The sequence below is a fragment of the Pseudosporangium ferrugineum genome, assembly GCF_003002065.1.
Lineage (GTDB): Bacteria > Actinomycetota > Actinomycetes > Mycobacteriales > Micromonosporaceae > Actinoplanes > Actinoplanes ferrugineus_A.
In genome coordinates, this window is record NZ_PVZG01000020.1 from 57,672 (window position 1) to 115,342 (window position 57,671).

40 protein-coding genes and 1 pseudogene (2 of these 41 cut by a window edge) are annotated in these 57,671 nt (G+C 74.2%); 24 read left to right on the top strand and 17 right to left on the bottom strand.

Features of this window, described 5'->3' with window-relative positions:
* The 4 genes from CLV70_RS31550 to CLV70_RS31565 all read right to left on the bottom strand — a co-directional run.
* Nucleotides 1–741, bottom strand: the start of a protein-coding gene (locus tag CLV70_RS31550; protein WP_106130282.1) for a type I polyketide synthase. It extends 8,550 nt beyond the left edge of the window; only the first 741 of its 9,291 coding nucleotides appear in the window; its start codon is at nt 739–741; its stop codon lies beyond the left edge, outside the window.
* Nucleotides 738–5,432, bottom strand: coding sequence for a type I polyketide synthase (locus CLV70_RS31555; protein WP_106130283.1), 4,695 nt, complete (start codon nt 5,430–5,432; stop codon nt 738–740). Before CLV70_RS31555 ends, CLV70_RS31550 begins: the two co-directional genes overlap by 4 nt.
* A 21-nt stretch (nt 5,433–5,453) precedes the next feature.
* The gene (locus CLV70_RS31560) at nt 5,454–10,502 is read right to left on the bottom strand and encodes a beta-ketoacyl synthase N-terminal-like domain-containing protein (RefSeq protein WP_425440252.1); all 5,049 of its coding nucleotides are present in this window, start codon (nt 10,500–10,502) and stop codon (nt 5,454–5,456) included.
* Nucleotides 10,503–10,772: 270 nt separating this feature from the next.
* Complete coding sequence (locus CLV70_RS31565; protein ID WP_106130285.1) at nt 10,773–11,069, bottom strand: putative quinol monooxygenase; 297 nt, start codon at nt 11,067–11,069, stop codon at nt 10,773–10,775.
* Nucleotides 11,070–11,180: 111 nt separating this feature from the next.
* On the opposite strand from CLV70_RS31565, the gene CLV70_RS31570 reads away from it, so the two are divergent.
* On the top strand, nt 11,181–12,158 hold the full coding sequence (locus CLV70_RS31570) for a GlxA family transcriptional regulator (RefSeq protein ID WP_106130286.1): 978 nt from the start codon (nt 11,181–11,183) through the stop codon (nt 12,156–12,158).
* Between the two features lie 48 nt (nt 12,159–12,206).
* On the opposite strand, the gene CLV70_RS31575 is transcribed toward CLV70_RS31570, so the two are convergent.
* The 4 genes from CLV70_RS31575 to CLV70_RS31590 form a co-directional block, all read right to left on the bottom strand.
* Complete coding sequence (locus CLV70_RS31575; RefSeq protein ID WP_106130287.1) at nt 12,207–12,869, bottom strand: response regulator; 663 nt, start codon at nt 12,867–12,869, stop codon at nt 12,207–12,209.
* Entirely contained in the window at nt 12,866–14,023 is a 1,158-nt protein-coding gene (locus CLV70_RS31580; RefSeq protein ID WP_106130288.1) for a sensor histidine kinase, read from the bottom strand. The genes CLV70_RS31575 and CLV70_RS31580 overlap by 4 nt, the downstream gene beginning before the upstream one ends.
* A 22-nt stretch (nt 14,024–14,045) precedes the next feature.
* Nucleotides 14,046–16,235 carry an MMPL family transporter gene (locus tag CLV70_RS31585; protein WP_106130289.1) on the bottom strand — a complete coding sequence of 730 codons (2,190 nt, stop codon included), beginning with the start codon at nt 16,233–16,235 and terminating at the stop codon, nt 14,046–14,048.
* 242 nt (nt 16,236–16,477) lie between these two features.
* The gene (locus CLV70_RS31590) at nt 16,478–17,551 is read right to left on the bottom strand and encodes an alkene reductase (RefSeq protein WP_106130290.1); all 1,074 of its coding nucleotides are present in this window, start codon (nt 17,549–17,551) and stop codon (nt 16,478–16,480) included.
* 252 nt (nt 17,552–17,803) lie between these two features.
* Between CLV70_RS31590 and CLV70_RS31595 the strand changes: the two genes are divergently transcribed.
* The 3 genes from CLV70_RS31595 (at nt 17,804) to CLV70_RS39910 (ending at nt 20,048) form a co-directional block, all read left to right on the top strand.
* Nucleotides 17,804–18,136, top strand: coding sequence for a type VII secretion target (locus tag CLV70_RS31595; protein ID WP_158277861.1), 333 nt, complete (start codon nt 17,804–17,806; stop codon nt 18,134–18,136).
* A 158-nt stretch (nt 18,137–18,294) separates the two neighbouring features.
* On the top strand, nt 18,295–19,494 hold the full coding sequence (locus tag CLV70_RS40570; protein WP_211303964.1) for a hypothetical protein: 1,200 nt from the start codon (nt 18,295–18,297) through the stop codon (nt 19,492–19,494).
* On the top strand, nt 19,491–20,048 hold the full coding sequence (locus CLV70_RS39910; protein ID WP_158277862.1) for a hypothetical protein: 558 nt from the start codon (nt 19,491–19,493) through the stop codon (nt 20,046–20,048). Before CLV70_RS40570 ends, CLV70_RS39910 begins: the two co-directional genes overlap by 4 nt.
* A gap of 235 nt (nt 20,049–20,283) precedes the next feature.
* Here the strand turns inward: CLV70_RS39910 and CLV70_RS31610 are convergent, their stop codons facing one another.
* Entirely contained in the window at nt 20,284–20,631 is a 348-nt protein-coding gene (locus CLV70_RS31610; protein ID WP_106130292.1) for a winged helix-turn-helix transcriptional regulator, read from the bottom strand.
* A gap of 126 nt (nt 20,632–20,757) precedes the next feature.
* Here CLV70_RS31610 and CLV70_RS31615 point away from each other — a divergent pair, with 126 nt between their 5' ends.
* The 10 genes from CLV70_RS31615 to CLV70_RS31660 all read left to right on the top strand — a co-directional run bounded on the left by CLV70_RS31615 (nt 20,758) and on the right by CLV70_RS31660 (nt 37,069).
* A complete protein-coding gene (locus tag CLV70_RS31615; RefSeq protein WP_106130293.1) occupies nt 20,758–21,459 on the top strand; it encodes an alpha/beta hydrolase in 702 nt (233 codons plus the stop codon).
* A gap of 106 nt (nt 21,460–21,565) precedes the next feature.
* Complete coding sequence (locus CLV70_RS31620) at nt 21,566–24,838, top strand: S8 family serine peptidase (protein WP_146164224.1); 3,273 nt, start codon at nt 21,566–21,568, stop codon at nt 24,836–24,838.
* A gap of 196 nt (nt 24,839–25,034) precedes the next feature.
* Nucleotides 25,035–26,429, top strand: a complete 1,395-nt coding sequence (locus CLV70_RS31625; RefSeq protein WP_106130295.1) for a serine hydrolase domain-containing protein — start codon at nt 25,035–25,037, stop codon at nt 26,427–26,429.
* A gap of 64 nt (nt 26,430–26,493) precedes the next feature.
* Nucleotides 26,494–28,053: an ABC transporter substrate-binding protein gene (locus tag CLV70_RS31630; protein WP_106130296.1), complete on the top strand. Its 1,560-nt coding sequence runs from the start codon at nt 26,494–26,496 to the stop codon at nt 28,051–28,053.
* Entirely contained in the window at nt 28,050–29,057 is a 1,008-nt protein-coding gene (locus CLV70_RS41865) for an ABC transporter permease (RefSeq protein ID WP_106130297.1), read from the top strand. Before CLV70_RS31630 ends, CLV70_RS41865 begins: the two co-directional genes overlap by 4 nt.
* Before the next feature lies 1 nt (nt 29,058).
* Nucleotides 29,059–31,026, top strand: coding sequence for a dipeptide/oligopeptide/nickel ABC transporter permease/ATP-binding protein (locus tag CLV70_RS31640; RefSeq protein ID WP_245908580.1), 1,968 nt, complete (start codon nt 29,059–29,061; stop codon nt 31,024–31,026).
* Complete coding sequence (locus CLV70_RS31645; protein WP_106130298.1) at nt 31,023–31,772, top strand: ABC transporter ATP-binding protein; 750 nt, start codon at nt 31,023–31,025, stop codon at nt 31,770–31,772. The genes CLV70_RS31640 and CLV70_RS31645 overlap by 4 nt, the downstream gene beginning before the upstream one ends.
* A complete protein-coding gene (locus CLV70_RS31650; protein WP_106130299.1) occupies nt 31,769–35,065 on the top strand; it encodes a serine hydrolase in 3,297 nt (1,098 codons plus the stop codon). The genes CLV70_RS31645 and CLV70_RS31650 overlap by 4 nt, the downstream gene beginning before the upstream one ends.
* A gap of 1 nt (nt 35,066) precedes the next feature.
* A complete protein-coding gene (locus CLV70_RS31655; protein ID WP_106130300.1) occupies nt 35,067–36,191 on the top strand; it encodes a M20/M25/M40 family metallo-hydrolase in 1,125 nt (374 codons plus the stop codon).
* The gene (locus CLV70_RS31660; RefSeq protein ID WP_245908582.1) at nt 36,188–37,069 is read left to right on the top strand and encodes a GNAT family N-acetyltransferase; all 882 of its coding nucleotides are present in this window, start codon (nt 36,188–36,190) and stop codon (nt 37,067–37,069) included. The genes CLV70_RS31655 and CLV70_RS31660 overlap by 4 nt, the downstream gene beginning before the upstream one ends.
* Nucleotides 37,070–37,138: 69 nt before the next feature.
* Here the strand turns inward: CLV70_RS31660 and CLV70_RS31665 are convergent, their stop codons facing one another.
* Nucleotides 37,139–37,912 carry an oxidoreductase gene (locus CLV70_RS31665; RefSeq protein WP_106130301.1) on the bottom strand — a complete coding sequence of 258 codons (774 nt, stop codon included), beginning with the start codon at nt 37,910–37,912 and terminating at the stop codon, nt 37,139–37,141.
* An 81-nt stretch (nt 37,913–37,993) separates the two neighbouring features.
* Here CLV70_RS31665 and CLV70_RS31670 point away from each other — a divergent pair, with 81 nt between their 5' ends.
* Entirely contained in the window at nt 37,994–38,596 is a 603-nt protein-coding gene (locus tag CLV70_RS31670; RefSeq protein ID WP_106130302.1) for a TetR/AcrR family transcriptional regulator, read from the top strand.
* A 79-nt stretch (nt 38,597–38,675) separates the two neighbouring features.
* The gene (locus CLV70_RS31675) at nt 38,676–39,278 is read left to right on the top strand and encodes a YdeI/OmpD-associated family protein (protein ID WP_106130303.1); all 603 of its coding nucleotides are present in this window, start codon (nt 38,676–38,678) and stop codon (nt 39,276–39,278) included.
* Here CLV70_RS31675 and CLV70_RS31680 read toward each other — a convergent pair.
* The 3 genes from CLV70_RS31680 to CLV70_RS31690 form a co-directional block, all read right to left on the bottom strand.
* Entirely contained in the window at nt 39,272–40,918 is a 1,647-nt protein-coding gene (locus CLV70_RS31680; protein ID WP_158277863.1) for a methyl-accepting chemotaxis protein, read from the bottom strand. The two genes, CLV70_RS31675 and CLV70_RS31680, sit on opposite strands and share 7 nt — an antisense overlap.
* 67 nt (nt 40,919–40,985) lie before the next feature.
* Nucleotides 40,986–42,617 (bottom strand): PAS domain-containing protein, encoded by a 1,632-nt coding sequence (locus CLV70_RS31685; protein WP_170148685.1) that lies wholly within the window; start codon nt 42,615–42,617, stop codon nt 40,986–40,988.
* Between the two features lie 320 nt (nt 42,618–42,937).
* Nucleotides 42,938–43,981, bottom strand: a complete 1,044-nt coding sequence (locus tag CLV70_RS31690; protein ID WP_106130306.1) for an aldo/keto reductase — start codon at nt 43,979–43,981, stop codon at nt 42,938–42,940.
* Nucleotides 43,982–44,101: 120 nt separating this feature from the next.
* On the opposite strand from CLV70_RS31690, the gene CLV70_RS31695 reads away from it, so the two are divergent.
* Entirely contained in the window at nt 44,102–44,929 is an 828-nt protein-coding gene (locus tag CLV70_RS31695; protein ID WP_106130307.1) for a helix-turn-helix domain-containing protein, read from the top strand.
* Here CLV70_RS31695 and CLV70_RS31700 read toward each other — a convergent pair.
* A complete protein-coding gene (locus CLV70_RS31700) occupies nt 44,919–47,138 on the bottom strand; it encodes a S8 family peptidase (protein WP_245908584.1) in 2,220 nt (739 codons plus the stop codon). The genes CLV70_RS31695 and CLV70_RS31700 overlap by 11 nt on opposite strands.
* Before the next feature lie 190 nt (nt 47,139–47,328).
* Between CLV70_RS31700 and CLV70_RS41870 the strand changes: the two genes are divergently transcribed.
* From CLV70_RS41870 to CLV70_RS31730, 6 genes and pseudogenes are all read left to right on the top strand, one after another.
* Nucleotides 47,329–48,246, top strand: coding sequence for a methyl-accepting chemotaxis protein (locus CLV70_RS41870; RefSeq protein WP_281260511.1), 918 nt, complete (start codon nt 47,329–47,331; stop codon nt 48,244–48,246).
* Nucleotides 48,243–49,205 carry an NAD(P)/FAD-dependent oxidoreductase gene (locus tag CLV70_RS31710; protein WP_106130309.1) on the top strand — a complete coding sequence of 321 codons (963 nt, stop codon included), beginning with the start codon at nt 48,243–48,245 and terminating at the stop codon, nt 49,203–49,205. The genes CLV70_RS41870 and CLV70_RS31710 overlap by 4 nt, the downstream gene beginning before the upstream one ends.
* Before the next feature lie 47 nt (nt 49,206–49,252).
* The gene (locus CLV70_RS31715) at nt 49,253–49,765 is read left to right on the top strand and encodes a peroxiredoxin (protein ID WP_106130310.1); all 513 of its coding nucleotides are present in this window, start codon (nt 49,253–49,255) and stop codon (nt 49,763–49,765) included.
* A gap of 40 nt (nt 49,766–49,805) precedes the next feature.
* A complete protein-coding gene (locus CLV70_RS31720; protein WP_106130311.1) occupies nt 49,806–50,039 on the top strand; it encodes a glutaredoxin family protein in 234 nt (77 codons plus the stop codon).
* Between the two features lie 37 nt (nt 50,040–50,076).
* Nucleotides 50,077–50,703, top strand: a pseudogene (locus tag CLV70_RS31725) (MIP/aquaporin family protein); the annotation flags it as partial.
* A gap of 431 nt (nt 50,704–51,134) precedes the next feature.
* Nucleotides 51,135–54,656, top strand: coding sequence for an nSTAND1 domain-containing NTPase (locus CLV70_RS31730; protein WP_106130313.1), 3,522 nt, complete (start codon nt 51,135–51,137; stop codon nt 54,654–54,656).
* Between the two features lie 51 nt (nt 54,657–54,707).
* Here CLV70_RS31730 and CLV70_RS31735 read toward each other — a convergent pair whose 3' ends face one another.
* Complete coding sequence (locus tag CLV70_RS31735; RefSeq protein WP_106130314.1) at nt 54,708–55,235, bottom strand: nuclear transport factor 2 family protein; 528 nt, start codon at nt 55,233–55,235, stop codon at nt 54,708–54,710.
* 12 nt (nt 55,236–55,247) lie between these two features.
* Entirely contained in the window at nt 55,248–55,715 is a 468-nt protein-coding gene (locus CLV70_RS31740; RefSeq protein ID WP_211303965.1) for an SPASM domain-containing protein, read from the bottom strand.
* A gap of 137 nt (nt 55,716–55,852) precedes the next feature.
* On the opposite strand from CLV70_RS31740, the gene CLV70_RS31745 reads away from it, so the two are divergent.
* A complete protein-coding gene (locus CLV70_RS31745) occupies nt 55,853–56,311 on the top strand; it encodes an Lrp/AsnC family transcriptional regulator (protein ID WP_106130316.1) in 459 nt (152 codons plus the stop codon).
* Here the strand turns inward: CLV70_RS31745 and CLV70_RS31750 are convergent.
* Nucleotides 56,289–57,671, bottom strand: part of the annotated coding region (locus tag CLV70_RS31750) for an ATP-binding protein (RefSeq protein WP_425440254.1) (this coding region is incomplete at its 5' end). Its footprint extends 246 nt past the window's final position; 1,383 of its 1,629 annotated nt are in view. The genes CLV70_RS31745 and CLV70_RS31750 overlap by 23 nt on opposite strands.

Here is a 57,671-nt window from a genome sequence, read left to right on the forward strand (position 1 = left end):
CTGCCGGCTGAACTCGATGAACCCGCGGGCGGTGGACAGCACGGCCACCCCGCCGGCCAGCGCGAGCGTGCACTCCCCGGCCCGCAGCGACCGGGCGGCCAGGTGCAACGACACCAGCGAGGACGAGCAGGCGGTGTCCACGGTGATCGCCGGGCCCTCGAACCCGAAGGTGTACGCGATCCGGCCCGAGGCCACGCTCATCGCGTCGCCGGTGATCAGATAGCCGGACACCTCCTCGGCCACGTCCTGGTCGCGGAAGCCGTAGCCGGTGTAACACATGCCGACGAACACGCCGGTGCGGCTGCCCCGCAGCGTCGACGCCCGGATCCCGGCCCGCTCCAGCGCTTCCCACGACGTCTCGAGCAGTTGCCGCTGCTGCGGGTCCATGCCCAGCGCCTCGCGGGGCGAGATGCCGAAGAACTCCGCGTCGAAGTCCGCGCTGTCGTGCAGGAATCCGCCGTGCCGGACATAGGTACGGCCGGCCTTGCCCGGCTCCGGGTCGTACAGGGCGTCCAGGTGCCAGCCGCGGTCGTCGGGCGCCTCGGAGATCACGTCCGCGCCGTCGGCGACCACCCGCCACAGGTCCTCGGGCGAGCCGACGTCGCCGGGGTAGCGGCAGGCCATCCCGACCACGGCGATCGGCTCCCGGTCCCGCTCCTCCAACTCCCGCACCCGCCGGGCGGCCTGGCGCAGCTCCACCGTGGCCTGCTTCAGGACGTGGCGCAGCTTGTCGTCGCTCATGAGATGCCAAACTCCTTGCTGAGCACGTCGAACACGTCCTCGTCGGCGGTCAGGTCGTCGTCGGCGGAGGACCCGTCGTCGAGGGTCCGCAGCAGCGCCCGCAGCCGCGCCGCCACCTCGATCCGGGTCTCCGGCCCGGGTTCGGCCGCGGCCATCGTGGCCTGCAGCCGGTCCAGTTCCTGGAGGAGATCCGCCGGCCCGTCACCCAGCTCGGACACCAGGTGTTCGGCGAGCCGGGACGGGGTCGCGTGGTCGAACGCGACCGTGACCGGCAGCCGGAGCCCGGTCGCCGCGGTCAGCCGGTTGCGCAGCTCGACCGCCGTCAGCGAGTCGAAGCCGACGTCCCGGAACGCCTGGTCGGCCCGGACCTCGTCGGGCGACCCGTGGCCGAGCACCGCCGCGGCCTGGTCCCGGACCAGGGCCAGCACCGTCCGCAGGCGGTCGCCGGCGGGCAGCGCCGCCAGCCGCTCCCGCAGACCGGGGTCCGTGGCCTCCCCGGGCGTGCCGTCGATCGCCCGGGTGGCCTCGGGGATCTCGGAGAGCAGCGGGCTGGGCCGCCGGGCGGTGAAGCTCGGCGCGAACCGGTCCCAGCGGACGTCGGCGACCGCCACGCAGGTCTCGCCCAGCGCCACGGCCTGCCGCAGGGCCAGGACGTTGAGCTCGGGGTCCATCGGCGGCAGCCCGATCGCGTCGAGCTGTTCGCGCATCCCCGGCGCGGCGGCCATGCCTCCGCCGCCCCAGGAACCCCACGCCACCGAGGTGGCGGCCAGGCCGCGGGCGCGGCGGTTCTCGGCCAGCGCGTCGAGGTGGGCGTTGGCGGCGGCGTACGCGCCCTGCCCGCCGGCGCCCCACACGCTCGACAGCGAGGAGAACAGCACGAAGGCGTCGAGCCGCCGGTCACCCAGCAGGTCGTCCAGGTGCGTCGCGCCGGCCGCCTTGGCCGCCAGGGTCGCGGCCACGGTCGCGGGCGTCGTGCCGTCCACCGTCGCGACCTCGCCGATCCCGGCGGCGTGCACGACGGCGGTGAGCTCGCCCGGCAGCCCGGCCAGCAGCGCCGCCAGCTGGTCGCGGTCGGAGACGTCGCAGGCGGTGATGTGGACGGCGGGCCCGAGCTCGGCCAGCAGCTCGGCCGCGCCGGGGGCGTCCGGGCCGCGCCGGCTGGTCAGGACCACGTGCTCCGCGCCGTCGCGGACCAGCCACCGCGCGACGTTCGCTCCGGCCGCGCCGGTGCCGCCGGTGACCAGCACCGTGCCGCGCGGCTGCCAGGCGTCGGTGGCCCGGTCCGCGGGCAGCGGTGCCCGGCGCAGCCGCCGGGCGAAGGTGCCGGAGGGCCGGATCGCCACCTGGTCCTCGGTGCCGGAGAACACCGCCGCCAGCCGGCCGGCGGCCGTGTCGTCGAGGTGCGCGGGCAGGTCGATCAGGCCACCCCACCGGTCCGGGTGCTCCAGGCCGATGACCCGGCCCAGGCCCCACACCTGCGCCTGCTCCGGCCGGGTGGCCATCCCCCGGGTGAGGCACCACAAAGGACCGCCGACGCCGGCGTCGCCGAGGGCCTGCGCCAGCGTCAGCGTCCCGGTCAGCCCGTCGTCGCCGAGGGCCAGCGCCGACACCACGGCGTCCGCCTCCGTGCCGGACACGGCCGCGGCGACCTTCTCCCGGTCGGTGACGTCGGCGAGCTCCAGATCGACGACCCGGGAGCCGTGTACGGCCAGCGCCCGCCGCACGTCGCCGGCGTCGGTCCCCGGGCCGGACACCAGCAGCACGGTGCCGGGCGCCGGCGCGGTGCGGTCGGCGAGCGCCTGCCAGTCGACCCGGTAGCGCCACCCGTCGACGGTGGAGCCGGCCCGCCACGAGGCCAGCCGGGGCAGCGCGGCGCTCAGCGGCGCGTCGTCCGCCAGCCCGAGCTCGCCGGCGAGGTCGCCGCGTTCCACCGCCGCCCAGAGCCGCTCGTCGGCCGCGTGGGTCACCGGCGGCGCCGCCTCCAGGAAGAAGCGCCGGCGCTGGAAGGGGTACGTGGGCAGCTCGACGTGGCGGCCCGGCGCCGGCCAGGTCACCGCGACGCCGCGGACGTGCAGCTCGGCCGCGCTGGTCAGCATCCGGCGCGGCCCGGCGGTGTCGCGGTGCAGGGAGCCGGCCGCGACCACGTCCCGGTCCAGGGCCTCGGCCGTCTGCTGGATCGCCACGGTCATCACCGGGTGCGGGCTGATCTCGACGAACGTGCCGAAGCCCGCCCCGGTCAGCTGCTCGACCGCCGGCCGGAACCACACCGTCTCACGCAGGTTCCGGAACCAGTAGCCGGCGTCCATGGCCGGCCCCTCGATCCACCGCCGGTCCGTGGTGGAGAAGATCGGCAGCCGCGGGGCGCGCGGTGCGACCGGGGCCAGCACCTCGGCCAGCTCGGCCCGGAGGTCCTCCACCTGGCCCGAGTGGCCGGCGAAGTCCACCCCCGGCAGCTGCCACCGCATCAGCCGCGCGCGCGACAGCGCCTTGTTGAGCTCGTCCAGCGCGTCGGTGTCGCCGGTGACCGTGACGCTGGCCGGGCCGTTCACCGCGGCGATCCACAGCCCGGTGTCCCAGCGGTCGGAGAGCCCACGGACCTGCTCCTCCGGCGCGAGGACGGTCTGCATCGTGCCGCGCCCGCACAGCGCCAGCAGCGCCCGGCTGCGCAGGGCCACGATCCGTGCGGCGTCGGGCAGCGAGAGCGCCCCGGCGACGTAGGCGGCGGCGATCTCGCCCTGGGAGTGCCCGACCACCGCGTCCGGCCGTACGCCCAGCCGGTCCCACACCCTGGTCAGCGCGGCCATCATCGAGAACAGCACCGGCTGCACCACGTCGACGCGGTCCATCGACGGGGCGTCGTCCGTACCCTTGATCACGTCCAGCACCGACCAGCCGGTCAGCGGCCGCAGCGCGTCGTCGCAGGCGCCGAGCTCGGCGCGGAAGGCCTCGTCGGATTCCAGCAGGTCGCGGCCCATGCCGGCCCACTGCGTGCCCTGGCCCGGGTAGACGAACACCACCCGGCCGGGGTCACCGGCGGCCAGACCCTGACTCGGGCGCCGTTTCCCGGGTTCGTCGTCGCCGCCGCCCGGCAGCAGGGCCGTCAGGCCCCGGTCGAGTTCCGCGCGATCGTCGCCGACGATGACCGCGCGGTGCTCGAACCTCGCCTTGGCGGCAAGGGAGTGCGCGATGTCGGCCGGCTCGGCCTCGACGTGCCGGAGCCGGGCGGCCTGGGCCTGGAGCGCGGCCTCGGACCGTGCCGACAGCACCCAGACGACGGGGGTCTGCGACGGAGGCGCGGGCTGCTGTTCCTCGACCGGGGGCCCTTCGAGGACGAGGTGCGCGTTGGTGCCGGAGATGCCGAACGCGGACACGGCGGCCCGGCGCGGACGCCCGGCGTCGGGCCAGGGCCGCTCGCCGGTCAGCAGCTCGATGGCCCCGGCGCTCCAGTCGACGCGCGGCGAGGGCGCGTCGATGTGCAGGCTCCGCGGGAGCACCCCGTGCCGCATGGCCTGGGTCATCTTGATGACGCCGGCGACGCCGGCGGCGGCCTGGGTGTGGCCGATGTTGGACTTGACGGAACCCAGGAACAGCGGGGTGCCGCGATCCTGACCGTACGTGGCCAGCAGCGCGGCCGCCTCGATCGGGTCGCCGAGGGTGGTGCCGGTCCCGTGCGCCTCGACGGCGTCGATGTCCGCGGTGGTCAGCCCGGCGTCGGCCAGCGCCTGCCGGATGACCTGTTGCTGGGCGAGGCCGTTGGGCGCGGTGAGGCCGTTGGAGGCGCCGTCCTGGTTGACGGCCGAGCCGCGGATCAGGGCGAGGACGGGGTGGCCGTTGCGGCGCGCGTCGGAGAGCCGTTCCAGCACCAGCATCCCGGCGCCCTCGCCCAGCCCCACGCCGTCCGCGGCGGCCGCGAACGCCTTGCAGCGGCCGTCCGGCGCGACGCCGCGCTGCCGGCTGAACTCCACGAAGGCGGTGGGGGTGAACATCATCGTGACGCCGCCGGCGAGGGCCAGGGAGCACTCGCCGCGGCGCAGGGACTGGGCGGCCAGGTGCGCGGCGGTCAGCGACGACGAGCAGGCGGTGTCGACGCTGACCGCCGGCCCTTCCAGGCCGAAGGTGTACGACAGCCGCCCGGACAGCACGGCGAACGTGTTGACGGTGCCCAGGTAGCCCTCGAGCTCCGGCGGCGCGCCGTGCAGCCGGCTGGCGTAGTCCTGGTACGTGGCCCCGACGAACACCCCGGACCGGCTGCCCCGCAACGAGAACGGGTCGATCCCGGCCCGCTCCAGGGCCTCCCACGCCGTCTCCAGCGCCACCCGGTGCTGCGGGTCCATCGCCAGCGCCTCGCGGGGCGAGATGCCGAAGAACTCCGCGTCGAAGTCGGCGGCGTCGTGCAGGAAGCCGCCCTCCCGGGAGTACGTCCGGCCGGCCCTGGCCGGGTCCGGGTCGTACAGGCCGGCCAGGTCCCAGCCGCGGTCGGCCGGGAAGCCGGACACGGCGTCGACCCCGTCGGCGGCGAGGCGCCACAGCTGCTCGGGCGTGGCCGCGCCGCCCGGGTAGCGGCAGGCCATGCCCACGATCGCGATCGGCTCGCGGTGGGCCTCCTCCAGCTCGCGGACCCGTTCGCGGGTCCGGCGCAGGTCGGCCACGGCCCGGTTCAGGTAGTCGCGGAGCTTCTGTTCCTCAGGCAAGGCGGGTCACCTTCCGGCGGGTCACGGCGAGCCGAGCTCGCGGTCGAGGAGTGCGAACATCTCCTCGTTGCTGACGGAGTCGAGGTCGTCGGTGGTGTCCGGCCCGAGCCGGCGCAGCAGGGTGCGCAACCGGCCGGCCAGCGCGACGCGGGACTCGTCGTCCAGCGTGTCCAGCGACCGTTCCAGCTGGGCGAGATCGTCGCGCCGGCCGAACTCGCCGGCGATGTGCCCGGCCAGCGCCATCGGCGTCGGGAAGTCGAACACCAGCGTGTCCGGCAGGCGCAGCCCGGTGGCGGCCCGCAGGCGCCTGCCGAACGTGGTCAGGCTCAGCGAGTCGAACCCGAGTTCGCGGAACGTCAGGTCCTCCGGCACCGCCCCGGCGTGCCCCAGGACGGTCGCCACCTCGGTGCGGACCAGGTTCCGCAGCACCCGGCCGCGGTCCTCGTCCGGCATCGCGGCCAGCCGGTCGGCCAGCGACCGGTCCGGTTCGGACGGCCCGGATTCCGTGTCGTCCGGCCAGAACCGGGTGTGCTGGAACCGGTGCGTCGGCCCCGGCGGCGCGGGGACCTCCTCGGCCGGCGGCTCTTCGAGGATGAGGTGGGCGTTGGTGCCGGAGATGCCGAACGAGGACACGCCCGCGCGCCGCGGCCGGTCGTCCGCCGGCCAGGGCACGGAGTCGGTGAGCAGCTCCACCGACCCGGCCGTCCAGTCGACCCGGGACGAGGGCCGGTCGACGTGCAGGGTCCGGGGCAGGGTGCCGTGCCGCATGGCCTGGGTCATCTTGATGACGCCGGCGACGCCGGCGGCGGCCTGGGTGTGGCCGATGTTGGACTTGACGGAACCCAGGAACAGCGGGGTGCCGCGCTTCTGACCGTACGTGGCCAGCAGCGCCTCCGCCTCGATCGGGTCGCCGAGCGTGGTGCCGGTGCCGTGCGCCTCGACCGCGTCCACATCGGACGGTTCCAGGCCGGCGTTCGCCAGGGCCTGGCGGATCAGCTGTTGCTGGGCGAGGCCGTTGGGTGCGGTGAGTCCGTTGGAGGCACCGTCCTGGTTGATGGCGGAGCCGCGGATCAGGGCGTGGATCGGGTGCCCGTTGCGGCGGGCGTCGGAAGCCCGTTCCAGCACGAGGAAGCCGACGCCCTCGCCCCACGACGTGCCGTCGGCGGAGTCGGCGAACGACTTGATGCGGCCGTCGGCGGCGAGGCCGCGCTGGCGGCTGAACGCGACGAACGGCTCCGGCGTGGCCATCACGGTGACGCCGCCGGCCAGCGCCAGGGGGCATTCGCCGCGGCGCAGCGACTGGGCGGCCAGGTGGATGGCGACCAGGGACGACGAGCAGGCGGTGTCGACGCTGAGCGCCGGCCCCTCCAGGCCGTAGGTGTACGCCACCCGCCCCGACAACATGCTGCCCGTGGTCAGGTACCCGACGGCCTCGGGCTGCTGCCTGAGCAGCTCCGCGTAGTCGTTGCGGTCGGTGCCGACGAACACGCCGGTCCGGCTGCCGCGCACCGAGGCCGGGTCGATGCCGGCCCGCTCGAACGCCTCCCAGGTGGTCTCCAGCACCAGCCGCTGCTGCGGGTCCATGGTCAGCGCCTCGCGGGGCGGGATGCCGAAGAACTCCGCGTCGAATCCCGCCACGTCGGCGAGGAAGCCGCCGGACCGGGAGTAGGACGTGTGCGGATGGTCCGGGTCCGGGTCGTACAGCGCGGCCAGGTCCCAGCCGCGGTCGGCGGGGAACTCGGAGATGGCGTCCACGCCGTCGGCCACCACCCGCCACAGGTCCTCGGGCGAGCCGATGCCGCCGGGGTAGCGGCAGCTCATGGCGACGATGGCGATGTCGTCCCCGTCCTCGGCGGCCTCGTCGACCGGTGCCTGCCCGGTGGCGGCCGGGGCGCCGAGGAACTCGGCCAGGGCGGTCGCCGTCGGGTGGCTGTACAGCGTCGTCACCGGCACCTGCTCGCCGGTCGCCTCGGTGAGCGACTCGGCCAGCATCAGCAGCGCGATGGAGTCGAAGCCGAGATCCTTGAAGGCCTGGTCCGGGGGCACCTCGTCGACGGAGTCGTAGCCGAGCACCTCGGCGATCCCGGTCAACACCAGGACGAGCAGATCTTCCCGTACGGAATCAGCGGGGGTTTCCGGGGTTGACGTCGCGGTCGTCCCGGCGCTCGGGGGAGCGGGCGGGGCGTCGGACTCCAGCCAGAAGCGCCGGTGCTGGAACGCGTACGTCGGCAGCGGCACGATCCGGCCCGGCAGCAGCGAGCGCCAGCCGACCTCCACGCCGCGCACGTGCAGCTCGCCCACCGCGGTGAGCATGGACCGCACCTCGGGCTGGTGTCTGGTCGAGATCGCCACGACGGACGGCGAACCGGACGGCAGACCCGCCTGGGCCATCGCCGCGAGCACGCCCGCCGGGCCGATCTCGACGAAGTCGGAGACGCCCTCGGCATGCAGCCGGCGGACGCAGTCGTGGAACCGCACCGTCTCCCGGGCGTGCCGGACCCAGTAGCCGGCGTCGAAGGCCGCCACGGGCTCGCCGGTCAGGGCGGAGACGAACGGGATCCGGGGCTCGTGGAACTCGATCCGCCCGGCGACGTCCCGGAACTCGGCGAGCATCGGCTCCATGCGGGCCGAGTGGAACGCGTGGCTGACGTCGAGCCGCCGGGACCTCTCCGGCCGCAGGTCGCCGACCACCGCGGTCACCGCGTCCTCGTCGCCGGAGAGGACCACCGCGTCGGGCCCGTTCACGGCCGCGATGTCGACGCCCTCGCGCAGCAGCCGGCGAACCTCCCTCTCCCGCGCCTGCACGGCCACCATGGCGCCGCCCGGGGGCAGCGCCTGCATCAGCCGGCCGCGCGCGGTCACCAGCTTCGCCGCGTCCGGCAGGGACAGCACGCCGGCCACGTGCGCCGCGGCCAGCTCGCCGATGGAGTGCCCGGCCACGAACTCGGGCGCCACGCCCCAGTGCTCCAGCAGCCGGAAGGCCGCCACCTGGAAGGCGAACAGCGCCGGCTGGGTGTACTGCGTCCGGTCGAGGCCGCCGGGTGCGGACAGCACGTCCCGGACCGCCGGATCCAGGTGCCGGCAGACCTCGTCGAAGGCGTCCCGGAACACGTCGAACCGCTCGCACAGCTCGAGGCCCATCCCCGGGCGCTGCGATCCCTGCCCGCTGAACAGGAAGGCCACCCGCCGGTCCGCGCCGGCCACCCCGCGCGCCGCCGGCCTGCCCTCCAGGCCCCGCAGCAGCCCGTCCCGGTCGGCGGCGAGCACCACCGACCGGTGTTCGAGGGCGGACCTGCCGGCGGCCAGCGACAGCGCGACGTCGTCCAGCCGCAGGTCCGGGTGAGCACGCAGGTGGGCGGCGAGCCGGTCGGCCTGCGCCGTCAGCGCCGCCTTCGAGCGGGCCGACAGCACGAACGGCCGCAGCACCCCGCTCTCGGGGGCCGGGGGAACCGGGTCGGCGGCGGCCGGGGCCTCCTCCACGATCACGTGGGCGTTGGTGCCGCTCACGCCGAAGGCCGACACGCCGATCCGCCGCGGCGTCTCCCCGCGCGGCCAGGGCCTCGCCTCGGTCAGCAGCCGCACCGTGCCGGCCGACCAGTCCACGTGCGGGGACGGCGCGTCCACGTGCAGGGTCGGGGGGAGCGTCTCGTGGCGCAGCGCCAGCACCGACTTCACCAGCCCGGCCACCCCGGCCGCCGCCTGGGCGTGACCGATGTTCGACTTCAGCGAGCCCAGCCAGAGCGGCTCCTTCCGGTCCCGGCCGTACGTGGCGATCAGCGCCTGCGCCTCGATCGGATCGCCGAGCGAGGTGCCCGTGCCGTGCGCCTCGACCGCGTCGACGTCGGCCGGGGCGAGGCCCGCGTCGCCGAGCGCCCGCCGGATCACCCGCTGCTGGGAGGGGCCGTTCGGCGCGGTCAGGCCGTTGGACGCGCCGTCCTGGTTGACCGCGGAGCCCCTGATCACCGCCAGCACCCGGTGACCGTTGCGCCGCGCGTCCGACAGCCGCTCCAGCAGCAGCATGCCCGCGCCCTCGCCCCAGCCGGTGCCGTCCGCCGCCGCCGCGAACGACTTGCAGCGGCCGTCCGGGGCCAGTCCCCGCTTGCGGCTGAATTCGACGAATACGCCCGGACTCGCCATCACCGTGGCGCCGCCGGCCAGCGCCAGCGCGCATTCCCCGCGACGCAGTGCCTGGGCCGCGAGATGCGTCGACACCAATGAGGACGAGCAGGCGGTGTCCAATGTCAGGGCGGGTCCGGTCAGCCCGAGGGAATACGCGATCCGCCCGGAAACGACGCTCGTGAGGGAACCGGTGAGCGCATATCCCTCGACCTGCTTCGGTGCCCGTTCCAATCCGCGCTGATAATCCTGATAGGCGATTCCGGTGAACACGCCGGTGTCGCTTTCCCGGAGCTCCGCCGGATCGATGCCGGCGTCCTCGATCGCTTCCCAGGCGATTTCCAGCAGCAGTCGCTGCTGCGGATCCATCGCCAGCGCCTCGCGCGGCGCGATCCCGAAGAATTCCGCGTCGAATCCGGCGACGTCCCGCAGGAAGCCACCCCGGTTCGTGATCGAGGTGCCGGAGGCGGCCGGGTCGGTGTCGTGCAGCCCCGGATCCCAGCCGCGGTCGTCCGGGAAGCCGCTCACGGCGTCGACGCCCTCGGAGAGCAGCTTCCACAGGTCAGCGGGGGATTCCACGCCGCCGGGCAACCGGCAGGCCATGCCCACGATCGCGACCGGCTCGCCGCCGGCCGACGGCTGCGGGGTCGCCTGGGACGGTGCCGCGGCGTCCGCGCCGCCGCCGAGCAGACCGAGGAGGTATTCCACCATGGCCCGGGGATGCGGGTAGTCGAAAAGCACCGTGGCCGGCAGGCTCAGGCCCAGCTCCGCCCCCAGTTCCTCCCGGAAGCGGGCGGCCCGGTCGCGGCTGATGCCCATCCGCCGGAAAGGGACCGTGAGGCCGAAGGATTCCGATCCGACATGACGCCGCAACACGTCCGTCATGAAACGGCGGCGCTCCGCGCTCGGCATCCGTTCCAGCCGAGCCTGCGTGGACCACTCGTCGTCGACCATGCAGTCACAAACCCTTTTCATGAGTCACCGGACTTGGCGGCTCAAAGAATGCATCCCGGGCTGACCGGGGAGCAACGGGTTCGTGAACGGTGGTGTCTCATGTGTACCGCCGGGCCGGGTTGTGTTCCCTGCCGGGCCGCGAAGTTGAAAGCCTTCGATGCCGCCGCTAAGATTCGCCCTTTCAGCCTTGCCCGCGCGGCACGGCGGGCACGACGGCGCGCCCCGGGGGGTGAGCGGTGCCGCCGTGCCCGGTCGGTGGGCCGTGACCCGTCAGGCGGCCTTGGCGCCCAGCAGGTCGACCTTGGTGATGACCGGTGCCGAGCTCAGCATCGTCTCCGCCGAGCCCATCAGCGCGGCGGCGATCCTGCCCTCGAGGTGGCTCTGCCGGCCCTGCTCGTCGTCGAAGGTGTCGAACACCCCGAACGTCGTCGCGTCCTGCCGGAACGAGTACCACGTCACGGTGCCGGGCTCGGCCTCGGCCAGCTCCACCGCGCCGCGCAGCATCGCCTCGACCTCGTCGGCGTGCTCCGGCTTGGCCTCGATGTGCGCCAGCAGACCGATCTTCATGGTGTCTCCCTGTCGGACAACCGCCGGCTCGTTCCGGCTTGAGAAAGAACCTATGGCGTCCCGATCTCCGGCATCAGTGGCGGAAGCGCCATCCCTGATAGCGTTTCCGACATGAGGATCGCCGTTCTCGTGTACGACGGGGTGTTCGACTCGGGGCTGTCGGCGGTCCTCGACGTGCTGGACGCCGCCAACGCGATGGGCGAGGAAGCCGCCACGATGGGGGTGGAGCTGCCCGACGCCCCGCGCTGGGAGGTGACGACCGTCGGCTTCCAGCCCCAGGTGCGCACCGGCGCGGGGCATCTCGTGACGGCCGCACCCCTCGCCGTCGCCGACGAGGCGGACCTCTTCATCGTCCCGGCGCTGGCCGAGCGGCGCCCCTCGGCCCTGCTCGACCAGGTCGCCGGCGAACGGACCCGGCCCGTACGCGAAGCGATCGCCCGGCAGCGCGACCGGGGCGCGGCCGTCGCCTCCGCCTGCACGGGCACCTTCCTGCTGGCCGCGGCCGGCATCCTCGACGGCCTGGAGGCGACCACCACCTGGTGGCTGGCGCCGATCCTGCGCGCCCGCCACCCGCGGATCCGGGTCGACCAGGACCGGATGCTCATCACCTCCGACCGGGTCACCACCGCGGGCGCCGCCTTCGGCCACGTCGACCTGGCCCTGGCGATCGTGCGCGACCGCAGCCCCATGCTCGCCGACCTGGTGGCCCGCTATCTGGTGATCGACGACCGCCCGTCGCAGTCCGCGTACATCATCCCCAGCGCCCTCGCCCGGAACGACCCCGTGGTGGCGGCCTTCGAACGCTGGGCCCGGGAACGCCTGACCGGCCCGATCAGCATCCCCGACGCGGCCGCCGCCCTCGGCGTCAGCGACCGTACCCTGCAACGCAGCGTGCAGCGCACGGTCGGCACCTCCCCGATCCGCTTCGTCCAGGACCTGCGCGTCGAGCAGGCGACCCACCTGCTGCGCACCACCGACCTGTCCCTGGAGACGATCGCCCGCCGGGTCGGCTACGAGCACCCGAACACCCTGCGGGTCCTGCTGCGCGAACGCACCGGCCGGACGACGACCACCCTCCGCGGCGTCTGAAGGGGAGGCCGCACTGCCGTGTCCCCACCGGGCATGGTGTCGCGATTCTCAGCGCACCCGGACGAGGCCCTGCTGGTAGGCGGCGACGACCAGCTGAGTGCGTTCGCGGGCGCCCACCTTCGTCATCGCGCGGTGGATGTGGGTGCGTACCGTCAGGGGGCTCACCACCAGCCGCTCGGCGATCTCCTGGTTCGACAGTCCGTGGGCGGCCAGGGCGGTGATCTCGCGCTCCCGGTCGGTCAGCGCGGCCAGCGAGCCCCGCGGCCGGTCGCCGGTGCTGCCCGGGCCGGACAGGAAGCGGTCGATCAGGGTGCGGGTCGCGGCCGGGGAGAGCAGGGCCTCCCCGGCCACCACCGTACGGATCCCGGCGAGCAGGGCCTCCGGCGTGACGTCCTTGCCGAGGAAGCCGCTGGCGCCGGCCTCCAGCGCGTGGGCCACGTACTCGTCGGTCTCGAACGTGGTCAGGATCAGCACGCGCGTGCCCGTCAGTTCGGGGGCGGAGCAGATGAGCCGGGTCGCGGCGAGGCCGTCCAGGACCGGCATCCGGATGTCCATGAGGACGAGGTCCGGCCGGTGCCGCCGGGCCAGGGCGGCCGCCTCCTCGCCGTTCGCGGCCTCGGCGACGACCGTCAGATCGTCGCAGGAGTCGATCAGCATGCGGAACGTCGAGCGCAGCAGCGCCTGGTCGTCGGCGAGCAGAATCGTGATCATAGCGGTGCTCCGTCTTCCTGCCAGGGTGCCAGGGGGATGGTGAGGGAGACCTCGTACCGGTCCGGGCCGGCCGGGCCGGCGTGGACCGCACCGCCCACGGCGAGCGCCCGTTCGCGCATGCCGATCAGGCCGTAGCCGCCCGTTCCCGCCGGGCCGGGGCGGGCGGAGGTGTTGGTCACGCGGGCGGAGAACGTGTCCTCGCCGTACGTGAGGGAGATCGTGACGACCGGGCGGACCGCGTGCTTGGTGACGTTGGTCAGGGCCTCCTGGACGATCCGGAACGCGGTGAGCTCGACCAGCGGCGGCAGGCGCCGCGGCGTCCCGGCGCCATCCACGCGGACCTCGATCCCGGCCGCCCGGCACGCCTCGACGAGCTCCGGGAGCTGCGCGAGGCCGGGCGTCGGCGTGGTGCCCGACGGCGAGTCGTCGCCCGGGTTGCGCAGCAGCCCCACCGTCGCCTTGAGCTCGCGCAGGGCCGCCGACGTGGAGCCGCCCAGCCCGGCGAGCAGCTCACCCACCTGCTCGGGACGCTTCGCGAGCAGGTGGGCCGCGGTCCCGGCCTGCGCGTTCGCCACGGCGAGGTGGTGCGCGACCACGTCGTGCAGGTCCCGGGCGATGCGCAGGCGCTCCTCGCCCAGCCGGCGCCGCACGTCCTCGTCCCGGCTGCGTTCGGCGTCCTCGGCGCGGGCCTGGACCATCCGCAGGTACGCCCGCTGCGCGTGGGTCATCCGGCCGGCGAAGACCGCCGGCAGCAGCCACAGGGCGACGCCGACGGTCCGCAGGAGCAGCGCCCCGGCCGGCGGGTCCGGGTCGCTCGCCGCGCCGCCCGCGATCACCGCGGTCACCGCGATGCCGGTCCACCAGGCCGCCGCCCTCGGGCCGCCGAGAACGGTCAGCCGGTACAGGCAGCCGATCAGCGGGGCCAGCAGCAGCGGCGTCGGCAGGTAGCCGGCCGCGCACGCCGCCGCCTCGCAGCAGATCGCGACGACGGTGGCGGCGCGCGGGAACCGGGCGGCGGCGAACAGGGCCACGCTCGCGACCAGGCCGAGCATCGTGCCGGGCAGCACCGCGGCCGGCCGGAAGATGCCCTCGGTGCTGAGGCTGGCACCGAGGGCAGCGAAGACGAACGCGACCAGCGCGGCCAACACGTTCATCGGGCCGACACTACCCGGGAGATCACGGTGCGCTCAGCGCGTGAACCGGCTCCGGCCGCGGCTCGCCGGGCGACTCGCCCTCCACGTCGACGTGCGGCAGCAGCCGGTCCAGCCACCGCGGCAGCCACCAGGCGCGCTCGCCGAGCAGGTGCAGGACGGCGGGCACCAGCATGAGGCGTACCACGAAGGCGTCGAAGAAGACCGCGCACGCCAGGCCGAGGCCCACCATCTTGATGAGGGGTTCGTCGGCCGCCGCGAACCCGCCGAACACCGCGATCATGATCAGCGCCGCCGCGACGACCACCTTGGCGCTCTGCCCGAAGCCGGTGACGATCGCGTCGCGGGCCGGGCTGCCGGCGGCGTGGGCCTCGCGCATCCGCGACACCAGGAAGACCTCGTAGTCCATCGCCAGCCCGAACACGATGCCCACCAGCAGGATCGGCATCAGGCTCAGCACCGGCCCGGTCTGCTCGACGCCGAGCAGGCCGGCCGCCCAGCCCCACTGGAACACCGCGACGATCACGCCGAGCGCGGCGAACAGCGACAGCAGGAAGCCGAGCGCCGCCTTGACCGGGACCCAGACCGACCGGAACACCACGAGCAGGAGCAGAACCGCCAGACCGATCACGATCCCCACGTACGGGATGAGCGCCGCCCGCGTCTTGCGGGCCATGTCGATGTCCAGGGCGGTGGTGCCGGTGATCTCGTACCTGACGTGCGCGGCGGCCTCCACGGCCGGCCGGGCGGCCCGCAGGCTCTCCACGAGGCGCTCGGTCCGCTCGTCGGTCGGTGCGCTCGACGGCACGGCGGTGAGGATCGCGGTGTCACCCCGCTGGTTGAAGGTCGCCTTCGACACCGACACCACGCCGGCGGTCGTCCTGAGGCCGTCCGCGACGGTCGCCACCGCGGCCTGCGGGTTCGTGGCGGCACGGGCGTCGACGACCACGGTCAGCGGGCCGTTGAAGCCGGGGCCGAACGCCGCGGCGCGCAGCTCGTACGCGCGCCGCTGGGTCGCGGTGCCCGGCAGCGACGCGTCGCCGGGCGTACCGAGCTGCAGCGACAGCGCCGGAACCGCGACGGCGGCGAGCAGGGCGACCCCGGCCAGGGTGAACACGAGCGGACGGCGCAGCACGAGCCTCATCCACGGGCGCGCCACCGCACGGCGGGCGGAGGTCCGGCCGCCGCGGCGCTGCGAGCGGGCGAGGACCCGGTTCGGGGCGAAGCCCAGCAGCGCCGGGACCAGGGTCAGCGCGACCAGGACGGCCACCACCACCGCGCCCGCCGCGGCGAGTCCCATCTTCGCCAGCGACGGGATGCCCACCACCGACAGGCCGGCGAGGGCGATGACCACGGTCATCCCGGCGAACGCCACCGCCGAACCGGCCGTACCCACGGCGCGTCCTGCCGCCTGCTCGGCGTCGCCGTGCCCGTCGGCCGGTCGTTCCTCGCGGAAGCGGGAGACGACGAACATCGCGTAGTCGATGCCGACCGCCAGCCCCAGCATCAGCGCGAGCATGCCGCTGGTGATCGCCATCCCCAGCGGGCCGGCCGCCGCCCAGACGCCGAGGAACGAGACGGCCACGCCGATGATCGCCGTGAGGAGCGGCAGGCCCGCGGCCACCATCGAGCCGAAGGTCATCAGCAGCACGACCGCGGCGATCGCCACGCCGGCGAGCTCCATGGCACTCATCCGGGTGCCGGTCTTGAGCGCCGACCCGGACATCTCCGCCGTCAACCCCGCCCCGCGCGCCCGCTCGACCGCGGCGGCCAGCGCGGCGCGCGACTCCTCGGTCACCTCGGACGACGGCACGTCGTAGGACACCGAGGCGAAGCCGGTCGTGCCGTCGGCGCTGACGCTCCCGCCGGAGACCGAGGGCGGCACGACCCGTGACACCTGGGGGCCGCCCGCGAGCGCGGCCAGCGCCGCGTCGACGGCCCCGGCACTGCCCGCGGACGCCAGCGTCTGCCCGGGCGGGGCCACGAAGACGATGGTCGCCGACGCCCCGTCCGCGGCGGCGCCGGGGAAGCGCTCGGCGATGAGGTCGAACGCCTGCTGCGACTCGATCCCGGGCATCGTCGCCCTGGTGTTGACCGGGCCCTCCGACCTGACGGCGAGCAGCACCGCCCCGGCGAGCGCCAGCAGCCAGAGCGCGGCGACCAATGATCGCCGTCGATAGGAAAAGCGGCCGAGACGACCGAGCAAGCCTGCCATGACGCGACACTCCAAACCTCGGGGAAACGTGAGGATCAGCCTTGCGGCCCGGCCCCCGTCGCGTCGTCGTGCGCGTGCAGGCTCGGCATACGAAGATCGCAGTACGGCCGTCTTCCCTCCGCGCTGCCGGTCCGGGACCCTGTCGGGCCGCCGCGGCGCGGCACGATGACGGTCATCGCCGTCACCCTCAACCGGTACATCGCCGACGACCTGCTCAGCGGCAGCGTGAAACAGGGCCCGGGTCAGGCCGCGTGCCGGTACGCGGAATAGGTGAGATATCCGTCGTCCCCGCCGGCGTACCAGGTGGCCTGGTCGTCCGCCGCGATCGGCAGCCCCTGGCGCAACCGCTCGACGAGGTCGGGGTTGGCGATGAACGCGCGGCCGAAGCTGATCAGGTCGGCGCCGAGGGCCAGCCACCGGTCCGCAGCGGCCCGGTCCGCGGCGACCGGCCCCATCGGCGCCGACGGGTTCATCACCAGCGTGCCGGGCCATGCCCGCCGGAGGCCGACGAGCACCTCCTCGTCGGTGGTGGCCTCGAGGTGTACGTACGCCAGACCCAGCGGGGCGAGCTCGGCGAGCAGGGCCCCGTACATCTCGGCGACGTCCGTCTCGTCGGCACCCCAGATGCCGGCGCCGGGCGAGAGCCGGATGCCGGTCCGGTGCGCGCCCACGGCGTCCACAGTGGCCGACACCGCCTCGACGGCGAACCGGATACGGTTGCGGACCGGCCCGCCGTACCGGTCGGTGCGCAGATTCGCACTGCTGGACAGGAACTGCCCGATGAGATAACCGTTCGCCCCGTGCAACTCGACGCCGTCGAACCCGGCCTCGACCGCCCGCCGCGCGGCATCGGCGTACGACCGCGCCTCCCCGGGCACCTCCGCGGTCTCCAGCGCCCGCGGCACCGGCGCCGGCTTCGGCCCGCTCGGCGTGAAAACCTGTCCCACGGCGGGAACCGCGGACGGCCCCACCGGCCGCACCCCGGTGGTCTCCGGATGCGACACCCGCCCCCCGTGCATGATCTGAGCGAAGATCCGCCCGCCGTTGGCATGCACCGCACCGGTGACCACCTGCCACCCCTTGACCTGGTCATCGGTGTGCAGGCCGGGCGTACCGGGATTCGACTGCCCGACCAGGCTGGGCTGCACGCCCTCGCTGACGATGAGCCCGGCACTGGCCCGCTGCGCGTAGTACGCCGCCATCGACGGCGTCGGCACCCCGCCGGCACCGGCCCGCACCCGCGTCATCGGCGCCATCACAATCCGGTTGGGCAGCGCGGATCCGCCGAGCTGACAGGGGTCGAACAGGCTGGTCATGATCTCTACCTCCGACTGGTCCGACGTGGTCGCCCCGCAACGCTAAAACCTGCCGTTGACGTCAGAGGCAAGCACTGTGGACCCGATCACAACCGGCCCTCACCCGCCGGCCGCCGCCGCGGTAGCGTTCTCGGCGGCGGGGAGGCGCAATGAGAGACATCGATGAAGCCGAGCAGTGGCGGGAACCCTGGGCAGCGGTTGTCGACGCGAACGCCGGGCGCGCACTGAGCTGTGCGGGCGAGGATGAGGGTCATGGCCGGTGAGGAGATCCGATTCCCGGCACCGGCCGTCGAGCGGCATGCCGGCAGCGTCGACGGGATCGCGGACTCCGTGGTGCGGGCCCGTGCCGCGGTCACCGAGGTCGCGATGGGCGCGGAGGCGTACGGGCAGCTCTGCCAGTTCCTGCCGGTCCTGCTGAACCCGTTGTTCGACCAGGCCATCGGCGCGATGAACGACGCGACCGACGCGTTGCGCGAGACCGCGGACAATCTGCGCGCTGCGGCCGCCTCCGTCACCGCGACCGATGTCAAGGCGGGCGGGCGCATCACCTCCGCCGGCGCCCCCATGCTCGACCTGCCCCTGTGAGCACCGACCCGCTGGTCGCGCCCGTGCAGGACTCCACCCGGTGGTACACGGGTCTGGGGCTCGTCGAGGACGCCGCCGACATCACCCAGGGCATTCAGAACAACAGCTGGGTCGACGGCACTCTGGGCGGTGTCGGTACGAGCCTCGACATGCTTTCCATGGCGGTCGACCCGCTGGGCACGCTCGTGTCGTGGGGTGTCGCTTGGCTGATGGAGCACGTCAAGCCTCTCAAGGACGCCCTCGACTGGCTCGCGGGCAACGCCGACGAGGTGGCGAGCCATGCCGCCACGTGGTCCAACGTCGCGGCTTTCACGGCACGAACCCGTCAGGAGTACGCCGACCGTCTCCGTGCCGAGGTCGCGGGCTGGTTCGGAGCGTCCGGCGACGCGTACCGCCGGCATGCCGACCTCCAGATGCAGGTCCTCGACGGAATCTCCAAGGCCGCCGAGGGGATCTCGTCCGCGGTGGAGGGCGCGGGTCTGCTCGTCGCGCTGGTGCGCGGCATCGTGCGCGACCTGATCGCGGAGTTCGTGGGCGTCCTTGCCGCCCGCCTGCCGCAGTGGCTCGCCGAGGAGGGACTCACCCTCGGCCTGGCCACCCCGGTCGTTGTCGCCCAGGTCTCGACGCTGGTTGCGAAATGGGTCAACCGCATTCAGGGGTTCGTCCGCGGCCTGCTCAACAGCCTTCGTCGCCTAAGTCCGATGCTGGATCGGCTGGCCGGCGTCTTCGAGCAGCTCAGTGGCCGCAACCGCGCGCTTGCCCGGGCCGATCCCGACGAGTTCAAGCCGGACCTCCCGAGCGGTTCGGAGTTCGTCGACGGCGACTTCAGCCCGGAGGTAGCCGATGCCTACCGGCGCATTCGTAACAGTCCCGACGACACTCTCCGGGTGGCCGAGAATTCCGGGCTCGACGAAGCGGTCGTCGAGAGGATGCGGCAGAATCTCTTCGTCCAGAAGCACGACATCGCGACCGGCCCGGACACCGTCGAGCACGCCTATTTCACGCCGGACGGCCGTCTCTCCGGTCTCTGGGACAGGGCGGCCAACGGCACGCTGACCAGCGAACAGCGTGGGGAGTTCCGGATGCTGGCCGCGCACGAGTACGTCGAGAACAGGCTGATGGAGGAAGGGCTGCCGTTCCGCTCCTCCGATCCCGCCGTGTGGGATGAGGACGACGTGGCCTGGCCGCACCCCGACCACCCGTCGGCTCACGACCTGTCGGTCCTCGAGGGCTTGCCGGACGATCCCTTCCGGCACTGGCGGAGGTGGGGCCTCGACAGTGAGGGCCTCGAGATGGCCGACGACCTTTCGAACCTCGACGAGGTCGTCGATCGCGCTCTGCGAGGATTGGGCCGATGACACCCGACGATTCCGTACGCGTGACCGCCGCGCGGCTCAGTGCTGTCGACTGGCGGCGGCATGGTTATCGCAGTTGGTCGAAGGCGAAGCTGATGCTGGAGTATTTCCGGCGGATGGCGCAGTGGGCGGAGGCCTACGGGTGCGATGAGCCGGTGCCGTTCTTCGACCTCGCTCAGTACGTCGATCCGAACGTGCGCGCCGATCCCGCGGTGGTCGATGAGGCGGTGCGGCTTGCCGCTGAGGGCGGGTGGAACGCGCAGCAGGTCGTGCCGTTCATCCTGCATTGGGCGGCGGTGCGGGCCGCGCCCGGCGTCGTCTTTCCCGAAGGGCTGGAGGACCCTTTCGAGCCGTTGCTGCTGCTGTTCGAGCGCGACGGCGGGTTCCACACCTCGAACGGTTTCGTCGAGATGGAGTTCCTCTCCGTTCCCCTCGCGAAGTGGCGGCAGCGGGCGTCCCGGCCGCCTCTGGCGGGTATGGATGCGGCGGCGCTGGATGAGGTCGACCGGGCCGGGTCGGTGCGGCAGTTCGGGTACGTGATGGGGCCGGAGGGCTGAAGGTCGTCTGCCGGTTCGCGATGGTTCTGCGCCGTCGTGTGCCGGCCGGCAGCCGGGGACCGGCCGCGGGTGAGTGCGTGGAACCGGGCCGGCTGGGCGTTCCACGCCGCCGGGTCGATCGGCACCCAGCCGTCGCCGAAGGTGAACCAGTTGAGGTTGACGAAGTCGCCGCCGGTGGTGTTGCGCAGCACCGCGAAGACGGTCCGCGCGCCGCCGCCATCTGGCGAAGATGGGGCTATCGGGCGGGAAGCGCCTCCTCCGCGCGGCGGTCGTACGCGAGGCGGGCCGCCTCGATCTGCGGGAGCGCCTCGGTGGTCCACGCGAGCAGGGGCGTGGCGGCCTCGAGCAGCGCTGTCCCCAGGGGCGTCAGGGCGTAGCTGACGTTCGGCGGCATGACGTTGTAGACCGTCCGGGTCAGGATTCCGTCGCGTTCCAGGGAGCGCAGCGTGACCGTGAGCATGCGCTGGCTGACGCCGTCGATCGCGCGCTTGAGCTCGGTGAAGCGGTGCGGGCCGGCGCCGAGGGCGGAGACGATCCGCAGGGCCCATTTGTCGTCGATGAGGGAGCGGCAACTCGCCGTCATGGTTACCTCCGGGGAACCGGGGCACCGGAATGTGCCTGATTGCGCGGGATGCGCGGGGTGCTCGATCCTGATGCCGGTTCTCGAAAAATACCGAGTCACCGGCGGGAACCGGAAGGGCGATCGATCATGGCTACCTATCTGCTCGTGCACGGCGCGTGGCACAGCGGGCGAATCTGGGACCGGGTGGTCCCGTTGCTGACCGCGGCCGGGCATCGGGTCCTCGCGCCGTCGCTGACCGGGCACGGCGAGCGGTCCGGGTCGCTCGGCCCCGGGGTGGGGCTCGACACGTACGCCGACGACGTGGTGCGGGTGCTCACCGGGGAGGAGCTGACCGGCGTGGTGCTGGTGGGGCACAGCTACGCCGGGATGATCATCTCCGCGGTGGCCGAGCGCGTCCCGGAGCGGCTCGCCCACCTGGTCTATCTCGACGCGATGGTGCCGGAGGACGGCGAGAACGCGATCGACGTCATCCCCATGACGCGGTTCCTGATCGATCAGGCGGCGCGGACGGACGAGCCGTGGCGCATCCCGCCGATCCCGGAGATGCCGCCGCCCGCCGGGCTCTTCGGCGTCACCGACCCGGCGGACGTCGCCTGGGTGCGCTCGCTGCTGTCCGACGAGCCGGTGCGCTGCTTCGAGCAGCGGGTCCGCCTGGGCAACCCGGCCGCGGCGGCGGTGGGGCGTACGCACCTCCACTGTGTCGGCGGGGTGGACCGGGAGCGGCGGCCGGCGCCGGCGGGCGCGCAGGTCTGGGAGCTGCCGACCGGTCACGACTGCATGGTCACCATGCCGGTCGAACTCGCCGGGCTGCTGCAGAAGCTGGCCTGACCCGAACCGGCCGCGGTGAATCTATTGAGGACGGTCGATCGATCGTGAAATAGTTACCGCCATCTATGTGACGGGCGGTGGCCCGGCCGACGGGAAGGGTCCGACCATGCGCCCTCGAAGAGTCTCCGCAGCCCTGATCGCGGCAGTCACCGCCCTCGCCGTCGGTGCTGTGGCCCCGGCCGCGGCCCACGCCGCGCCCCCGGTCCCGGCGGCCCGGGCCGTGCCGGTCAGCGTCACCCTGATCACCGGTGACACGGTCACGGTCGACGACCGGGGCGGCCTGAGCCTGCAGCGCGCCCCCGGCCGGGAGCGCGTACCGTTCCTCAGCCGGACGTCCGGCGAGCATCGGTACGTGATCCCGGCCGACGCGCTGCCCCTCGTGCGCGCCGGCCGGCTCGATCAGCGGCTGTTCGACCTGACCGCGCTGCGCGACTTCGGCTACACCGGCGACGCCGACCTTCCGTTGCTGGTCGCGTACCCGGAAAGCGGTCGGCGCAAGGGGTCCTCGGGCGTGCGGTCGGCGCTCGGCGCGACGGTCCGGGTGGCCCGCGATCTGCCGGCCGTGGGCGCGCTCGCGGTGCGCGCGCCGCGGTCCGCCCGGGCCGGGCTCTGGACCTCCCTGAGCACGGGTACGCCCACAGCACGCACCCTGCGTCCCGGCATCGAGCGCGTCCACCTGGACGGCAAGCGCAAGATCAACCTTGACGTCAGCGTGCCCCAGGTCGGCGCCCCCGCCGCGTGGGCCGAGGGCCTCGACGGCACCGGCGTGACCGTGGCGGTGCTGGACACCGGCATCGACGCCACCCACCCCGACTTCGCCGGCAGGATCGTGGCCAGCGAGAACTTCACCGCCGACCCGGACGCCGACGACGTGGTCGGCCACGGCACCCACGTCGCCTCCACCATCGCCGGCAGCGGCGCGAAGTCCGGCGGCAGGTACAAGGGCGTCGCACCGGGCGCGAAGCTGGCCGTCGGCAAGGTGTGCGAGCTGGACGGCTGCCCCGATTCGGCGATCCTGGCCGGCATGGAGTGGGCCGCGCGGGAGGCCCCGGTGGTCAACATCAGCATCGGCGGCACCGACGAGCCCGGCCTCGACCCGCTGGAGCAGGCCGTCAACGACCTCACCGCGAAGTACGGCGCCCTGTTCGTCATCTCGGCCGGCAACGACGGCGGCACCGCCACGATCGAGTCGCCGGGCAGCGCCGACGCCGCGCTGACCGTCGGCGCCGTCGACGACCAGGACCAGCTCGCGTACTTCTCCAGCCGGGGCCCGCGGGTCGGCGACGACGCGCTCAAGCCGGACCTCACCGCGCCCGGCGTGGGCATCGTCGCGGCCGCCGCGGCGCACGGGCAGGTCGGCTCGCCGGCCGATGGGTACGTGAGCCTCGACGGCACCTCGATGGCCACCCCGCACGTCGCCGGCGCCGCCGCGATCGTCACCCAGCAGCACCCGGGCTGGTCGCCCGCGCGGCGCAAGTCGCTGCTGATGGGCGCGGCGAAGCCGACCGCCGGGCTGGGCGGCTACGCGCAGGGCGCCGGGCGCCTCGACGTGGACCGGGCCGTGCACCAGGCCGTCTCGGTGGACGAGGGCAGCGTGAGCTTCGGCCGCGCCGCGTGGCCGCACGCCGACGACGTGCCGGTGAGCAGGACCATCACCTACCGCAACGCCGGGGCCGAGGACGTTGCGCTGAGCCTGGCGCTCGAGGCCGAGGGGAGCACGTTCTCGCTCGGCGCGGCCGGCCTGACCGTGCCCGCCGGCGGCACCGCGACCACCACGGTCACCGCCGACACCCGCGCCGACGGCCCGTACGGCCTGCTCAGCGGGCGCGTGGTGGCGACCGGGCCGGGCGGCGTGCGGGTCGAGACGCCGATCGCCGTCAACCGCGAGTCGGAGGTCTACGACGTCACGTTCCAGCACGTGGGGCGGGACGGCGAGGACGCCCTGGACTACCTGACGGCGCTGCGCTCGCTGACCGGCGGCCCGTCGTTCGACAGCTTCGGCGGCACCGCGAGCACCACCGTGCGCGTGCCCAAGGGCGAGTACGGCATGTTCAGCTGGATCTACGGCGAGGACGACGTCAGCATGCTGGTCCAGCCGAAGCTCGTGGTGGACCGCCCGCAGACGATCAAGCTGGACGCCCGCCGGGCCGGCCCGGTGAGCATCACGCCACCGGTCACGGACGCCGGCCAGGCGCTGCTCGCCGTCAACATCATCTGGTCCGGCGAGTTCTTCGGCACCAACGCGACCATGGTCGGGGCGGAGGGCGTCGGCGCGTACGTCGGCCAGGTCGGCGACGACGGCGACCCGGACCGGTTCGCCGCCTCCATCAACTCCGTGTACGCCCGGCCCGACGGCGCCGGCGGCTACAGCGGCACCCCGTACACGTACGAGGCCTCGTACGGCCGCCGGGGCGCGTTCTACGACGGGTTCGTCAAGAAGCTGAGGCGCGGCGAGATGGCCCGGATCGACGGCTCGTACCGCCAGGAGGCGGCCGGGGACACGGTGACCGGGTTCAAGTGGAACAAGCCGAACGCCGGTCCCGCGCCGAGCTGGTCCGTGGGCTTCCCGACGCAGACCCCGTTCCGGCGTACGGAGTGGCTGAGCACCGACGACGGCGTCCTGTGGTCCGGCCAGTTCGTCCAGATGGTCCGGCCGCCGAACAGCTTCCCGTCCTTCCTGAGCAGCTCCGGCGTCCCGGACGCCCGGTTCGAGGCCGGCCGCGGCTACCGCCAGGAGTGGAACGTGGCGGGGTTCGCGCCGTCCATGGCCGGCGACTCCCGCGGGGCCTGGCGCAGCGGCGACTACCTCGTGGCCGGGGTGCCGCTGTTCAGCGAGGGCACCGGAGCCCTCGGCAGCTCGGCGGTCGAGAAGGCCCGCACCGCGCTGTACTCGGACGGCGAACTGATCGGGGAGCAGGCCGGCTCCCTCGCCCAGTTCGAGGTGCCGGCCGCCGCGGCGCCGTACCGCCTGGAGATGTCCGCCTCGCGCGGCGCCCCGCACCGCCTGTCGACGTCGGTCAGCGCGTCGTGGACGTTCACCTCGGGCACCGGCGACTACGTGCTGCCGCTGTCCACCGTACGGTTCCATCCGCGGCTGGACGACCACAACGCCGCACCGGCCGGCGGGTTCGCGGTGCCGGTGACGGTGGAACGTCCGGCGGACTCGACGGCCGGGCCCAACCGCACCTTCTCGGCGGAGTTCTCCACCGACGACGGTGCGAGCTGGCAGCCGGCCCCGGTGACCGGCGCCGGCGACCACCGGACCATCCGGGTGACCAACGCACCGGGCGGCGCGGTCTCCCTGCGGGTCCACGCCATCGACCGCGCCGGCAACACGGCGACGATCACGGTCGTCCGGGCGTACGCGGTCCGCGGCTGACCCATGCCGGTCCGCCGACCTGGCGGACCGCGCTCCCACGGCCCGGCGTCCTCACCGCCGGGCCGGGGGTCAACCCAGGTTCCTAGGATGGCTACGCGGCGTGCCGGGCGGCATTGGGGGATGGGACCAACTCGGCGGCGGAGTTTCGTTGTGATCGACGAACATGGGGTGTCGGCTTCGCTCCTACGATGCCGCTATGACGACGATCACAGAGGTCCGCGAGATGCTGGAGGCCCGCCTTCCCGGCCTCCTGCGCGACCACCGGGTGCCGGCCGCGGCCTGGGGGGTCCTGCACGACGGGCAGATCGTCGACGGGGCCGCCGGCCTGCTCAGCACCGCGACCGGCGTGGAGGCGACCCCCGACTCCGTCTTCCAGATCGGCTCCATCACCAAGCTGTGGACCAGCACCCTGGTCATGCAGCTGGTCGACGAGGGCAAGGTCGAGCTCGACGCGCCCGTGCGCACGTACCTGCCGGAATTCCGGCTGGGCGACGAGGCCGCCGCCGCGGCGATCACGACGCGGCAGCTGCTGAACCACACCGCCGGCTTCGAGGGTGACATCTTCACCGACACGGGGACCGGCGACGACTGCGTGGCCAGGTACGTCGAGACCCTGCACGATCTTCCGCAGCTGTTCGCGCCCGGGGAGCAGTTCTCGTACAACAACGCCGGATACTGCGTGCTCGGCCGGCTCGTCGAGGTGGTGCGTGAGCTGCCGTACGACGAGTGCCTGCGCCGGCATCTCATCGGGCCGCTGGGGCTGACGCACGCGGCGACCGGGCCGTACGAGGCGATCCTGTACCGGGCCGCGGTGGGCCACATCGAGCAGGAGCCGGGCGCCGGGTACGAGCCCGCGCCGGTCTGGGCGATGGCCCGCTCGAATGCGCCGGCCGGGGCGATGCTCGCGATGCGGCCCCGGGACCTGCTCGCCTTCGCCCGGATGCACCTGGAGGACGGGCTCGCCGCCGACGGCACCCGGGTGCTCGCGCCCGGGACCGCCGCCCGGATGCAGCGGCACGAGGTGGGCCTGCCCGACATCGGGGTGATGGGCAACTCGTGGGGGCTCGGCTTCGAGCGGTTCGACACCCCGGCGGGTGCGCTCGTCGGGCACGACGGCAACACCATCGGCCAGGCCGCGTTCCTGCGCATGGTCGTGGAGGACGGGCTCGCCGTGACGCTGCTGACCAACGGCGGCGACGCGATGGCGCTGTACCGCGAGGTCTTCGGCCTGGTGCTGGGCGCGCTCGGCCGGGTGCCGCTGCCGGGCCTGCCGCACCCGCCCGAGCAGCCGGAGCGGCTGGACGCGCGGCGCTTCGTCGGCACGTACTCGTCGCGGGTGGCCGACCTGACGCTGAGCCAGGACGAGAACGGCCGGATCTGGCTGGAGCAGACGCCCAAGGGCGAGCTGGCCGAGCTGGTCGGGCATCCGGTCCGCAAGGAGCTCGTCGCCTACCGCGAGGACGCCCTCATCCCGGTGGAGCCCGAGCAGGGCATGTACATCCCGCACGCGTTCGTCGGCGACGACGGGACGGGCCGCGCCCGTTTCCTGCACGTCGGCCGGGCCGTACGCCGTGCCGAAGCCTCCGCCTGAACCGGCGGCGATCTCCCCCCAACTCCCCGTCGACGTGCAGCCGCCAGGCCGGAAGAGGACCCTCATGAAGCTGACCACCATTAGGTTCGCCGGCAGCGCGGCGCTCTGCGCGTCCCTGGCCCTGGCCGGCTGCGGCGGCGGATCCGGCTCGGATCCGGAGTCCCAGGGGCAGGTGGTGGACGGTGGCACGTTCACGCTGGCGCTGGGCTCGGATCCGGGCAACCTCGACCCGCAGTCCTCGGCGGCCACCGCGCTGTTCACCGTCACGCAGCTCGCGTACGACACGCTGGTGGGCGTCGACACCGCCAGCGGCGAGATCCGCCCGCAGCTGGCGGAGAAGTGGTCGGTCGCCGGCACCACCGTGAAGTTCACCCTGCGCAAGGACGTCACCTGCGCGGACGGCACGGCGCTCACCCCGAAGGTGGTCGCCGACAACGTGGCGTACGTGGGCGACCCGAAGAACAAGAGCCCGTTCCTGGGCACGTTCCTGCCGGCCGGGGCCAAGGCCGCCGCGGACGACGCCGCCGGCGAGGTGACGCTGACGCTCGCGGCGCCGGCCCCGTTCGTCCTCAACGGACTGGCCAGCCTGCCGATCGTGTGCCCCGGCGGGCTGAGCGACCGCAAGGGCCTGGCGAAGGCGACCGCGGGCACCGGGCCGTACAAGCTGACCGAGGCTGTCCCCGGCGACCACTACAGCTACGCGATCCGCGAGGGCTACACGTGGGGGCCGAACGGCGCGTCGACCGCGACGCCCGGCATGCCCGACACGGTGGTCGTGAAGATCGTCGAGAACCCGTCCACCGCCGCGAACCTGCTGCTGTCCCGCGAGCTGAACGCCGCCCAGGTGACCGGCCCGGACGCGCAGCGGCTCGACAAGGCCGGCCTGTTCGCCGCGCGGACGACCGGCATCCTCGGGGAGCAGTGGTACAACCAGGCCAAGGGGCACGCCACGAGCGACCCGGCCGTCCGGCTCGCCCTGACCCAGGCGCTCGACCTCGGCCAGCTGCGTACCGTGCTCGGCGCCGGGCAGGCGACCCCGCCCACGACGCTCACGGTGCTCGAGCCGCTCGCGTGCCCCGGCGGCAAGCTCGCCGACGCGCTGCCGGCCCACGACCCGGCCGCCGCCACCGAGGCGCTGAAGAAGATCGCCGGCAAGACCCTGACGTTCGCGTACCCGACCACCGGGGGAAGCGCCGCCACGGCCGCCGCCGAGCTCGCGGTGCAGCAGTGGAAGGCCGCCGGGATCACGGTGACGCCCAAGGCGCAGGGCGGCGACGCGCTCAACCAGACCCTGTTCGGCACCGGCGACTGGGACATCGCCTGGGCGCCGGTCAACGTGAACAGCCCCGACCAGGTCGTCCCCTTCCTGTCCGGGCCCGGCGTGCCGGACGGCACGAACTTCGCCGGCATCCACAACGCCGACTACGACGCGTCGGTCAAGAAGGCGAGCGGGATGGCCGGGGCCGCCGGGTGCGCCGACTGGCTGGCGGCGGAGACCGCGCTGGTGAAGGCCGCCGACGTGGTGCCGTTCGCCAACCAGCAGATCGCCACGTACGGCGTGAAGGCGCGCTTCGAGACGCCGGGGCAGCTGATCCCGACGAGCATCCGGATGCTCGACCGATGACCGCCGCGCCGGCGCCCGCGGCGGCGTCCGAGCCGCTCCTCGTGCGGCGGATCGCCGGCCACCCGTGGGCCCGGTTCGCGCTGCGCCGCGCCGGCCGGCTTCTCGTCTCCCTGTGGGTGCTGGTCACCGCGTCGTTCCTGATGATCCACCTGGTGCCGGGCGACCCGGTCCGCGCCGCGCTCGGCCCGACCGCCCCGGCCGCCCTGGTGGCCGAGCGGCGGACGGCGCTGGGCCTGGACGACCCGCTGCCGGTGCAGTACCTCGACTACCTCAGGAACCTGCTGGGCGGCGATCTGGGCACCTCGATCATCTCGCGGCTGCCGGTCAGCGAGGTGGTGGCCCAGCGCCTGCCGTCGACGCTGGCGCTGGCCGGGCTGGCGTTCCTCACCGCGGTGGTGATCGCCGTGCCGGTGGGGGTGGTGGTCGGGGTGCTCACCCGGCGCGGCCACGGCCGGCGTACGGAGGCGGCCTTCACCTCCGGCAGCATCGTGCTCGGCACCATCCCGGACTTCCTGCTCGGCGTCGGCCTGGTGTATCTGCTGGGCGTCACGCTGCAATGGCTGCCGGTGGCCGGCGACGCCACCCCGGCCGGCTACGTGCTGCCGGTGCTGTCGCTGGCGGTGGGGCCGGCCGCGATCCTCGCGCGCATCCTGCGGGTCGAGATGGTCGCCGTGCTGGACGCCGACTACCTGCGTACGGCCCGGGCCAAGCGCCTGCCGGCCCGGTCGCTGTACCTCGGTCACGCCCTGCCGAACGCCGCCACCGCCTCGCTGACCCTCGGCGGCCTGATCCTCGGCTCGATGGTCGCGGGCACCGTCCTGGTCGAGAACGTCTTCGCCTGGCCCGGCCTGGGCACCACGATCGTGCGCTCCATCCTCAGCAAGGACTACCCCCTCGTCCAGGCCATCGTGCTGGTCTACGGCCTGGGCGTGCTGCTGATCAACACCGTCGTCGACGTGGCGCTCGCGCTGCTCGACCCGCGGTCGAAGATCCGGGAGGACTGAGGTGAACCGTCGCACCGCGCACCGCTGGCTCCGCGTGCTGCGTACCCCCATGGGCCGGACCGCCGCCGTGCTGGTGCTGATCGTCCTGGCGCTCGCCGTCGTCGGGCCGTCGCCGTGGAACGCGCGCGCGGACGCCGTGGACACCGCGAACATCCTCGCCGGACCGTCCGCGGAGCACTGGGCCGGCACCGACAACCTGGGCCGCGACATCGTCTTCCGGGTGCTCGCGGCCACCCGGCTCTCGATCGGTCTCGCGCTGGCCGCCACCGCCGTCGCGGTCCTGGCGGGACTCCTGCTGGGCACCGCGCCGTGGCTGCTCGGGCGGCGCGCCGGCCGGCTGGTCACGGGCGTCGTGCAGATCGCGATCGCCTTCCCGGGCCTGCTGCTCGCGCTCTTCTTCGCGGTCGTCTTCGGGGTCGGCGCGACCGGGGCGGTCCTGGCCATCGGGCTCGCCGGGGCACCGACCTTCGCCCGGCTCGTGCAGACGCTGCTGGCCGGCGTCGCGTCCCGGGACTTCGTCGCCGCCGCGCAGGTCGCCGGCGTGGGCCGGTTCCGCATCCTGCTGCGCCACCTGCTGCCGAACATCGCCGAGCCGCTCGTGGTCAACGCCACCATCGGCGCCGGGGGAGCGCTGCTGGGCTTCGCCGGGCTGTCCTTCCTGGGGCTCGGCGTGCAGGCGCCCGCGTACGACTGGGGCCGGCTGATGTTCGACGGCATCGGCGTGATGTACGTGAACCCGGCCGCCGCCATCGCGCCCGCCCTGGCCGTGCTGCTCGCCGGCCTGGCCCTCAACCTGCTCGGCGAGTCGGTGGCCAAGGGGTTCGGGATGGACGCGCTGGTCGGCCTGCCGGCGTCGGTGAACCCGTCACCCGCGGCCCCGGCGGCCCCGGCGCCTCCCGCCCCGGAGAGCGCGGGCGACGACGCGTCCGGCGACGTGGTCCTCGACGTCCGCGACCTCACCGTCAGCTTCCCCGCCGCCCGCGGGCCGATCCGGCCGGTGCGCGGCGTGACGTTCGCGATCCGGCGGGGCGAGGCGGTCGCCGTGGTGGGCGAGTCCGGCTCCGGCAAGTCGGTGACCGCCCTGGCCGTGTCCCGCCTGATCGACGCGGCCGGCCGGGTCGACGCGGAGCGGCTCCACCTGCTCGGCACCGACCTGCGCGAGCCCGACTCCGCGGTGCAGCGGCGGATGCTCGGCAGCTCGCTCGCGATGGTGTTCCAGGACCCGGCCAGCTCCTTCAACCCCACGCAGCGGATCGGCCGGCAGCTCGCCGAGACGTCGCGGCACCACCACGACCTCGGCCGCCGGGCGGCGTTCGCCCGCGCGGTGGACCGGCTGCGGGCGGTGCGCATCACCGATCCGGAGCGCCGCGCCCGCCAGTACCCGCACGAGTTCTCCGGCGGCATGCGCCAGCGCGCGATGATCGGCATGGGGCTGATGGGTTCCCCGGCGCTGATCGTCGCCGACGAGCCCACCACCGCCCTGGACGTCACGGTGCAACGGCAGATCCTGGAACTGCTGACCGCCATCCGTACGGCGGACGACGTCGCCCTGCTGCTGATCAGCCACGACGTCGGCGTGGTCAGCGAGGTGTGCGACCGGGTGCTGGTCATGTACGCGGGCCGCATCGTCGAGGACCTGCCGACCGACCGGCTCGGCGCCGCGCTGCACCCGTACACCCGGGCCCTGACCGCCGCCGTGCCGCGGATGGACTCCCCGCTGGACCGCCCGCTGCCGGTCATCCCCGGACGCCCCCTCGACCCGGCCGACGTGCCGGTGGGCTGCGCGTACGCCGACCGTTGCCCGCTGGTGTCGGAGCGCTGCCGCGCCGAGGATCCGCCGCTGGAGCGGCACCCGTCGGGTCACCGGGTGGCGTGCTGGCACGCCCGGCCGCCGCTCGCCGGCGAGCGGCACGACGACCCCGCCCGCGACGGCGCGGCGGAACCGGCATCGGTGGTGGAGACGTCATGAGCGAGCTCAGCTTCGAGGACGTGTCGGTCCGCTACGGGCGGCTGACGGCGGTCGACGGCGTGACGCTGCGCGTGCCCGCCGGCCGGGTCGTCGGCCTGGTGGGCGAGTCCGGCTCCGGCAAGTCCACGCTGGCCCGGGCCGCCGTCGGCCTGGTGGCGCCGTCCGGCGGCCGGATCCTGCTGGACGGCGAGCCGGTCCGCGCCCGCGGCCGGCACCGCCCGCTGCAGATGGTCTTCCAGGACCCGTACTCGTCGCTGGATCCGCGGATGACGATCGGCGAGTCCATCACCGAGGCGATCCCGCCCGGCACGTCCCGGGCGCAGCGGCGTGCCGAGGTGGCCCGGCTGCTGGAGCTGGTGCACCTCGACCCGGGCCGGGCGGCGTCCTACCCCGGGCAGCTCTCCGGCGGTCAGCGGCAGCGGGTGGCGCTCGCCCGGGCCATCGCCGGGCGGCCCCGGGTGGTCATCGCGGACGAGATCACCTCCGCGCTGGACGTGTCGATCCAGGGCGCCATCCTCAACCTGGTGCGGGAGCTGCAGCGCGAGCTCGGCCTCTCCATCCTCTTCATCTCCCACAACCTGGCCGTCGTGCGGTACGTCGCGGACGACGTGGCGATCATGCTGCGCGGCCGCGTGGTGGAGCAGGGCCCGGCCGCGCGGGTCCTGCACGAGCCCGGCCACGAGTACACCCGGGCGCTGCTCGACGCCGTACCCGGCCACCGCCTCACCGCTAGGAGCGCCACGTGACCCGACGGATGCGCATCGACGACCTGGCCGCCCTCGCCGTACCGGCCGAGCCGGCCCTCTCGCCCGACGGGAGCCGGGTCGCGTACGTGCTGCGGACCCAGGACGCTGCCGCCGACCGTACGGTGAGCGAGCTGTGGATCGTCCCCACCGGCGGCGGCAGCGCCCGCCGGCTGACCGCCGGCCCGGCCGACACCACCCCGGTGTGGAGCCCGGACGGCACCCGGCTCGCCTTCCTCCGCGAGGGGCGGCTCGCGGTCCTGCCGATGGACGGCGGCGAGGTGCGGGTGCTGCCCGGCCTGCCGGCGCTGTCCGGGCCGCCCGCGTGGAGTCCCGCCGGGGACCGGCTCGCCTTCACCGCCCTGGTCGAGGAGGAGGAGGCGCCGCACGCGCCGCTGGTCGCCGACGGGCTGGACTATCAGGCCGACGGCGCCGGGCTGCGCGGCCCCGCCCGCCGGCAGGTGCACGTGGCCGACCTCGGCACCGGGGAGTGCACGGTGCTCACCGACGGCCCGCACGACGCCGGCCCGCCCGTCTGGTCACCGGACGGCGCCGACGTGGCGTTCGTCCGCGCCGTGGGCGAGGACAGCGACCTGCGGTTCCGCTCGGCCGTCCACCTGCTCGCCGCCGGCGACCGCCGGGCCTCGCCGCGGGTGGCCGGGCCGGACGGGGTCGCGCGCACCGCCGGGTTCACCGCCGACGGCGCCGCGCTGCTGGTCGTCGGCTGGCCGGGCGACCCGGTCGGGCACGCCCGGCTGCTGCGCGTCCCGCTGGACGGCGGCGAACCCGCCGATCTGGCCGGGGCCCTCGACCGCAACGTCATGCCGGGCGGCCCGGCCTACCCGGGCGGCCTCCCGCAGGAGCACGACGGGCGCGTGCTGTTCTGCGTACGCGACAAGGGTTGCACGCACCTGTGGTCGGTGGCGGCGGACGGCACGGACGCGCGCCCGCTGGCCGGCGGCGCCGGACGGGTCGTCGACGGCCTGTCGGTGCGGGCCGGCCTGGCCGCCTTCGTCCTGTCCACGCCGGACTCGTTCGGCGAGATCGCCGTGTTGGACCTGGCCACCGGCGACGAACGGGTGCTGACCGGTCACGGCGGCGGCTTCGACCTGTTCCCCCGCGAGGAGCGCACCTTCACCATCTCCGACGGCCGCACCGTGCAGGGATGGCTGATCCGCGACGGGGACGCGCCGGGCCCCCGGCCGCTGCTGCTCGACATCCACGGCGGGCCGCACAACGCGTGGAACGGCGCCGCCGACGAGGTCCACGTCTACCACCAGGAGCTCGCCCGCCGGGGCTGGGTGGTGCTGCTGGTCAACCCGCGCGGCAGCGACGGCTACGGCGAGGCCTTCTACGACGGCGTGAACGGGGCCTGGGGCGTCGCCGACTCGGCCGACCTGCTGGAGCCGGTCGACGCGCTGGTCGCCGAGGGCGTCGCCGACCCGGACCGGCTGGCCGTGACCGGCTACAGCTACGGCGGGTACCTGACGTGCTGGCTGACCGGCCACGACGACCGGTTCGTCGCGGCGGTCGCCGGGGGGACCGTGTCCGACCTGGTCAGCATGGCCGGCACGTGCGACGACGGGCAGTTCCTCAGCGCGTACGAACTGGGCGGCCCGCCGTGGCAGGACCCGAAGCGGTACGCCGACATGTCGCCGCTGACCCGGGTCGCCGACGTCCGTACGCCCACCCTGCTGCTGCACGGCGCCGACGACCTGACCTGCCCGGCGGGCCAGGCGCAGCAGTGGCACACCGCGTTGCGGCAGCGGGGCGTACCGACCCGGCTGGTGCTCTACCCGGGCGGCTCGCACGCGTTCATCCTCGCCGGCCCGCCGTCGCAGCGGATCGACTACAACCGCCGCGTGGTGGAGTGGCTCGAGCAGCACACCCGTCGCGGCGGCCGGAAGCCCCTGGACGCCGCGCACTGGCGGCGGCGCCTGGCCCGGCTGGCGGAGCGGCACGGGGTGCCCGGCGCCCAGCTCGGCATCCTGCGGATGTCGACCGTGCCCGGGCTGCCGGACGAGCAGATCGAGGTCTGCGCCGGGGTGCTCGACACCGGCAGCGGCCGGCCCGTGACGCCGGACGCCCTGTTCCAGATCGGCTCGGTCACCAAGGTCTGGACCGCGACGGCGATCATGCAGCTGGTCGACGAGGGCCGGCTGCGCCTGGACACCCCGGTGGCCGAGGTGCTGCCCGGCTTCCGGCTCGCGGATCCGCAGGTCGCGGCGCGGGTCACCGTACGCCACCTGCTCACCCACACCAGCGGCATCGACGGCGACGTCTTCACCGACACCGGCCGCGGCGACGACTGCCTCGAACGCTACGTGGGGCTGCTCGGCGAGCAGACCCAGAACCATCCGCTCGGGGCGACGTGGTCGTACTGCAACGCCGGGTACTCGGTGCTGGGGCGCATCCTCGAGGCGGTCACCGGCAAGAGCTGGGACGAGGTGCTGCGGGAACGGCTGTTCACGCCGCTGGGCCTGGCCGCCACGGCCACCCTGCCGGAGGAGGTGCTGCTGCACCCCGCCGCCGGCGGCCACGTCGAGCACGAGGGCACGATCGTCGCCGCGCCCGTCTGGCACCTGCCCCGCTCGGTCGGCCCGGCCGGCCTGATCAGCGCCACCGCGGCCGACGTGCTCGGCTTCGCCCGGCTGCACCTGGCGGGCGGCCTCACCCCCGGCGGCGAGCAAGTGCTCAGCGCGGAGTCGGTCGCCGCGATGGCCGAGCACCACGCCGACCTGCCCGACAAGCTCTCGCTCGGCGACTCGTGGGGGCTCGGCTGGATCCGCTTCGGCTGGGACGGCCACCGGGTCGTCGGGCACGACGGCAACACCATCGGCCAGGCCGCGTTCCTGCGCCTGCTGCCCGAGCAGGGGCTGGCGGTCACGCTGCTGACCAACAAGGAGAGCGCCCGCGACCTCTACCAGGAGCTCTTCACCGAGGTGTTCGCCGAGCTCGCCGGGGTGGCGATGCCGGAGCCGATCACCCCGCCGGACGAGCCCGCCGACGTCGACATCACCCCGTACGCCGGCACGTACGAGCGGGCCTCGGTGCGCATCGAGGTGCTGCCCGGCGAGGGGGACGAGGGGCACCGGATGCGCACCACGCTGACCGGGCCGCTCGCCGAGCTCGTGCCCGACCCGGTCGAGGTGCAACCGCTGGTCCCGGTCGCCCCCGGCCTGTTCCTCACCGCGCCCGCGCAGCGCACGACCTGGTACCCGGTCACCTTCTACGAGCTGGACACCGGCGAACGGTACGTCCACTTCGGTGCCCGGGCCACCCCGCGGGTGGACTGACATGCTGGATTCCCTGCTGGCCGACACCCGGGCGCTCGTGGAGTGCGAGTCGCCGTCGACCGACCTGGCGGCCGTCGCCCGCTGCGCGGACGTGGTGACGCGCGTCGGCGCCGCGCGACTGGGCGCCGAGCCGGAACGCATCGTGCTCGACGGGCGTACCCACCTGCGCTGGCGGTTCGGCGCCGGGCCGTCGCGGGTCCTGGTCGTCGGCCATCACGACACGGTCTGGCCGATCGGCACGCTCGACCGCATCCCGTACGCCGTGCGGTCCGGGGTGATGCGCGGTCCCGGCTGCCTCGACATGAAGACGGGGGTCGCGATGGCGTTCCAGGCCATCGCCGCGCTGCCGGACCCGGACGGGATCACCCTGCTGGTCACCGGCGACGAGGAGCTGGGGTCGCCGAGCTCCCGGCCGCTCATCGAGGCGGAGGCGCGGGCGGCCGGCGCGGCGCTCGTGCTGGAGGCGGCGGCCGACGGGGGAGCGCTGAAGACCGGCCGCAAGGGCGTGTCGATCTACGAGCTGATCGCCGCCGGCCGGGCCGCGCACGCCGGGCTGGCCCCGGAGCAGGGCGTCAACGCCACCGTCGAGCTGGCCCACCAGGTGCTGCGCATCGCGGCGCTCGGCGACGCGGTGGCCGGCACGACGGTGACGCCGACCCTGGCCCGCGCCGGCACCACGACCAACACCGTGCCCGCCGTCGCCCGCGTCGCGGTGGACGTCCGCATCCGCACCCTGGCCGAGCAGCGGCGCGTCGACGACGCGATGCGCGCCCTGACGGCCGTCCTCCCGGGCGCCGTCCTCGAGCTCACCGGCGGCCCGAACCGCCCGCCGCTGGAGGAGGCCACATCGTCGGCCCTGTTCGCGCGGGCGCGGGCGCTGGCCCGGGACCTCGGCCTGCCGGCGCTGTCGGGTGCCGCGGTCGGTGGCGCCTCGGACGGCAACCTGACCGCGGGGCAGGGCACGCTCACCCTCGACGGCCTCGGCGCGGTCGGCGGCGGCGCCCATGCCGACGACGAGCACGTCCTGCTCGACTTCCTGCCCGGCCGCACGGCGCTGCTCACCTCGCTGATGGCCGAGCTGCTCGCCGCGGCGCCGGCCCGGCCCGAGACGACGGGTGCCCGATGATCAGCAGCTCCGAATACGCCGGTCCGGGCGTCACCCACGTGAACGCCGTCGCGTTCGCCCACGCGCGGGCCGCCGCCGAGGCGGCCGGGGTGGCCGTCCGCGCGCTCACCGACCTCGGCGACCTGGACCAGGCGGTCCGGCTCTTCGCCCGGATCTGGGGCCGCGACGCCAACCCGCCGATGAGCCTGGAACTGCTGCGGGCGTTCGCCAAGGCGGGCAACTACGTCTCCGGTGCCTTCGAGGGTGACCGCCTGGTCGGGGCGTGCGCCGGCTTCTTCCACGCCCCGTCGGAGGACACCCTGCACAGCCACATCGCCGGGGTGTCGCCCGGGCTGACCGGGCGGTCCGTCGGCTTCGCCCTCAAGCTGCACCAGCGGGCGTGGGCGATGTGCCGCGGCGTGGACCGGATCGCCTGGACGTTCGACCCGCTGGTGTCCCGCAACGCCTACTTCAACGTGGTCAAGCTGGGCGCCCGGCCGGTCGAGTACATGCCGAACTTCTACGGCCTCATGCTCGACACGGTCAACGGCGACGGCGACTCCGACCGGCTGCTCGTGCACTGGTCGCTGCGCGACCCCGGGGTGACCGAGGCGTGCGGGCGCCCGGGGGAGCGCCGGCCGGACCCGGCCCTGACCGCGGGTGCGGTCGTGGCCCTCGGCACGGCACCGGACGGCTCACCCGAGCCCGGCCGCCTCGACGGCGGCACCAGCCTGGTGGCCGTCCCGCCGGACATCACCGCCCTGCGCGCGTCGGCGCCGGACCTGGCCGCCCGCTGGCGCCGCGCGGTCCGCGACGCGATGACGGACCTGATGGCCCGCGGCGCCACGGTCACCGGTTTCGACCGTACGCGCGGATACGTCCTGCGCCGCGACGCCTGAGCCTTCGTGGCGCCGTACACCTCCAGGCCGGGCTCGCCGGCGTCGGCTCCGCCGGACGGTGGCACCGCCTCACACCACGGGGATGATGCCGCCGTCGACGCGGAACTGGGCGCCGGTGATCCACTTGGCGCGCTTCGAGGCGAGGAACGCGATCATCTCGGCGGCGTCCTCGGGCTCGCCGGGCCGGCCCATCGGCACGCTCAGCCGCTCGGTGAGCTGCCGCCGGAATTCCTCGACGGTGACGCCCTGCTGGTCGGCGATCCGCTGGTGGTGCGCGGCGGCGCCCTCCGTGACCACGAACCCCGGCAGGACGCACACCACCCGCACCCCGTGCCCGCCGACCTCGGTCGCCAGCTCGCGGCTGTACGCGTTCAGCGCCGCCTTCGCCGCGGCGTAGGAGGCCGCCGTGCGCTGCGGCAGCCGGCTGGCGATGGACGACACGTGCACCACCACCCCGGAGCCGCGCTCGACCATCCCGGGGACCAGGACCCGGTCCAGGCGTACGGCACTGAGCAGGTTCATCTCCAGGTCGGCGAGCCACGACTCGTCGGAGCGCCGCAGGGTCGGCGCCGGGGCGCTCGTGGCGCCGGCGTTGTCGACCAGCACGTCCACCCCGCCGAACCGGTCGAGGACCTGCCGGCCGAGTTCGGCGACGCCGGGCCCGGTCGCGAGGTCGGCGGGGATGAAGGTGGCCGGCAGATCCTCCGGCGGGGCGGTACGGGAGGCGGTCAGCACGGTCGCGCCGGCCGCGGCGAAGCGACGGGCGGTGGCCCGTCCCAGGCCGCGGCTGCCGCCGGTGATCAGCACGCGCAGGCCCTCGAGGCCCTCGTCCGGGATCGTCACGGTGAAGTCCGTCCACTAAGATGAGTCCGACTCCGGAAAGCTAGCACAAGCGGAGTCGGACTCAGGTTATGGAGGGGACCGTTGACGGCACGTCCGCTGCGCGCCGACGCCCGGCGCAACCGCGAGGCGCTCCTGGTCGCGGCCCGGGAGGCGTTCCTGGCCGGCGACGCCGACGCGCACGTCGAGGAGATCGCCCGGCGCGCCGGGGTGGCGGTCGGAACCCTCTACCGCCACTTCGAGACCCGTGAGGCGCTCCTGGAGGAGGTCTACCGCCGGCGCGCCGACGAGCTGTGCGCGGCGCCCGCCGAACTCCTCGGCCGCCACGCCCCCGACGAGGCCCTGCGGCGGTTCCTGCTGCTGCTCGTGGAGCACGCCGCGGAGAGCAAGGGCATGGCCGTCGCCCTGGAGACCATCATGGCCCGGGACTCGCCGACCTTCGGCGATGCCCGTACGCGCATGGCCGAGGCCCTCGACCTTCTGCTCGAGGCGGGCGTGGCGGCGGGCACGGTCCGCGGCGACGTCAGCGGGCGTACGCTGCTGCGCGCCCTCGGCGGGATCTGCAGCATGCACCCCACGGACGGCTGGACGGACGAGGCCGTCCGCATCACCGAGATCCTCTTCGACGGCCTGTGCGTCGCCGGGGTAGCCCGTGGCGCGGCCGGACGCCCGCGTTCCGGCGGTTAGGGCAGAACCGCCGTGCTCTGAACCCGGCGCGATCCGCCGGCGGCGCCGTGCCGTCCGATCGTTGCACTAGCCTGCGGTGATGAGCGAACTGGACGAGCTGATCGTGGCCGACGCCGCCGCGCTGCGGGCGTGGCTGATGGACCACCACACCACCTCGCCCGGGGTGTGGCTCGCCCTGACCCGCAAGGGCGGCTCGGCCACGACGCTGACCTGGCCGCAGGCGGTCGACGAGGCGCTGTGCTTCGGCTGGATCGACGGGCAGGCCCGCAAGCGCGACGAGGAGAGCTCGTGGCGGCGGCTCACCCCACGCCGGGCCCGCAGCGTCTGGTCGCAGCGCAACGTCGCCAACGTGGCCCGCCTGGAGGCGGCCGGACTGATGATGCCCGCCGGTCGCGCCGCGGTCGAGGCCGCCAAGGCCGACGGGCGGTGGACGGCCGCCTACGCGCCGCCGTCCGAGGTGGAGCTGCCGGACGACCTGCGGGCGGCGATCGCGGCGAACCCCGCGGCGCAGGCGATGTTCGACATGCTCACCAGCGCCAACCGCTTCTCGATCATCGGCCGGGTCAACGCCGTCAAGCGGGCCGACACCCGGGCCCGGAAGATCGCCGAGTACGTGGCGATGCTGGCCCGGCACGAGACGATCCACCCGCAGCGGGCCCGGCCGGCGGGGTGGGCTCAGTAGCGGAAGGTGCTGATCCCGGCCCTGAGTTCGTTGGACATCCCGGCCAGGGCGGCGGCCGCCTCCCGGGCCTCGTCGACCGACCGGGCGGCGTCGTGGGAGCTGAGAGCCACGACCTCGATGCTGGTGACGATCCGGGTGGTGGCCGCGGCCGCCTCGGCGACGTTGCGGTTCATCTCCGCGGTGGTGGCGGCCTGCTCCTCGACGGCCGAGGCGATGGTGGTGGTGTAGTCGTTGATCCGCTCGATGACGCCGGCGATGTTGCTGATCGCGTCGACGGCCTGGCCGCTGTCGGACTGGATCGCCTCCACCCGGCGGGAGATGTCCTCGGTGGCGCGGGCGGTCTCCTGGGCCAGGTCCTTGACCTCGCCGGCGACGACGGCGAAGCCCTTGCCCGCCTCGCCGGCCCGGGCGGCCTCGATGGTGGCGTTCAGCGCGAGCAGGTTGGTCTGCTCGGCGATCGAGTTGATCACCTTGATGACGTCGCCGATCTCCCGGCTGGACTCGCCGAGGGTGGCGATGGTCCGGTTGGTCGACTGGGCCACGGCGACGGCCTCGCCGGCGACCCGGGCGGCGGCGTTGGCGTTCTCGGCGATCTCGCCGATCGAGGCGCCCATCTCCTCGGTGCCCGCGGCCACCGTGTTGACTCCGGCGGAGACCTGCTCGGAGGCGCCGGCGACCTCCTGGGCCTGCGCGGAGGCGGCGACGGTGTTCTCGCTCATCCGCTCCGAGATCGCGGTGCTGCGCTCGGCGGCCACGGCCAGCGAGTGCGAGGCGCCGGCGACGGAGGAGACGACCTGCTGGATGGTGGTGCGGGCACGGTCCAGCGCGGAAGCCATCCGGCCCACCTCGTCGCGGCTGCGGACCGGGACCTCGACGGTGAGGTCGCCGTCGGCCATGGCCTCCGCCGACCTGGTCAGCGCCTGTAGCGGCCGGACGATGCGCCGGGCGACGGTCAGCGCGAACGCGATCGCCAGGGCCAGCCCGGCGAGGCTGACGACCGCGATCGTGACGAACGCGGTGCGGAACGTCTTGTCCCCGGCCGCGGCCAAGGCCTCGGCGTCCGCCCGCTCCTGATCGGCGAGGGCGTCCAGGGACTTGATGACGTCGCTGTTCACAGCCTCGATGTCGACGGAGTCGGTCGGCATGACGTAGCCGGCCGGGGGCGCCTCCTTGAAGTGCGCGACCTGCCGGAAGTTGCGGTAGGCGGTGAGCGCGGCGTCCAGCTGCTTCAGCCCGGCCTGCCGGTCCGCGCTCGCGCCGACATTGGCCCGGTAACCGGTCAGCGCGGTGTCGATCTTCTTGTCCGCCCCGAGGATGCCCTGCCGCATGCCGGCGAAGATCTCCTGGTAGGCGGGGGTGCCCGGGGTCTGCCAGTCGCGCAGCGTCTCGATCCCGGTCACCAGGTAGTAGCCCTCCATCAGCCCGGCCCGCACGTCGGAGAGCAGCATCACCCGCGCCAGGTTGTCCCGGTGCACGACCTGCAGCCGGTCGTTCATCTTGTGGACCCGGTCCAGGCCCAGGGCCGCGACCGCCACCGTCACCACGGCCAGCAGCACGACGATGGCCAGGACCTTGGTGCGGACCGACCGATCCGCCAGGAGGGAACCGCGCCGACGAGCCGGAGATGCCTGTGTACTCACGGTCTGACCGTTCGACCGCCACGATCCGAAGATAAGGATCCGTTCAAGATTTTTCGGTACGCGCGCCCTAGTAGCGGAACTTGTGCCGGGCATTACGCCGGTTCACCCGGGCCGGCAGGTCGTCCAGATTGTCGACCGGCGGCACCCACTCGTCCGGTTCCCCGCCCCGGGTGAACGCCCGCATGGTCACCACGAAACCCCGGACCAGGCGGTCCCCGCGGAGGTCCCGGTACCGGGCCTCGACCAGCACCTGGCTCTCGTCGGCCCGCACCAGCGAGCAGAACACCACACCGTCGCCGGCGCCGCGGAAGGCCTGGCGCAGCTGGAGGCGGTCGTCCGGGTGCACCAGATCCTCGAGCGCGGCCAGCGGCGGGAGGGCGTCGGCGCCGAGAAGCTCGTGCAGCGACGAGCTGGCGTACCGGATGCGCTGGTCCTCGTCCGTCACCACCGTGATGTCCGCGCTGTTGCGGATCACCGCGCGCAGGTAGAGGTCGCTGTCCCGGCGGCCGATCGCCTCCACCAGACAGATGCGGTCCAGCGCCAGCGCCGCCTGGCCGGCCAGCACCTCCAGGGTGTCGCGGGTGGCGGTGAGGGTGTCCCGGCGGCCCTCGAGGATCAGCGCGCCGCCGCTGGGCCGGGCGACGGCGAGCGGCTCCAGCCGCAGCGGGCAGACCAGCGTGGCGTAGTCGCGGTCCGCGTCCTCGACCCACCAGCTGCGGTCCGGCGGACCGTCCCCGGATCCGGGAGCCGCCCCGATCGCCTGGTCGTCGACGGTGAAGACGGTGCTGCGGACCTCGCCCGGCGGCATGAGCTGGGCGACCGCGGCCCGGACGGCCGCACCCACGGCGGGCGGGTCGGCGGCGGCGACCAGCGCGGCGCTCGCCTGCCGCAGCGCCCGCTCCCGCCGCAGCGCCCGGTCGTTCAGCGTCACCGAGTCGGTCAGCCGGGTGACGGTCAGCAGCAGGGTGATCGCACCGGCCACCCCGATCACCACGCCGTCGCTGACCGTCCCGTCGACCGCGTCGACCAGCAGCACGACCGGCGGGGTGACGACGGAGACGCCGAGCAGCGCCGCCCAGCGCCCGCGCCACGGACTCGGCCGCGGCGTCGCCGGCTCGGTCAGCCGGACCATCGACGGGTGCAGCGCGGCGGCCCCCCAGGAGAGGTAGAGCACCACGATCGCGGTATCGCTCAGCCGGCCCGGCCACAGCGGCTGCGCGATGTCGCCGGCCAGCACACCCACCGCACCGACGAGCAGCAGCACGGCCGAGACGTTCCGGCCGACCGCGACCAGCACCCGGCCGACGGCCGCGAGGAGCAGAAGAGCCCCGATCACGTACGCCCCGGAGACGTTCCCGATCCGCCCCCCGTCCCCGGCGACGATCACCCAGAGCACCAGCAGCGCCGAACACGCGAGCGCGAGCAGATCGATGAGCCGCGCCCGGTCGACGAGGATCGCACCGACCCGGGTGAGCAGCAGCAGGCACCAGGCGACCGGCACGAACATGACGTAGAAGCAGACCTCCGCCGCACCGGGCCGCCCCAGCGCGGTCAGCACGTCCCCGGCGGTGCTCGCCACGATCGCGCCGGCCAGCAGCAGCCACGGGCCGACCCGGCCGGGCCGGTGCCGGCGGACACCGTAGACGATGGCGGCCGCGCTGCCGAATCCCAGCACAATCCACTCGAGGGCCCGTAACACGCCTAACTAGTACCAGCGGCCTAGCGGTGTGTCCACGTGCGGGTATACGCAGCGTGCACCCGTTCGAGAACCGCCCCGGCCTCCCACCGATCGACGAACGTGACCGGCATCGATGTCTCCGTCTCCGCCGGCGACCGCCGCGCTGCGCTTCAAAGCTGGGAGGCCCACACCCTCGGCGCGTCCGGCGCCGGCACCTGCACCCCGAACGGGCCGAGCCCGCCGTGTGCCCTCGGCCGCGACGGTGATGGAGAGCTCGCGAGGTGCGCCGAAATCCTTCACGAGGCCCGTCAGCACCCTCATTTCGCCGGCAGGGCTTGCGGTCAACGGCGGGGTTCGATCGTCATTGTGCCCTGGACCTGGGCACGGGCGAATTCGCCGCCGAGGAATTCGTGGGGGATGCCGGGGGCGATGCGGCTCGCCTCGTCGAGGCGGGTCAGGTGGGATCCGGTGAACTGGACGTCGAGGGCGCCCAGGTTGTCCTGGAGCTGGGCGGGGGTGCGGGCGCCGATGATGGATGCCGTCACCGCCGGGTTCCGGAGGGTCCAGGCCAGTCCTGCCTGGGCGGGGGTGCGGCCCAGCTCCCCGGCGACCTCCTTGAGGACCTCCGCGACGGCCAGACGGCTCTCGGTGACCCAGCCGAGGGTCTTGTTGAAGGCTTTGCGGGTGCTCTCGGCCGGGTCCGTGCCGGTGTACTTGCCGGTGAGGATGCCGCCCGCCAGCGGGGAGTAGGGAACCACGCCCAGGCCCATCTCGCGGGCCATCGGGATCAGGTCCCGTTCGCCCGTGCGCTCGACCAGGTTGTATTCGATCTGCAGGGCGACCAGGGGTGACCAGCCGCGCAGGTCCGCGATCGCCTGCATGCGCGACACCTGCCAGGCCGGGACGTTGGACATCGCCACGTAGCGCACCTTGCCCTGGCGGACCAGGTCGTCGAGGCCGCGCAGGATCTCGTCGACCGGGGTCGTGGCGTCCCAGACGTGCAGGTAGAGCAGGTCGAGATAGTCCGTGTTCAGCCTGCGCAGGCTGGCCTCGACCGATGCGAACAGGTTCTTGCGGTTGCCGCCTCCGGAGTTCGGGTCGCCGGGGCGGCGCAGCGTCGAGTATTTCGTCGCCAGCACCAGGTTCTCGCGGATGCCTCGGGTGAACTCGCCCAGCATCCGCTCCGAGCTGCCCTCGGTGTACGTGACCGCGGTGTCGATGAAGTTTCCGCCGTGCTCGACGTACACATCGAACAGTTTGCGGGACTCGTCCTGCCCGGCGCCCCAGCCCCATTCGGTGCCGAAGGTGGCCGTGCCCAGCGCCAGCGGGGAGACCCGCAGGCCAGAGCGGCCCAGCAGCCGGAACGTGTCGAGGGTGAGTGGCATCAGGTCCTCCAGAAGGGGTGTGGGTGTTGCCGGAGGTAAGTCTGTGACCGCCGCGTGCCGGGGATAAGGGAAGCGGCGTCATGGGAAGGCCGGTACCAGGCTCCGGTAGGGTCGGAACGGATGGTGGACACGACACGGGAGCTGGCCGCGTTCCTGCGGAGCCGGCGCGAGCGGCTCGACCCGATCGATGCCGGGTTGCCGGTGCGCCGGCGGTCGCGGCGGACCCCGGGCCTGCGCCGCGAGGAGGTCGCCGAGCTGGCCGGGGTGAGCGTCGACTACGTCGTGCGGCTGGAGCAGGCGCGCGGGCTGCGGCCGTCGGCCGACGTCGCGGAGGCGTTGTCGCGGGCGCTGCGCCTGTCCGCGGACGAGCGGGCGTACCTCTTCGATCTGGCCGGGCAGCGGCTCCCCGCCGCCGGCAAGCCCGCCGCCACCGCGACCCCGGCGCTGGCCCGGCTGATCGGCGACCTGTCGCCGCGGCCGGCGATGGTGGTGAACTACCGCTACGACATCCTGGCCTGGAACGGCGGGATGGCGCGGGTGTACCCCGATCTCGAGACCATGCCTCCGGCGCGGCGCAACGCGATGTGGTTGTGCCTCGGGCCGGAGAGACGCGGGTTCTACGCCGAGCCCGAGCGGATCGTGCGCGAGGCCGTCGCCCACCTGCGGACCACCTGGGCGGCGCACCCGGAGGATCCCGCGCTCGCCGGTCTCATCGGGCAGCTGCTCGACGGCGACGAGGAGTTCGCCCGGCTGTGGGCGCAGCGGGACGTCCGGGTCAACGGCCGGGGGCGCAAGGTGATCCGGCACCCCGAGGCTGGGGAGATCACCGTGCGGTTCGAGATCCTGGCCGCCCTGGAGGACCCCGGTCAGCTCCTCGTCATCGGCAGCGGCGTGGACGACCGGAGCCGGGCGGCGCTGGAGCGGCTGACCGCCGGCGTCAGAGGGTGAGCTTCCAGCTGTCGATGTAGCCGCCCTCGGGGTTGCCCCACGCCTGGTCCTCGACCCGCAGCGTCCACACGCCGTTCGCCGGCTTCCCGGAGACCTGCGCTATGTACGTACGGAAGATGTCGCGCTTGGAAACGCTCCTCGGGCTCTGCAGGGTGATCCGTTCGCCGTCCGGGGCGATGAGGTACACGGCGAGGTCGCGTTCCCACGGGTGCACGATGCGGACCTCGACGTAGCTGCCCGCGCCCGGCGCCCGGTCGCATCCGGTGACCGTCAGCGGGCTCTCGACGCCGGTGTGGTCCGGGATCCGCACGTCGGTGGGGGCGATGCCGCCGCAGGCCGGGGCGGGAAGTTGCGCGCCGCCGAGGTCGAGCACGACGGAGTCGAAGCTGCCGGTGCCGCCGGGGCCGTTGTCCAGCAGGGAGAGTCTCCAGACGCCGTCGGCGGGTTCGGCGGACAGGTCGTGGGTGAAGGTGTAGTCGATGTCGTGGGTGCTGCCGCCGGTGCGTGACAGCAGCGGGTACGCGCGGCCGCTGGGGGCGATCAGGTCCACGGTCAGGTCGCCGACGTGGGTGTGGTCGACGTGGAGCTCGATGGTGCTGTCGGCGGCACCGGCCGCGGCGCATCCGGAGATCGTGACCGGGATCGCGACCACGGTGGACTCGATCACCGCGCTGTCGGTGTCGTTCGCGCCGAGGCAGCCGGCCGGCGCCGTGACGGTCAGGGTGAACGCGGCCAGCCGGGTCGCCTCCGGGCCGCCGCCGGTGACCAGCACCCGGTACGTGCCCGGTGCGGTCCGGGCGCCCGTGGTGACCGTCATCGGGGTGCTGCCGCCGGCGTCCACCGTGGACGGCTCGAACGTGGCGGTGGCGTTGCCCGGCAGCCCGCTCGCGCTCAGGGTGACCGGCCGGGCCGCGCCCCGGGTCACGGTCGTGGCGACGGTCGCCGACACTCGCCCGCCGGCGGTGACCGTGGCGGCGGCCGGGGTGACGGCGAGGGAGAAGTCGTCGGCGGGCAGGTCGGCGCCGACGTGCAGGAGGCGGTCGGGGGAGCCGGCACCCGGGTCGGTGACCACGCCGGTGGTGGCGTCCCCGAGCAGGGCGGCGGTGACCCGGGCAGGGGTCCAGTCCGGGTGGGCGGCGAGGATCAGCGCGGCGGCGCCGGTGACGTGCGGCGCGGCCATCGACGTGCCGCTGCTGACCCGGGTGGCGGTGTCGCCGCCGATGAAGGCGCTGGTGATGTCGACGCCGGGGGCGAACAGGTCGACGCAGGTGCCGATGTTGGAGAAGGCCGCCCGCGCGTCGTCGGGGCCGGTCGCGCCGACGGTGATCGCCTCGGGCACGGCGGCGGGCGTGTTCGCGCAGGCGTCGGCGCCGCTGTCGTTGCCGGCCGAGACCACGTACGTGACGCCGTCGGCGATGGACCGGCGGACGGCCTCCTCCTGCGGGGCGTACCGGCGGCCGTTGAGGCTCATGTTCGCCACCGCCGGGGCGCCCGCGACGTGGTCGGCGGTGATCCAGTCGATGCCGGCCAGGACGGTGGCGGCCGAACCCGTGCCCTCGCAGTCGAGCACGCGCACCGGCACGAGTTCGACGTTCTTGGCGACGCCGAAGGTGGTGCCCCCGAGGGTGCCGGCGACGTGCGTGCCGTGGCCGCGGCAGTCGGTGGCGTCCTCGTCGTTGTCGATGAAGTCGTGCCCGGAGCGGATCCGCCCGGCGAAATCGGCGTGCGAGGGGTTGATGCCGCCGTCGACGATGTAGGCGGTCACCAGCGGCGAACCGTCCGGATAGGTGTAGCTGTCGTCGCCGGGCAGCGCGCGCTGGTCGATCCGGTCGAGGCCCCACGACGGCGTCGGGGACTGCACGTCCGCGGCGGTGACCACGTGGTTCTGGGTGACGGACGCGACCGCCGGGTCGGCGGCCAGGCGGCGCGCGGCACGCTCGGTGAGCCGGGCCTCGAAACCCCGGAGGGCATGTCGGTACGTCCGGACGACCGTACCGCCCTGCCGCTCGGTCAGCGCGCCCGCTCTGCGCGCGACCGCGTCCGCGGCGACGGCGCTGTCCCGCAGCACGACGACGTACGAGCCGGCGATCGCCGTCGGGCCGCCCATCGCGGCGACGGTGCCCTCGGCCGGGTCCGCCGAGGCGGGTGCGGCCCCTCCGGCGACCACCATTGCCAGGGCGGTGGCCGCAGCCGCCGCAGTCCGCCGCATCCTTGTCGACATTAAGGCTTCCTTCCCATTTCGCACGATGCCGACCGTACGGGGAAGCGGGGCATGTATGCCGGAATATCGATGCAAAATGTCCGACCAGGACCGGGGTTCTGCCCTTCCGCGTCGCTAACCGCAGAATGCATTCTCAAGAACGACTCAACCCCACGGGGGCGGGGCCGAAGAACACTGCGTGACCTACGACACCTTGCGGCCGTCCCGTACGGCCGGTGCCGCCGCGGTGCGAACCGGCTCGGTGGCCGCCGCCGCAGCGGCGATCGCGCTGGCCGCGGCCGGGTTCGCCGGCATCGCCGTGACGGTCGCCGCGGTGGCCCTGATCGCCGGGGCCCTGCTGTTCCCGCGCGTCCCGGCCCGGCAGCCGGCGGAGGCGGAGGTCATCGCGGACCCCGTGACGGTGTCCCCGTCGCCGGAGCCGCCCCTGACGCTCTTCCCGTCGCCGGAACCGCCGACGGCCGTGGAGGCCGTCGTGCCGGAGCTGCCGGAGCTGCCGGAGCTGCCGGAGCTGCCAGAGCTGCCAGAGCTGCCGGGACTGCTGGTGCCCGCCGGGTTGCGGGAGGCCCTGGAGGAGGTCCGCGACGGCCTGGGCCGGTTGTCGCACGGTGCCGGGGAAGCGGGCAGCGCCCTCGACACGACGCGGGGCATGACGTTCCAGATCTTCGGGCAGATCGACCAGCTCGTGGACCTCGCCGACCGCATCTCCGACACGGTGAACGTCATCCGCACCATCGCCAAGCAGACGAACCTGCTCGCCCTCAACGCCACCATCGAGGCCGCCCGCGCCGGCGAACTGGGCAGGGGGTTCGCGGTCGTCGCCCACGAGGTCCGCAAGCTCGCCCAGGACGCGGCCGGAGCGACCGAGAGCATCGACGGCGTCGTCGCCGAGATGCGGGAGCTGACCGAGGCGACCACCGAAGTGACCAACGCGGCCAGCGATGCCGTTGAGGCGACCCGTACCGCGTTCACCGCCGTGCAGCACATCGTCGGCGATGCCCAGCGGAGCCTGACCGGTGCCGAGGAGGAGCTCTCCTCCCTCGCCGGCCGGGACAGCGCCACCTCGATCCCGAACCGTATGGAAGGACGCCCGGCATGACGGCACACGCACAGGTCATCATCATCGGAGGGGGCCCCGCCGGCTACACCGCGGCCCTGTACGCCGCCCGCGCCGGCCTCTCCCCGGTCTGCTTCGAGGGGTTCGACACCGGTGGCCAGATCAGCCGCTCCGGACGGGTGGACAACTACCCCGGGCTGCAGAGCGTGACCGGTGCCGACCTCAGTGCGAAGATCCGGGACCAGGCCGAGGCGGCCGGCGCGACGATCGAGTTCGGCGACGTCTTCGAGGTGAACCTCGATGCCGCTCCGTACCGGGTGGCGGGGCTCGACGGCGAGCGAACCGCGGACGCCGTCATCATCGCCACCGGCGCGGCGGCCCGCAAGCTGGGGCTCCCGTCCGAGGAGGCGCTGGAGGGCAGCGGCGTGGCCTACTGCGCCATCTGCGACGGACCCTTCTTCGCCGGCAAGAAGGTCGTCGTGATCGGCGGCGGCGACGCGGCCGTCGGCGAGGCACTGGCCCTGCAGCACATCGCCGGCGACGTCACGCTCGTCCACCGGCGCAACGAATTCCGCGCCAGCGGCGTCATGCGTGCGGCCCTGGCCTCGTCCGGCATCGAGGTGATCACCCCCGCCGTGGTCGAGGAGATCCTCGGCGTGGAGTCGGGCGCCGTCACCGGCGTGCGCATCCGCAGGGTCGACGACGGCTCCGTGCACGACCTCGACGCCGAGGGCGTGTTCGTCTCGATCGGCCACGAGCCGGCCAGCCAGCTGTTCCAGCCCTGGCTCGACTGCGATGAGCACGGCTTTCTCATCACCGAACGAGGCACCACCGCCACCAGCGTTCCCGGCGTGTTCGCGGCCGGCGACGTCGCCGACTCCCGTTACCGCCAGGCCGTCACGGCCGCCGCCTCGGGCTGCCAGGCCGCGATCGACGCCGAGCGTTACCTGCTCGGACGCCGGTTCCTGGCCCCGCAGACCCTCGAGTCGGCCGCCGGCTGACTCCGCCCTGCCCGACCACCGCCGTTCCGACCTCCCAAGGAGACCCGATGCTCGTCGGCAAGCCCGCGCCTGATTTCGACATGGTCACCACCAGGAACCTCGACACCCTCGAGGAGCGCCTGACCCTGAAGGACTACCAGGGGAAGTGGCTCATCCTCTTCTTCTACCCCGCGGACTTCACGTTCGTCTGCCCGTCCGAGATGATCGCCTTCAACCAGACGGTCCCGCTCTTCGCCGAGCACAACGCCGAGCTGCTCGGGGTCAGCACCGACGGGGTGTACGTCCACGTGGCGTGGATGGACTCCATGGTGGGTTACCTGGACTTCCCCCTCGCCAGCGACCGCAACTGGTCGACCTCCCGTGCCTACAACGTGCTCGACGAGGAGGAGGGCATCGCCGGCCGGGCGATCGTCATCGTCGACCCGGACGGGATCGTCCGCTACGAGGTCAACCACGCCGACCAGGTCGGCCGCTCGCCGCGGGAGATCCTGCGGGTGCTCACCGCCCTGCAGGGCACCGGCCGCACGTTCGCGGACTACGACATCGCCGTCGCGGCCTGACGAAGCCCGTCCCCGTTCATTCGCCAGAAGGAGTACCGCCATGTCCCAGCCCGTCGTTCTCTACAGCGCCACCGGATGCCCGCTGTGCGCGAAGTACAAGACTCTGCTGTCCGCCAAGGGCGTGCGGTACGAGGAGCGGGACACCACCGCTCAGCCCGCGCTGCTGAACGAGCTCGCCGCCAAGGGCATCCGCCAGGTGCCCACCGTGTTCGTCGGCGACAAGCACGTCGCCGGATTCCGCCCCACCGCCCTGCTCGAGCTGCTCCCCGCCTGATCGCCCCTCCCCACTCCTCACCTTCCCTGGAGCCTCCATGCGTCGGTACGCAGTAGAAGCCATCGGCACGTTCTTCCTCGTCCTGGTCATCACCACGACGGTGCTGCTGAACGTCGGCCCCGCCCCGTTCGCCATCGCCGCGGTGCTGGCCGTCATGGTCTTCGCCGGTGGACACCTCTCCGGAGCCCACTACAACCCGGCCGTCACCGTGGCGCTCGCCGTGCGGAACCGGTTCGCGTGGCGCGACGTGCCCGCCTACTGCGCCGCCCAGACAGCCGGTGCGCTCGGTGGTGCCCTGGTGGGCCGGTACGTCCTCGTGGGGCAGCCCGCCGGGCAGGCGTTCCACGCCGACGGCCGGGCCCTCGCCGCGGCGGCCGTCGCGGAGTTGCTCGTGACGTTCGCGCTGGCGTACGTCGTGCTCAACGTGGCCACCAGCAAGCGGACCGCCGGCAACTCGTTCTACGGCCTGGCCATCGGCGGCACCGTCCTCGTCGGCGCGCTCACCGTCGGCGGCATCTCCGGCGGCGTGTTCAACCCCGCCGTAGCCGTGGGCGTGGCGACCGCCGGACTGCTCGACTGGACCCTCGTGCCCGCCTACCTCGTCTGCCAGATCGCCGCCGGTGCCCTTGCCGGTCTGGCCTTCCGGGCGCTGAACCCCGACGACGTCGCGGAGCCGGCTGTCGAGGAGCCCGCCGCGGCGCCCGCCGTCGATGCGCAGCTGGCCCACGTGCTCACCAGCATCGACGCGCTCACCACCGCCTTCCGCAACGAGCCCGGGGAGCGGGACACCACCCCGGCGGAGGGCGGGGCGCTGGCCCGCAGCATTCACTGACGGCAGTGACCCGTGGCCCGTGGCCGGCGCGAAAGCGCCCCGCGGGCCACGTCCGCGCCGGTACCCGGATCCGCCGGGCGCCCCGGGCCGGCCCGCCGGCGCGGCGCTCGCCCCCGTCACGCCCGAGCGCCGTACACCATGGACGGCCTGGGGAACCGGCACCCTCACCATTCAACATGGACTGTCGTCACTTTGGCTGATCTCTTCCGCCCATCAATCAATCCCCGAACAATTGAGCGCCAGACGACACGGGGAGTGTGCCGATGGCGCGTACGGAGCGTCGGATCGATCCTGCCGAGGGACCGGTGCAGCAGTTCGCCTGGGACCTGCGGCAACTGCGGCAGGCGGCCGGGCGGCCGAGCTACCGCGAGCTCGCCGCGCGGGTGCACTACTCCGCCTCGGTGCTCTCCGAGGCCGCCGCCGGGCACGCGCTGCCGTCGCTCGCGGTGACGCTGGCGTACGTGCGCGGCTGCGACGGCGACCCCGCCGAATGGGAGCGCCGCTGGCGGCTCGTCACCGCGGAGACGGCGGGTGCGCAGGAGCAGATCCCGCCGTACCGGGGGCTGTCGGCCTTCGAGGAGGGCGACGCCGCGCACTTCTTCGGCCGCGGGGCGCTCACCGACGAGCTGGTCGCGCGGGTCACGGAGACGCCGATGCTCGCGGTCGTCGGCGCCTCGGGCAGCGGCAAGACGTCGCTGCTGCGCGCCGGCCTGCTGCCCCGGCTCGCCGGGAAGGTGGCGGTGCTCACGCCGGGCCCCGACCCCCTCGCCGGGCTCGACGCGGTGGACGACACGAGCACGGTCGTCGTCGTGGACCAGTTCGAGGAGGTGTTCACGCTCTGCGGCGACGAGCGGGTCCGTACGGAATTCCTCGACCGCCTGCTCGTGCTCGCCGAGTCCGGCAGGGCGCGGGTCGTGCTGGGCATCCGGGCCGACTTCTACGCCCACTGCGCGCGTCACCCGGAGCTGGTCGCCACGCTGCAGGACCGGCAGTTGCTCGTCGGGCCGATGGGTGCCGGCGACCTGCGCGAGGCCATCGCCGGCCCGGCGCGCAAGGCGGGGCTGCGGATCGAACCGGCCCTCGTGGAGGCGCTGGTCGCCGACGCGGCGGGGGAGCCGGGATCGCTGCCGCTGGTCTCGCACGCGCTGCTCGAGACGTGGCGGGCCCGCCAGGGTGCCACCCTGACGCTGGCCGGCTACCGGGCGGCGGGCGGGGTGGCCGAGGCGATCGCGCGGACGGCCGAGCGCGAGTACGCGGCCCTCGGCCCCGCGCACCGGGAGCTGGCCGAGCAGATCTTCCTGCGGCTCACCGCGCTCGGCGAGGGCACCGAGGACACCCGGCGGCGGGTCGCGTACGCCGAACTGCCCGACGACCCCGCCGTCCCCGGCCTGCTCGACCGGCTGGCCGCGGCCCGCCTGATCACCTGCGAGCGGGACACCGTGACTGTCGCGCACGAGGCGCTGATCCAGCGGTGGCCGCGGCTGCGGGGCTGGCTGGCCGCGGACCGGGAACGGCTGCGCGCCCATCGCCGGCTGACCGAGGCCGCCGCCGACTGGGAGCACCACGGGCGGGACGAGGCGTTCCTCTACCAGGGCAAGCGGCTGGCACTCTGGGACGACTTCCCGGCGGGGCGGCTGAACGACTCCGAGCGGGCGTTCCTCGGTGCCGGGCGGCGGCGGGAGCGTCGGGTGCGGGGCCTGCGGCGTACCCGGTCGAGGGTCCTGATCCTGGTCTTGACGTTGCTCGTGGTCGTCGCCGCCGTGCAGGGCCGCCGCGCCGCCGCCGGCCGCGAGGTGGCCACGGCGAACGCGCTGGCCGCGGAGGCGCGCGAGCAGCTCGACCTCAAACCGGACCTGGCGCTGCTGCTGGCCCGGCGGGCGACCGCGGTCCACACCACGCCGGCGGCGGAGGCCGCGCTGCGCCAGGCGGTGGTCGACGCGCGCGTCCGGTCCGTGCTCGGCACCGGCCACAACCAGGTCTTCGGCGTGGCGTACGCGCCGGGCGGCCGCACCTTCGCGACCAGCGGCGACGACGGCGCCGTCCGGGTCTGGCAGACCGGCGCGGACGGCCTGCCGCACGGCGCGCCGACGGTGCTGACCGGCCACGACGGCGAGGTGTGGAGCCCGCAGTTCTCGCCCGACGGCCGGTTCCTGGCCGCGTGCGGCATCGACGGCCTGATCACGGTGTGGGACCTGCGCGCCGGCGGCCCGGCCCGGGTGCTGCGCGGGCACGCCGGCAAGGTCTGGAACGTCGGGTTCAGCCCGGACTCGCGCCGCCTGGCCAGCGCCGGCGACGACGGTACGGTCCGCCTCTGGGACCCGGCCGCCGGCCGCGCGGCCGGCGTGCTGCGGGTGGGTACGGTGCGCGAGCTGGGCGTGGCGTACAGCCCCGACGGGCGCCGGCTGGCCGCGTCCGACGGCGACGGGGTGATCCGGTTGTGGGCCGCGTCCGGGGCGGGCGGGCCGGCGGTGCTGCGCGGTCACACGTCGTCCGTGGAGAGCATCGCGTTCGCCCCCGACGGGCGCACCCTGGCCAGCGCGAGCACCGACGGGACGGTGCGGGTGTGGCCGGTGGACCGCGGCGGCGCGCCGCTGGTGCTGCGCGGCCAGAACGCGGGAACGGTGGAGACCGTCGCGGTGAGCCCGGACGGCCGGCGGGTCGCGGCGGGCGGCAGCGACGGCACGGTCCGGGTCTTCAACGCCGACGGCGACGACGATCCGCTGCTGCTCGCCGGGCACGACGGTCCGGTGTGGAGCGTGGTGTTCGCGCCGGGCGGCGAGCTGCTCACCGGCAGCGGCGACGGGACCGCGCGGGTCTGGCGGGCCTCGTACCCCGGGGCGCCGCGGATCCTGACCGGGCATCGCGGGCCGGTGTGGGCCGTGGCGACCGACGCGGCCGGGCTGGTCACCGCGACCGGCGGCGACGACGGGACGGTCCGGATCTGGCCCGGCAACCGGGTGCTGACCGGCCACACCGGGGCGGTGGACGGGGTCGCGGTCAGCGCGGACGGCACGTCGGTGGCCGGCGGGGGCGACGACGGCACGGTACGCGTCTGGGACCTGGCGACCGGCCGCTCCCGGACGATCGGGCCGTTCAAGGGACCGGTGTGGTCGGTCGCGTTCCTGCCCGGCGGGAAGCGGCTCGTCGCCGGCAGCCACGACGGCCTGGTCCGGATCTGGGACCTCACCACGGGCGGCGTCACCGAGCTGCGGGGCCACGAGGGGCTCGTCCGCTCGGTCGCCGCCGCCCCCGACGGGCGCACGGTCGCCAGCGCCGGCCGGGACGGGACCGTACGGATCTGGGACGCAGACGGAAAGGCGCCCGCGCGGGTGCTGCGCGGGCACCGGGGCGGGCTCGCGTGGCGGGTCGCGTTCAGCCCGGACGGCCGGCAGCTGGCCAGCGGGGGAGACGACGGCACCATCCGGCTCTGGGACGTCGCCGGCGGCTCGGCGCCGCGGACGCTGCGCGGGCACCGCGGCGGGGTGTGGGCCCTGTCGTACAACCGGGACGGCACCCAGCTGGCGAGCAGCGGCGACGACGGCGGCCTGCGCCTCTGGCGGCTCACGGCCGGGGACGCCGTGACGGTGCTGCGCGGCTTCGGCAGCCCGGTCGAGGACGTGGTGCTCGGTCCGGGCCGGACCTTCACCACCGTCCACGACGACGGGACCGTCCGGGTGGGCAGCTCGGAGGCATGCGCCCCGCTGGAACAGCTCGAACCGCTGGCCGCGCGGCTCAGCATCCGCGACTTCACGCCCGACGAACGCTCCGCCTACCTGGAGATCTGAGCGGCCCGGGGGACGCGGCGCCCGGCGGGACGGGCGCCGCGCCGGTCCGGCTCAGACGACGGCCCACGCCGCCAGCGACAGCCGGCCGATGTCGTCGACCGACAGCGCCTCCCGGTCGAACCCGGCGGTGTCCTCCGGCTTCGGCGAGACGACCACCCGCAGGTGGGTGATCCGGCCGTCCTTGAGGGTGAACGCGTGGCTGCCGCTGACCTGGAAGCCCTTGCGGTCCGCCGTACCGATGACGGTCGTCCAGCCGGCCACCACGCGGTCGTCGTCGAGGACGCGTACCCGATGGACGTCGGTCTCCACGACGCCGAGCGCGGTCTCCAGGCTCTCGTCCTCCTTGGCGGCGCCCTGCAGCCGCAGCGGCATGCCGCTGGCCGCGAACCGGTTGCGGTAGAGCACGGTGATCGCGTTGAGGCCGGTGAAGGTGCCGGTCACCGGCGGGGTGCCGGCGAACTCGAACACCCCGTCGGGGTCCCACAGCGCGGTCAGCTTCTCGATCGAGCCGTCGACCCCGGTACGCAGGCCCCGGATCAGCTCGAAGTAGGTGCGGACGGTCTCCTCGTTCTGCGGCATCTCAGTTCCCTTCTATCCGTGGGTTTCGTGGTCGGGCAGCCAGCAGCGCGGATCCGGGGCCAGGTAGTCGCCGGTGCGGGCGTAGGCCACCGCCCGGCAGCCGCCGCAGCGCTCGCGCAGGGCACAGGAGCCGCACGCGCCGGAGAGGGAGGCGCGGTCGCGCAGCCGGGCGGCCACCGGCGAGTCGCGCCAGATCTCGGCGAACGGCCGCTGCCGGATGTTGCCCATCGGGACCGGCAGGAGCACGCACGGCAGCACGTCGCCGGTGGCGGTGACCGCGCCCTGGCCCCGGGCCGCCTGGCAGCCGACGAAGCCGGGCAGGCCGGCCACGCACGGGTCCACCAGGATCTGTTGCGCCAGGTGGGTGGTGATCTCCAGGCGGCCCGCGTACGCGTCCCGCAGCGCCATGCACCGCTCGGCCACCTCCCGCCAGCGCGCGTCGCCGATGTCGAGCAGCGCGGTGCCGCGGCCGGTGGGCACGTACCGGCCGCCCGCGCCGCACGAGGACCTGTTCGTGGGAGAAACTGTTCGTCTGCACGCGCAGAAAGCTAGGCGAACGCGCGGTGGCAGCACGCTGATACCGAACATCGTTCGGAGAATCTGTCAGAATTCGGGTCGTGGACGAACTTGATTCGGCAATCGTGGCCTCCCTCCAGACAGATGCCCGGCAGAGCAACCGGGAACTGGCCCGTACGGTCGGCATCGCGCCGTCGACCTGCCTGGAACGGGTCCGGGCGCTGCGCGAACGCGGGGTCATCACCGGCTTCCACGCGACCGTGGACCTGCCGGCGCTGAACCGCCCCGTCCAGGCCATGCTGCACGTCCAGGTCCGCCCGCTGAGCCGGACCGTGATCGAGGGCTTCAAGAAGTACGCGATGTCCCTGCCCGAGGTCCTGTCCATCTTCGTGGTGGCCGGCGGCGACGACTTCCTCGTCCACGTCGCGGTGCCCGGCGTCGACAACCTGCACGCCTTCCTCATGGACAAGTTCAGCGGCCGGCGCGAGATCGCCGGTTTCCGCAGCTCGGTCATCTACCAGCACGACCGCAAGCCGGTCATCGAGCCCCTCGACCCCTGACGGCCCCGGGGCCCGCTCGCAGTTCGCGGCGGCGGCGGGCGGGGTCGACCTCGGCCGCGGCCGTCCGCCCGTCGAGCTCCCAGCCTTTCGTGTACGCCGCGGCGAAGCGTTCCTCGCCCAGCGCGGCCCGCGCGCGCCGGGTGAGGCCGCGGATCCGCGGGTCGGTGCGGTCGTGGGCGCCGCGCAGCCGGGACGCGGCGCCGAGCAGGACGACGGACTCGTGGCGGTGGCCGTACGCCTCGGCGACCGCAGCGGCGTGCACCGCCACCACCGCCAGGATCGGCAGGTCGCGGGTCCTCAGCGCAACCGCGTACGCATCCTCCAGGGCGCTCTCGGCGCCGGCCGGGTCGCCGAGGGCGAGCCGCAGCGCGATCCGGGCGCAGCCGGCGAGGGTCCGCGCGTGCAGGCCCGGGAACGCGGGGTCGCCGTCCAGCGCCCGGTCCGCGTCCTCGATCAGCTCCCGGGCGCGGTCCTGGTCGCCGAGTTCCGCCCGCGAGAGGGCCTCCCACGCGTCGATCAGCGCCAGCGCCGGCGGCGAGCCCGCGCGCCGCACCCGTTCCCGGGCCGAGGCGATCACCGCGATCGCCGCGCCGGCGTCGCCGCGCCGCAGGTGCAGATCCATCCAGCGCAGGTCGATGAACATCTCGTCGCCGAGGCTGAGCCGGCCGAACTCGGCGGCCAGCGACCGGGCCTCGCGCAGGTCGGCGAGCGCGCCGTCGAGGTCGCCGTCGTACTGGCGCAGCTGGGCGCGCAGCGGCAGGACGGTGGCCTGGCCCCAGCGGTCGCCGGCGCGCCGGAAGCACGCCAGGGCCGCCTCCACGTCGGGGCGCACCCTGTCGAGCTCGCCCGCGTTCTCGGCGAACTCCGCCCGGAACGTGCGGGCCAGCCCGGCCAGCCATACGTCGCCGCCGTCCACCAGGTGGTCGAGGACCGCCGGCGCGGACTTCTCCTCCTGCAGGAACGCGAGCGCGATCGCGGTCAGCGGTCCGTAGGGCCCGGGCACCTCCGGGTACGCGAGCAGCCGCGCCGCCAGCTCCCGCATGGTTGCCCGGTCCTCCGCGGCCTCCCCGGCGGCCGGGGCCGGCCAGGCACCGGCCCGGTTGATCAGGTGGAACGCGTGGGCGCAGTCACGGGCCGGCGCGGGCCCGCCCGGCACCGCGAGCGCCTCGCCCAGCCAGGACGCCGCGTCCGCGTGCCGGCCGAACATGTGCCAGTACCAGGTGAGATCCAGGGCCAGGGAGAGCGCACCGGGGGCGTCGCCGGTGTCGCACCGCCGGCGCAGGGCGGCGAGCACGTTGTCGTACTCGGCGCCGATGACGCGCAGGGCGGTCAGCTGGCCGGGCCCGCGGAGCTGGGGGTC

Excerpts from the sequence above, each read along its gene's own strand:
- CLV70_RS31695 (WP_106130307.1), top strand. The coding sequence starts at position 44,102 with ATGGTGGACACGACACGGGAGCTGGCCGCGTTCCTGCGGAGCCGGCGC.
- CLV70_RS31560 (WP_425440252.1), bottom strand. The coding sequence starts at position 10,502 with ATGGTCGACGACGAGTGGTCCACGCAGGCTCGGCTGGAACGGATGCCG.
- CLV70_RS31715 (WP_106130310.1), top strand. The coding sequence starts at position 49,253 with ATGCTCGTCGGCAAGCCCGCGCCTGATTTCGACATGGTCACCACCAGG.
- CLV70_RS31700 (WP_245908584.1), bottom strand. The coding sequence starts at position 47,138 with ATGCGGCGGACTGCGGCGGCTGCGGCCACCGCCCTGGCAATGGTGGTC.
- CLV70_RS39910 (WP_158277862.1), top strand. The coding sequence starts at position 19,491 with ATGACACCCGACGATTCCGTACGCGTGACCGCCGCGCGGCTCAGTGCT.
- CLV70_RS31565 (WP_106130285.1), bottom strand. The coding sequence starts at position 11,069 with ATGAAGATCGGTCTGCTGGCGCACATCGAGGCCAAGCCGGAGCACGCC.
- CLV70_RS40570 (WP_211303964.1), top strand. The coding sequence starts at position 18,295 with ATGGCGGTCGACCCGCTGGGCACGCTCGTGTCGTGGGGTGTCGCTTGG.
- CLV70_RS31595 (WP_158277861.1), top strand. The coding sequence starts at position 17,804 with ATGGCCGGTGAGGAGATCCGATTCCCGGCACCGGCCGTCGAGCGGCAT.
- CLV70_RS31735 (WP_106130314.1), bottom strand. The coding sequence starts at position 55,235 with ATGCCGCAGAACGAGGAGACCGTCCGCACCTACTTCGAGCTGATCCGG.
- CLV70_RS31675 (WP_106130303.1), top strand. The coding sequence starts at position 38,676 with ATGAGCGAACTGGACGAGCTGATCGTGGCCGACGCCGCCGCGCTGCGG.
- CLV70_RS31660 (WP_245908582.1), top strand. The coding sequence starts at position 36,188 with ATGATCAGCAGCTCCGAATACGCCGGTCCGGGCGTCACCCACGTGAAC.
- CLV70_RS31720 (WP_106130311.1), top strand. The coding sequence starts at position 49,806 with ATGTCCCAGCCCGTCGTTCTCTACAGCGCCACCGGATGCCCGCTGTGC.
- CLV70_RS31620 (WP_146164224.1), top strand. The coding sequence starts at position 21,566 with ATGCGCCCTCGAAGAGTCTCCGCAGCCCTGATCGCGGCAGTCACCGCC.
- CLV70_RS31615 (WP_106130293.1), top strand. The coding sequence starts at position 20,758 with ATGGCTACCTATCTGCTCGTGCACGGCGCGTGGCACAGCGGGCGAATC.
- CLV70_RS31710 (WP_106130309.1), top strand. The coding sequence starts at position 48,243 with ATGACGGCACACGCACAGGTCATCATCATCGGAGGGGGCCCCGCCGGC.
- CLV70_RS31655 (WP_106130300.1), top strand. The coding sequence starts at position 35,067 with ATGCTGGATTCCCTGCTGGCCGACACCCGGGCGCTCGTGGAGTGCGAG.
- CLV70_RS41865 (WP_106130297.1), top strand. The coding sequence starts at position 28,050 with ATGACCGCCGCGCCGGCGCCCGCGGCGGCGTCCGAGCCGCTCCTCGTG.
- CLV70_RS31570 (WP_106130286.1), top strand. The coding sequence starts at position 11,181 with ATGAGGATCGCCGTTCTCGTGTACGACGGGGTGTTCGACTCGGGGCTG.
- CLV70_RS31610 (WP_106130292.1), bottom strand. The coding sequence starts at position 20,631 with ATGACGGCGAGTTGCCGCTCCCTCATCGACGACAAATGGGCCCTGCGG.
- CLV70_RS31575 (WP_106130287.1), bottom strand. The coding sequence starts at position 12,869 with ATGATCACGATTCTGCTCGCCGACGACCAGGCGCTGCTGCGCTCGACG.
- CLV70_RS31590 (WP_106130290.1), bottom strand. The coding sequence starts at position 17,551 with ATGACCAGCCTGTTCGACCCCTGTCAGCTCGGCGGATCCGCGCTGCCC.
- CLV70_RS31580 (WP_106130288.1), bottom strand. The coding sequence starts at position 14,023 with ATGAACGTGTTGGCCGCGCTGGTCGCGTTCGTCTTCGCTGCCCTCGGT.
- CLV70_RS31630 (WP_106130296.1), top strand. The coding sequence starts at position 26,494 with ATGAAGCTGACCACCATTAGGTTCGCCGGCAGCGCGGCGCTCTGCGCG.
- CLV70_RS31645 (WP_106130298.1), top strand. The coding sequence starts at position 31,023 with ATGAGCGAGCTCAGCTTCGAGGACGTGTCGGTCCGCTACGGGCGGCTG.
- CLV70_RS31585 (WP_106130289.1), bottom strand. The coding sequence starts at position 16,235 with ATGGCAGGCTTGCTCGGTCGTCTCGGCCGCTTTTCCTATCGACGGCGA.
- CLV70_RS31730 (WP_106130313.1), top strand. The coding sequence starts at position 51,135 with ATGGCGCGTACGGAGCGTCGGATCGATCCTGCCGAGGGACCGGTGCAG.
- CLV70_RS31690 (WP_106130306.1), bottom strand. The coding sequence starts at position 43,981 with ATGCCACTCACCCTCGACACGTTCCGGCTGCTGGGCCGCTCTGGCCTG.
- CLV70_RS31625 (WP_106130295.1), top strand. The coding sequence starts at position 25,035 with ATGACGACGATCACAGAGGTCCGCGAGATGCTGGAGGCCCGCCTTCCC.